At 63.1% G+C, this 57,671-nt stretch carries 42 protein-coding genes and 1 pseudogene (1 of these 43 only partly in view); 13 read left to right on the top strand and 30 right to left on the bottom strand.

The genetic code is table 11. The features are described from left to right. The 4 genes from QD208_RS02505 to gap all read right to left on the bottom strand — a co-directional run. On the bottom strand, positions 1–712 hold the 5' portion of the coding sequence (locus QD208_RS02505; RefSeq protein WP_225347127.1) for a dienelactone hydrolase family protein. It extends 155 nt beyond the left edge of the window; the window shows 712 of its 867 coding nt (coding positions 1–712); its start codon is at positions 710–712; its stop codon lies off the left edge, out of view. A 95-nt stretch (positions 713–807) separates the two neighbouring features. Continuing rightward, complete coding sequence (locus QD208_RS02500; RefSeq protein WP_279835512.1) at positions 808–3,213, bottom strand: PAS domain-containing protein; 2,406 nt, start codon at positions 3,211–3,213, stop codon at positions 808–810. A gap of 331 nt (positions 3,214–3,544) precedes the next feature. Next, positions 3,545–3,937 carry a hypothetical protein gene (locus QD208_RS02495; protein WP_225347129.1) on the bottom strand — a complete coding sequence of 131 codons (393 nt, stop codon included), beginning with the start codon at positions 3,935–3,937 and terminating at the stop codon, positions 3,545–3,547. A gap of 695 nt (positions 3,938–4,632) precedes the next feature. Then, on the bottom strand, positions 4,633–5,637 hold the full coding sequence (gene gap / locus QD208_RS02490; protein ID WP_043331416.1) for a type I glyceraldehyde-3-phosphate dehydrogenase: 1,005 nt from the start codon (positions 5,635–5,637) through the stop codon (positions 4,633–4,635). Between the two features lie 365 nt (positions 5,638–6,002). Between gap and edd the strand changes: the two genes are divergently transcribed. The 5 genes from edd to QD208_RS02465 all read left to right on the top strand — a co-directional run bounded on the left by edd (position 6,003) and on the right by QD208_RS02465 (position 12,711). Next, positions 6,003–7,853: a phosphogluconate dehydratase gene (gene edd, locus QD208_RS02485; RefSeq protein ID WP_054555569.1), complete on the top strand. Its 1,851-nt coding sequence runs from the start codon at positions 6,003–6,005 to the stop codon at positions 7,851–7,853. A 55-nt stretch (positions 7,854–7,908) separates the two neighbouring features. Beyond that, positions 7,909–8,925 (top strand): glucokinase, encoded by a 1,017-nt coding sequence (glk, locus tag QD208_RS02480; protein ID WP_153636384.1) that lies wholly within the window; start codon positions 7,909–7,911, stop codon positions 8,923–8,925. A gap of 37 nt (positions 8,926–8,962) precedes the next feature. Then, positions 8,963–9,841 (top strand): D-hexose-6-phosphate mutarotase, encoded by an 879-nt coding sequence (locus QD208_RS02475; protein ID WP_153636385.1) that lies wholly within the window; start codon positions 8,963–8,965, stop codon positions 9,839–9,841. Between the two features lie 204 nt (positions 9,842–10,045). Continuing rightward, positions 10,046–11,728: a glucose-6-phosphate isomerase gene (gene pgi / locus QD208_RS02470; RefSeq protein ID WP_054555572.1), complete on the top strand. Its 1,683-nt coding sequence runs from the start codon at positions 10,046–10,048 to the stop codon at positions 11,726–11,728. Continuing rightward, complete coding sequence (locus tag QD208_RS02465; protein ID WP_054555573.1) at positions 11,728–12,711, top strand: carbohydrate kinase; 984 nt, start codon at positions 11,728–11,730, stop codon at positions 12,709–12,711. Before pgi ends, QD208_RS02465 begins: the two co-directional genes overlap by 1 nt. 243 nt (positions 12,712–12,954) lie before the next feature. On the opposite strand, the gene QD208_RS02460 is transcribed toward QD208_RS02465, so the two are convergent. The 10 genes from QD208_RS02460 to QD208_RS02415 all read right to left on the bottom strand — a co-directional run bounded on the left by QD208_RS02460 (position 12,955) and on the right by QD208_RS02415 (position 25,326). Continuing rightward, positions 12,955–13,983 (bottom strand): porin, encoded by a 1,029-nt coding sequence (locus QD208_RS02460; RefSeq protein ID WP_153636386.1) that lies wholly within the window; start codon positions 13,981–13,983, stop codon positions 12,955–12,957. Positions 13,984–14,588: 605 nt separating this feature from the next. Continuing rightward, positions 14,589–15,974, bottom strand: a complete 1,386-nt coding sequence (locus tag QD208_RS02455) for a TRAP transporter large permease subunit (protein ID WP_043331424.1) — start codon at positions 15,972–15,974, stop codon at positions 14,589–14,591. Next, on the bottom strand, positions 15,971–16,555 hold the full coding sequence (locus QD208_RS02450) for a TRAP transporter small permease (protein WP_153636387.1): 585 nt from the start codon (positions 16,553–16,555) through the stop codon (positions 15,971–15,973). Before QD208_RS02450 ends, QD208_RS02455 begins: the two co-directional genes overlap by 4 nt. A 97-nt stretch (positions 16,556–16,652) precedes the next feature. Then, entirely contained in the window at positions 16,653–17,642 is a 990-nt protein-coding gene (locus tag QD208_RS02445) for a TRAP transporter substrate-binding protein (RefSeq protein WP_225347130.1), read from the bottom strand. 419 nt (positions 17,643–18,061) lie between these two features. After that, entirely contained in the window at positions 18,062–19,066 is a 1,005-nt protein-coding gene (locus QD208_RS02440; protein ID WP_225348166.1) for a ProQ/FINO family protein, read from the bottom strand. 103 nt (positions 19,067–19,169) lie between these two features. Further along, entirely contained in the window at positions 19,170–19,721 is a 552-nt protein-coding gene (locus QD208_RS02435) for a dihydrofolate reductase (protein WP_054555577.1), read from the bottom strand. Further along, a complete protein-coding gene (locus QD208_RS02430; protein WP_131432578.1) occupies positions 19,718–20,512 on the bottom strand; it encodes a thymidylate synthase in 795 nt (264 codons plus the stop codon). The genes QD208_RS02435 and QD208_RS02430 overlap by 4 nt, the downstream gene beginning before the upstream one ends. A gap of 213 nt (positions 20,513–20,725) precedes the next feature. After that, a complete protein-coding gene (gene lgt / locus QD208_RS02425; protein ID WP_054555578.1) occupies positions 20,726–21,529 on the bottom strand; it encodes a prolipoprotein diacylglyceryl transferase in 804 nt (267 codons plus the stop codon). 127 nt (positions 21,530–21,656) lie between these two features. Further along, positions 21,657–22,439: a sulfite exporter TauE/SafE family protein gene (locus QD208_RS02420; protein ID WP_107336182.1), complete on the bottom strand. Its 783-nt coding sequence runs from the start codon at positions 22,437–22,439 to the stop codon at positions 21,657–21,659. Between the two features lie 73 nt (positions 22,440–22,512). Next, on the bottom strand, positions 22,513–25,326 hold the full coding sequence (locus QD208_RS02415; RefSeq protein ID WP_225347131.1) for a response regulator: 2,814 nt from the start codon (positions 25,324–25,326) through the stop codon (positions 22,513–22,515). 162 nt (positions 25,327–25,488) lie between these two features. Here QD208_RS02415 and QD208_RS02410 point away from each other — a divergent pair, with 162 nt between their 5' ends. Continuing rightward, positions 25,489–26,451, top strand: coding sequence for an NRDE family protein (locus QD208_RS02410; protein WP_153636391.1), 963 nt, complete (start codon positions 25,489–25,491; stop codon positions 26,449–26,451). Here QD208_RS02410 and ptsP read toward each other — a convergent pair. Both ptsP and QD208_RS02400 read right to left on the bottom strand, forming a co-directional pair. Next, positions 26,444–28,744 carry a phosphoenolpyruvate--protein phosphotransferase gene (gene ptsP, locus QD208_RS02405; RefSeq protein WP_225347132.1) on the bottom strand — a complete coding sequence of 767 codons (2,301 nt, stop codon included), beginning with the start codon at positions 28,742–28,744 and terminating at the stop codon, positions 26,444–26,446. The genes QD208_RS02410 and ptsP overlap by 8 nt on opposite strands. 308 nt (positions 28,745–29,052) lie before the next feature. Continuing rightward, positions 29,053–29,526, bottom strand: a pseudogene (locus QD208_RS02400) (RNA pyrophosphohydrolase); the annotation flags it as partial. Positions 29,527–29,786: 260 nt separating this feature from the next. Between QD208_RS02400 and QD208_RS02395 the strand changes: the two are divergent. Together QD208_RS02395 and QD208_RS02390 are read left to right on the top strand one after the other, a co-directional pair. Then, entirely contained in the window at positions 29,787–30,443 is a 657-nt protein-coding gene (locus QD208_RS02395) for an HAD family hydrolase (protein ID WP_054555583.1), read from the top strand. A gap of 258 nt (positions 30,444–30,701) precedes the next feature. Then, on the top strand, positions 30,702–32,093 hold the full coding sequence (locus tag QD208_RS02390; RefSeq protein WP_043331433.1) for an FAD-dependent oxidoreductase: 1,392 nt from the start codon (positions 30,702–30,704) through the stop codon (positions 32,091–32,093). Between the two features lie 108 nt (positions 32,094–32,201). Here the strand turns inward: QD208_RS02390 and rsd are convergent, their stop codons facing one another. The 6 genes from rsd to QD208_RS02360 all read right to left on the bottom strand — a co-directional run bounded on the left by rsd (position 32,202) and on the right by QD208_RS02360 (position 39,413). Next, the gene (gene rsd / locus QD208_RS02385) at positions 32,202–32,705 is read right to left on the bottom strand and encodes a sigma D regulator (RefSeq protein ID WP_213114509.1); all 504 of its coding nucleotides are present in this window, start codon (positions 32,703–32,705) and stop codon (positions 32,202–32,204) included. A 126-nt stretch (positions 32,706–32,831) separates the two neighbouring features. Next, positions 32,832–33,392: a disulfide bond formation protein B gene (locus QD208_RS02380; protein ID WP_225347133.1), complete on the bottom strand. Its 561-nt coding sequence runs from the start codon at positions 33,390–33,392 to the stop codon at positions 32,832–32,834. Between the two features lie 272 nt (positions 33,393–33,664). Beyond that, a complete protein-coding gene (gene gshA / locus QD208_RS02375; RefSeq protein ID WP_225347134.1) occupies positions 33,665–35,263 on the bottom strand; it encodes a glutamate--cysteine ligase in 1,599 nt (532 codons plus the stop codon). Positions 35,264–35,427: 164 nt separating this feature from the next. Beyond that, positions 35,428–37,851, bottom strand: a complete 2,424-nt coding sequence (locus QD208_RS02370) for a Tex family protein (RefSeq protein WP_225347135.1) — start codon at positions 37,849–37,851, stop codon at positions 35,428–35,430. Positions 37,852–38,011: 160 nt separating this feature from the next. After that, positions 38,012–38,509, bottom strand: coding sequence for a peptide-methionine (R)-S-oxide reductase MsrB (gene msrB, locus QD208_RS02365; protein WP_225347136.1), 498 nt, complete (start codon positions 38,507–38,509; stop codon positions 38,012–38,014). A gap of 142 nt (positions 38,510–38,651) precedes the next feature. Beyond that, positions 38,652–39,413 (bottom strand): SDR family oxidoreductase, encoded by a 762-nt coding sequence (locus tag QD208_RS02360; protein ID WP_153636394.1) that lies wholly within the window; start codon positions 39,411–39,413, stop codon positions 38,652–38,654. A 561-nt stretch (positions 39,414–39,974) separates the two neighbouring features. Between QD208_RS02360 and QD208_RS02355 the strand changes: the two genes are divergently transcribed. The 5 genes from QD208_RS02355 to QD208_RS02335 all read left to right on the top strand — a co-directional run bounded on the left by QD208_RS02355 (position 39,975) and on the right by QD208_RS02335 (position 44,995). Further along, positions 39,975–40,538 carry an FxsA family protein gene (locus tag QD208_RS02355; RefSeq protein ID WP_216061314.1) on the top strand — a complete coding sequence of 188 codons (564 nt, stop codon included), beginning with the start codon at positions 39,975–39,977 and terminating at the stop codon, positions 40,536–40,538. A 643-nt stretch (positions 40,539–41,181) separates the two neighbouring features. Continuing rightward, complete coding sequence (locus tag QD208_RS02350) at positions 41,182–41,475, top strand: co-chaperone GroES (protein ID WP_043331438.1); 294 nt, start codon at positions 41,182–41,184, stop codon at positions 41,473–41,475. 57 nt (positions 41,476–41,532) lie between these two features. Then, a complete protein-coding gene (gene groL, locus QD208_RS02345) occupies positions 41,533–43,173 on the top strand; it encodes a chaperonin GroEL (protein WP_279835492.1) in 1,641 nt (546 codons plus the stop codon). Positions 43,174–43,497: 324 nt separating this feature from the next. Continuing rightward, a complete protein-coding gene (locus tag QD208_RS02340) occupies positions 43,498–44,316 on the top strand; it encodes an RNA methyltransferase (protein WP_225347137.1) in 819 nt (272 codons plus the stop codon). 475 nt (positions 44,317–44,791) lie between these two features. Further along, complete coding sequence (locus tag QD208_RS02335; RefSeq protein ID WP_107336170.1) at positions 44,792–44,995, top strand: hypothetical protein; 204 nt, start codon at positions 44,792–44,794, stop codon at positions 44,993–44,995. Positions 44,996–45,240: 245 nt separating this feature from the next. Here QD208_RS02335 and rpsA read toward each other — a convergent pair whose 3' ends face one another. The 8 genes from rpsA to QD208_RS02295 all read right to left on the bottom strand — a co-directional run bounded on the left by rpsA (position 45,241) and on the right by QD208_RS02295 (position 57,355). Then, the gene (rpsA, locus tag QD208_RS02330) at positions 45,241–46,920 is read right to left on the bottom strand and encodes a 30S ribosomal protein S1 (RefSeq protein WP_043331442.1); all 1,680 of its coding nucleotides are present in this window, start codon (positions 46,918–46,920) and stop codon (positions 45,241–45,243) included. A gap of 306 nt (positions 46,921–47,226) precedes the next feature. Next, positions 47,227–47,946 (bottom strand): (d)CMP kinase, encoded by a 720-nt coding sequence (cmk, locus tag QD208_RS02325; protein WP_225347138.1) that lies wholly within the window; start codon positions 47,944–47,946, stop codon positions 47,227–47,229. Then, positions 47,943–50,174 (bottom strand): bifunctional prephenate dehydrogenase/3-phosphoshikimate 1-carboxyvinyltransferase, encoded by a 2,232-nt coding sequence (locus tag QD208_RS02320; RefSeq protein ID WP_225348167.1) that lies wholly within the window; start codon positions 50,172–50,174, stop codon positions 47,943–47,945. The genes cmk and QD208_RS02320 overlap by 4 nt, the downstream gene beginning before the upstream one ends. A gap of 68 nt (positions 50,175–50,242) precedes the next feature. Further along, entirely contained in the window at positions 50,243–51,382 is a 1,140-nt protein-coding gene (gene pheA, locus QD208_RS02315; protein ID WP_052384256.1) for a prephenate dehydratase, read from the bottom strand. Positions 51,383–51,395: 13 nt separating this feature from the next. Continuing rightward, positions 51,396–52,490, bottom strand: a complete 1,095-nt coding sequence (gene serC, locus QD208_RS02310; protein ID WP_054555590.1) for a 3-phosphoserine/phosphohydroxythreonine transaminase — start codon at positions 52,488–52,490, stop codon at positions 51,396–51,398. 58 nt (positions 52,491–52,548) lie between these two features. Beyond that, a complete protein-coding gene (gene gyrA / locus QD208_RS02305; RefSeq protein ID WP_225347139.1) occupies positions 52,549–55,326 on the bottom strand; it encodes a DNA gyrase subunit A in 2,778 nt (925 codons plus the stop codon). Positions 55,327–55,574: 248 nt separating this feature from the next. Further along, positions 55,575–56,123, bottom strand: coding sequence for a thioesterase family protein (locus QD208_RS02300; protein WP_225347140.1), 549 nt, complete (start codon positions 56,121–56,123; stop codon positions 55,575–55,577). A gap of 131 nt (positions 56,124–56,254) precedes the next feature. Next, positions 56,255–57,355, bottom strand: coding sequence for a YHYH protein (locus QD208_RS02295; RefSeq protein WP_225347141.1), 1,101 nt, complete (start codon positions 57,353–57,355; stop codon positions 56,255–56,257). Between the last annotated feature and the right edge of the window lie 316 nt (positions 57,356–57,671).

Here is a 57,671-nt window from a genome sequence, read left to right as displayed (position 1 = left end):
TGGCACCCGGATACTGGATCAGCGTGGTGCGCGTCTCGAGTGACTGGAAGGTCGCGACCAGCTTGTCGAGATCCTCCTGCGCCACCAGCGTATCTGCCGCGCCATTCTGGATCACGACCCGGCCGGCAAACGGCTCGGGCTCCGTCACGGCAATCGACGGGCTGCCATGGAAGCTGACGACCGCCTTGAGCGGCGCTCCGGTCAGCGCCATGTTGAGCACCACGGCACCGCCGAAGCAGTAGCCGATCGCCGCCATGCGCTCGCCATCGACTTCCGGGCGTGAGCGCAGCACCGCCAGCGCCGAATTGAAGCTGGATTCCGCCTTCGGCCAGTCGCTCATCACCGCAGAGGAGAAGGCGCCGGCCTCCTTGGGATGCTCGGCCGTGCGCCCACCGCCATACATGTCGACGGCCATGACCACGTAGCCAAGCCCTGCCAATTGTTCGGCGCGCTTGCGGGCGTAGCTGTTCAAGCCCCACCACTCATGCACCAGCAGGATACCGGGTCGACGCCCCTGCGCCTTGGCATCGCGTGCGATCAGGCCTACGTGCTCCTCACCATTGGCCCTATAGGTCACCGTCTCCGTGACCACCTGCGGCCCCTCGAGACGATTGACCAGCGGTGCATCCTCGGCGGCCATGGCCTGTCCGGCGGAAAATACCGACTGTGCAAACAACAGGGTGCCAGCGCACCAGCCACGTAACATTCGCATCGCCTACTCCTTGTATGACGTGATCCACTTGCATGACGCGATCCACAACCCGAGACACCGGCTGCAGGTGTGCCCGATTGATCACCGGTATTGGCTCAATTGTCCTCGCTCAAGGACTGCGATGCCAGCACCACCCGATCGCGACCGCTGCGCTTGGCACTGTAGAGCGCCATATCGGCACGGTGCAGGTAGCCATCCCGGGTCTCCCCCGGCAGCGGTGTCGCCACTCCCATGCTGATGGTGCAGCGCAGTATCAGCGACTTGAAGCGCACCTCCAGCGCCGCGATCTGCTGTCGCAGGCGCTCGGCCATTCCGACACCGGTGGCGGTACCGGCATCGGTGAGCAGGACGGCAAACTCCTCGCCGCCCAGACGCGCAAAGCAGTCATCGCGCCGCAGCTGGGCACGACACGCCTCACCAAGACTGATCAGCACCTGATCGCCCGCCGCATGGCCGTGAGTGTCATTGACGCGCTTGAAGTGGTCGATATCAAACAGGATCAACGCCATCTGCTCCCGCGATGACGAGCTCAGCAGGGTGTCGAGCGTGTCGAGGAAGCTGGCCCGGGTCATGGCGCCGGTCATGGCGTCCGTCATCGCTTCATGCTCGCGACGCTGCTCGACCAGCTTGCGCTCATGAATGTTGCGCGACACCGACAGCACGCGCTGATAACGCCCGGTGGCGGGGTCCATCGAGGGCGTCGAGATCGACTCGAACCACAGCGTATGCCCAGCCTTGTGTTGAATCCTGAAGTCGACTCGAAACACTTCGCCGAGACAGGCGGCACGATGGACCTCCTGCGCGATGCGCAGCATGTCATCGGGATGGATCAGCTGCTTGATCTCCTGGCCGATGATCTCCTGCGGGCGATAACCGCAGAGCTTTTCCACCGAGGGGCTGATGTACTGACAGATGCCGTGGGAGTCCTCGATGCTGACCAGATCGCTGACGGAGTTGAGGATGAAGCGATAGCGCTCCTCGCTCTGGCGCAGCTCATCCTCGATACGGTATCGAGCGGTGGCATCGTCACAATAGCCATGCCAGATCACGCCGCCCTCGGGGGAGTCGATCACCTGCGGCAGCCCGACACACGCCAGCCTGCGCTCCTGACCATCCGGATGCTGATAGCGTATCTCCGCCTCCCAGGGCGATTGCTGCCGGGCACTGGTCTGCAGTGACATGAGCAGCTGCTCACGCTCGCGACCCGCGATGCGCGCCAGCAGCAGCATGGGGTCGTCGATGACGGCCTGCGGGTCGAGCCCCAGCACTTGCGAGGCAACTGGCGAAAGGTAGGTATAACGCAGCTCACCCTCCCGACTCAGGCGACACTGGAAGACGACGCCGCGCATCTGCTGGACAAGGTTGTCCAATTGGCGCCGATGCGCTTCGCGCTGGGTGACATCACTGAGCTTGCCGAGCACGGCGGTGACCTCTCCCACAGGCGAGTAACTCAGCTGCATGTCATCCTGGAGATAGCGCTTGCGCCCATCCACATGCACGAAGGCGTAACACAGACTCAGACGACTATGGCGCTCCCGCACGGCCTCATCAAAGCGCTGCTGACAGATGGTCAGCTCATCCGGCGCCAATCGGGCCTGCCAGAGACCCGGGCTGGCCATCAGCAGGTCATGTGAAAGCCCGGTGAGCGCCTCGCTGCCTGCCGACAGATACTCCAATTCCTCTGGCGGCCATTCACCAGCGGTCGCGTAGTGCGCGCCGGGTGTCTCATCCACCCGCCGCGCCAGACGTTGCTGTTGATCGATCACATGCTCGAGACGTTGATGTACCTGGGTGATGTCGCGCGCCATCACGGCCACCTGACGCCCCTCGTCGGCGAGTGAGCGTCCCAGACTGACCATCTGCACGGATAACCTGGATTCCCCCCGCGGCAGCGACAGGCTGATATCGCATTGCCAGGGTTCGGCTCTCTCCAGGCTACGCAGGACATGAGGGAGGTAGAGGTGCTCAAGCGAGAGGCGGGAATGCGCACAGGCCGCATCGTGATAGAGATGCCAGGCCGGGTTGGCATGACTGATCACCAGGCTCTCATCCTTGAGCAGCAGGATCGCCATCGGGTCACGGCTGCGCACCATCATCAGACGATAGGCACGCGCCAGCTGCTGCTCCTGCTCATTGGCCTTGTCACGCTGCGTGATATCCGTCACTCGTCCACACAGCGGATGCCCCACACCGGAACTCCACAGACATTCCTCGAGCAACAACATCTGCCCGCTGCGGTCGCGCATGCGATACGTCGTGCGCTCGACCCGCCCCATCGAGGCGCGAAAGTCACTCAACCGCTGCCGGTCGGCGGTGATCACCAGCGAAAGCCAGAGCTCCGGCTGCTTGAGAAAATCCCGCACCGTATATCCCAGCAGGTGTTCCGCCGCTGCATTCATGGCAATCAGGCGCTGACCATCAGCACTGAGCGTGAACAACACATCTGCCACGACAGCATAATGATGCTGCAGCAAACGACTATCCGCGAATGATTCAGGCAACGTGAAACCCCTTCTCTGTCATGCGGTTTGCTCAAGAATGCCCTATCCATGGCGCTGGCAGCCAGCAGTACCCCCAACGCTTGGTTGCGCGAAGATCCGGGCAGATGACGGCATATGAACGATGGCGACCTTTGCCTTTGCGTCTGACTATCTCCCTTATCGGCAGCGCTGGCGCAATTGTTGTGGGCGAATATCACGCAAGCGGCACCGAAGGGAAAACCTCATGGATGCAAAAAGCCCGAAGCATAAGCTTCGGGCTTTTTTGAGAGCTCACCTTGAACAGAGCTGGCCTTGAACAGAGCTGACTTGATCAGAGCTGGCCTGGAAAGATCTAGCCTTGCGCGGAACGCGGCATGGCATCGTCGATGAGCGCGGAGGACGGGGCATCAGGTGCGCCGCTGCGGCCGTCGTTGCCCTCGCCAGCCGGCTGGGCGGTAGCGCGCGGGGCCTTGCGCTTGTGACGCCGCGACTGCCTGCTGTCCTTGTCCTGCTGGGCGGAAGGCGCCTTGACCGGCAGGCGCGCCCGCAGGTGCTCGAGCAACGCGCGAAAATCATCCGGCTCCATGCCGATGCGCTCCGCTGCGACACTTTCCTGCCATAGCACATAGATCGCCGGCTGCTCACGCCCCAGGTCCATACCCACGACCTTGCCCTCGCGCTGAGTACGCGGGTCGCGCAAGGTAGCACCGATCAATTCATGAGCTTCGCGGATGGCATCGTGCATCTGAGACAGCCTGCTGTGGAAGTCGAGATAACTGCCGGAGAGTGTGCGGCAGTGTGGCAATACCTTCCCTGAATTGCGCACAACAATGGATCACTCGCAGGCCATAGGGCCGCCTGCATGATTTGACGTTGTCATGACCTGGCTCACTGATAGACGCAAGGCCAACAGGTGCGAAGTGTAACACACCGCCACAGTTTCGCTAATTTCACTCGACCGTGAATTACGATGACGACATGTTGACCACCTTTCTCGACGTATCAGTGCACGTTTCACACCACCTGACCCGACTCTGTCGCGATCGTGCTCAGAAAAGTTGCCATAAGGTCACGCCATTGACGCAAGACAACGACACTTTGCGCCTTGGAGCACCTCCCGCACTTTCGTGGTGCGCAAAAAAAACCTCTCCCATTGGGAGAGGTTCAAAAATGGATGACGCGATGTCATTCCGAGCAGCATCGAAGCCGGTCTTGGCGCCAACCCTGACCGACCACCGATTCAAAGGGGACGAATGGCATTGCCTTGTCCGTGGAGCCTGAGCGCGACGCGAGAATCCTCGGGCCACTCGTCCTCACCTGTTGGGAGCCTGCCCTCCTGTCTTGCCAACAGACTGACAGGCCCCCGAATTCTTGCTGTCCCGCGCGGCCTTTTGGGTTGATCGATGAGGGATCAAAGGCCGCGCGGGACTCACCAAGTGCTTACTTGGCGGCTTGCATTGCCAACGCAGTGTCGAGCATACGGTTGGAGAAGCCCCACTCGTTGTCGTACCACGCCATGACCTTGACCAGGCGATCTTCGCTGACGCGAGTGTGATTGCTGTCGAAGGTGGAAGAGTGTGCATCGTGGTTGAAGTCGATGGACACCAGCGGCAGCTCGTTGACGGCCAGCACGCTGGAGCCTTCGGCGGCCTTGGCCACGATGGCGTTGATCTCTTCGATGGAGGTATCACGCGACGCGGTGAAGGTCAGATCGACCAGCGACACGTTGATGACCGGCACGCGGATCGCCAGACCATCCAGCTTGCCGTTCAGTTCCGGCAGCACCAGACCCACTGCCGCGGCGGCACCGGTCTTGGTCGGGATCATGGAATGGGTCGCGCTGCGGGCACGGTACGGGTCGGAGTGGTAGACATCCGACAGGTTCTGATCGTTGGTGTAGGCGTGAATGGTGGTCATCAGGCCGTTCTCGATGCCGACTTCATCATTCAGCGCCTTGGCGACCGGCGCCAGGCAGTTGGTGGTGCATGACGCGTTGGAAACGACCTGATGCTCGGCCTTCAGCACATCTTCGTTGACGCCGAACACGACAGTTGCATCGGCATCGCCGCTCGGCGCGGAGATCAGCACACGCTTGGCGCCGGCTTCGATGTGCTTGGCAGCGGCAGCACGCTTGGTGAACAGACCGGTGCATTCCATCACCAGGTCGATGTCCAGGCTGGACCACGGCAGCTGGGCCGGGTCACGCTCGGCCAGGATGCGGATCTTGTCGTCACCGACGAACAGATTCTCTTCGTCGTGCGAGACAGTCTCGGCGAAACGGCCGTGGACGGTATCGCGGCTCAGCAGGTGAGCATTGAGCTTCGGATCACCCAGATCATTGATAGCGACGACCTGGATACGATCGTTGTACTGACCTTCATACAGCGCACGCAGCACGTTGCGACCGATGCGACCAAAACCATTGATGGCGACGCGTAATGTCATGATTCAACTCCTGTGGCGTATGGCGGGTGCAGGACCAGACCTGATCCAGGAACGAAAGCCTGCAATGCGTTCCGTGAAATTATCCTACACGCTTTTCCCATAATTTGGCCGAAAGTCGTCCAGTCTTCAAGCAGTTTTTTTGTTAAATTTACCGAATATTCCGAACAAAACCGTTTCTCGAGCGCCATGACGCGCTACTGTAGGCTACCCCGGCAACCGAACGACGCGACACGAGTGAGGCCAGAGGCTTTACACCGCCATCACCACTGGATAGCGTCGCCGGATAGCAGCACGCCCACACAGCGGGAAACGCTTTCTTTCGCCAGCCTCGGCGCCCTGCGCCGCCTGATACATGAGGTAAGAGCATGTCAGTCAACCAGACCGTAGAGCACGTGACCCAGCGCATCATCGACCGCTCCCGCGAACGCCGCGCCGCCTATGAGCAGTTGATGGAAAGCCAGCAGCGCCGCGGTGTACACCGCTCCGAGCTCTCCTGTGGCAACCTGGCGCACGGCTTTGCCGCCTGTGGCGAGACCGACAAGAATCGTCTCAAGCTGATGAACTCGGCCAACCTGGGCATTATTTCGTCATATAACGACATGTTGTCCGCCCACCAACCGTTCGAGGACTACCCGCGCATCATCAAGGAAGCTGTCCAGGCGATGGGCTCCACCGCCCAGTTCGCCGGCGGCGTGCCCGCGATGTGCGATGGCGTGACCCAGGGTCAACCGGGCATGGAGCTGTCGCTGTTCTCCCGCGACCTGATCGCCATGGCCGCCGCTGTCGGCCTGTCGCACAACATGTTCGATGGCGCCCTGTTCCTCGGCGTGTGCGACAAGATCGTCCCGGGCCTGTTCATCGCCGCCGCACGCTTCGGCCACCTGCCGACGCTGTTCGTGCCGGCCGGCCCGATGCCCTCCGGCCTGCCCAACAACGAGAAGGCGCGTGTCCGTCAGTTGTTCGCCGAAGGCAAGGTCGGCCGCGATGCGCTGCTGGAAGCCGAGTCCGCGTCCTACCACAGCCCGGGCACCTGCACCTTCTATGGCACCGCCAACTCCAACCAGCTGATGGTCGAGCTGATGGGCCTGCACCTGCCGGGCGCGTCCTTCGTCAATCCGGGCACCCCGCTGCGCGAAGCCCTGACGCGTCACGCCGCCGAGCAGACCATCCGCAACAGTGAAGTCGGCGGCGACTACCGTCCCTTCTATCGCCAGATCGATGCCCGCGCCATCGTCAATGCCATGGTCGGCCTGCTGGCTTCCGGCGGCTCCACCAACCACACCCTGCACCTGGTCGCGATGGCCGGCGCAGCGGGCGTGACCATCACCTGGGATGACTTCACCGAGCTTTCCGCGGTGGTGCCGAGCCTGACGCGCATCTACCCGAACGGCCAGGCCGACATCAATCACTTCCAGGCGGCCGGCGGCATGAGCTTCCTGATCCGTGAACTGCTCAAGGCGGGTCTGCTCCACGACATCCCCACCCAGGACGGCGGCACCCTGGCCGGCTATGTCCGCGAGCCCTTCCTCGAGAACGGCAAGCTGGTCTGGAAGGACGGCCCCACCGACAGCCTCGACGAGGATGTGCTGCGTCCGGTGGCCAACCCGTTCGCCCCGACAGGCGGCCTGACCGTGCTGGACGGCAACCTCGGCCGCGGCGTGATCAAGGTCTCTGCCGTCAAGGAAGAGCATCGTCTCGTCGAAGCGCCGGTGAAGCTGTTCAGCGACCAGGATGAGATGAAGGCCGCCTTCGAAGCCGGTGAGCTGGAGCAGGACATGGTCGCCGTGGTGCGCTACCAGGGCCCGCGTGCCAACGGCATGCCGGAACTGCACAAGCTGACGCCCTACCTCGGCATCCTGCAGGACCGCGGCTTCAAGGTCGCACTGGTGACGGATGGCCGCATGTCTGGCGCCTCGGGCAAGGTCCCGGCCGCCATTCACATGACGCCGGAAGCGCTCGACGGCGGCCCGCTGGCACGCCTGCGCGAAGGTGACGTGGTCCGCCTGGATGCCAATGCCGGCACCCTCACAGCGCTGGTCGATGAAGCCGAATGGGCCGAGCGCGAGGCCGAGACCATCACTCGCGACAGCTATCATCACGGCCTGGGCCGCGAGCTGTTCTCCGGCATGCGTTCACTGGTCGGCGGTGCCGAGGAAGGCGCCTCCAGCTTTGCTGGCTACGGCGACCTGCCGGGCAGCGGCCACGACCTGATGTGATGGGCGCACCCTGTCACTCTCCTGAGGCACTGACGCAAAGGAAGGATGCCGGACGATGACCCGCGACACCTCCCATCGCCTTGCTCTGGTAGGCGATATCGGTGGCACCAATGCCCGGCTGGCACTCGTCCAGCCGGGCAGCCACACCCTGCAGCACATCCAGACGCTCGCCTGCGCCGAGCATGCCGGGCTTGAGGAGGCCATCCAGGCCTACTATCGGATGCTGGGCCTGTCAGAGGCCGAGCAACCCGTCGAGGCCTGCCTGGCCTTCGCCTGCCCCGTGCATGATGAACGCGTCAGCATGACCAACAATCACTGGACGTTTCTCAAGCGCGAGGTGCGCGAATCATTGAGGCTTGAGCGCTTCAAGTGCCTGAATGATTTCACCGCCATGGCGCTGGGCGTGCCCCACATCGAGGCCAGCGAACGTCTGGCCATCGGTGAGGAGCTCACCGAAGGTAGTGGCGATGCGGCCTCGCCACGCCTGGTGATCGGCCCCGGCACCGGCCTGGGTGTCGCGGGTCTGGTGCGCGGCACGCACAACTGGATTCCTCTCGCGACCGAAGGGGGGCATGCAAGCTTCGCCCCCACCGACGAGATCGAGGATGGCCTGCTCGGCATCTTCCGCCGTCGCCATGGTCGCGTCTCGGTGGAGCGCCTGCTGTGTGGCCAGGGCATGCTCGAGATCTATCAGGCCCTGGGCGAGCTTCGCGGCCTGCCGACTCCCCTCGACAGTGCGGCCAGCGTCAGCCAGGCAGCGCATGAGCACCTGCATCACGATGAACCGCAGAATGCCCTCGCCTTTGATGCCGTGATGCGCTTCATGAAGATTCTTGGCGCGGTCGCCGGCGATGCAGCACTCACGCTGGGGGCGCGCGGCGGGGTCTATCTGTGTGGTGGCGTGCTGCCGCGCAACCTGGATCTGCTGATACGCAGCGATTTCCGCCACGCCTTCACCGACAAGAATCGTCTGAGCCGTTACAATGCCGCGATACCCACCTGGGTGGTGACCGCGCCGTGGACCGGCCTGCTGGGCGCCGCCGAGGCTCTGCACAATGAAGAGGTGGCATGATGCATCGCAACCTCCTGAACCATCGAGGTAGCTCGAGATGATCCCCGAAAGTCTGCGCGCACTGATCGCCGACACCGCTGGCCAACGCACTGTCGAATGGCAGGGCCGCTCGCTGTTGATCCTCAACCAGGAGTGGGGCGAGCTGGTGGTCTGCCACCAGGGGGCTCAGGTGCTGCACTATCAGCCGACGGGCGACTCTCCCTGGCTGTGGGTGACGGAAACGCCCGCCGCCCTGCCGGGCAGCATTCGCGGCGGCATTCCGCTGTGCTGGCCCTGGTTCGCGGATGAGTTCCCCGAGGGCGAAAGCGAACTGCACGGCCCCGCTCGCAAGGCCGACTGGCGCATCGATGCGGTGGACGAGGAAGAGGAAGGCGTCGAGATCCATGCCTCACCGGTCTCAGCGCTGCATGCCGCCCTCTCTCCGCGCGTGGTGATCTTTGCCAGCCGCCGCTTCCTCAAGGTCGAGCTGATCACGGAAAACCGTGGCGAGGCTCCGATCAAGATGACCGGCGCGCTGCATACCTACTTCGCAGTGGCGAATGCCTTCGAGTGTCGCGTCACTGGTCTGGCCGGCGCCAGCTACCTGGACAAGAGCCAGGACTTCTCGCGCTTCGACCAGCAGGGCGAACTGGGCGTGCGCGGCCCGCTGGACCGCATCTACCAGACCAGCCAGGTTCAGGTGCTCGAGGACGGCAAGCGTCAGCTGCGCATCGCCAAGCAGGGCTCTGACTCCACGGTGGTCTGGCATCCCGGTGACGCGCCGCCGGCCGACACCAGCGTCGAGAATGCGCGCAGCTTCCTGTGTGTCGAGACCGCCTGCACGCGACTCGATCCGGTCTGGCTGCCGCCGGGCGCTCAGCATCTGCTGGCTCAGCACATCTCACCGCTGAGCGGTGATGAGGCAAGCGGCGAGTGAATGACAGCCGGCCACGCGACTCACGGCGTGGCCGGCACCTTGCGCACCTTGTCGGCCAACCGAGAGCTCTCGGCGCCTGAATCGTGTCATCCACACGACTCCCGACTGACAGTGACTTTCGCCTCGCCTGCAAGCGTGCGTCGGGCCGCCACAGAATGCGACCCGCCCCGATGAACTTCAACAACCCATACGATGGACACTTCCATGCTGCAATTGACCCGTAGTGTTTCCTGGCAGGCGCTGACCCGGCTGGGCGAGGTGACCCGCAACGACCGCATCCGCGATTACTTCGCGGCGGATCCCAAGCGCTTCGAGAAGATGAGCCTGCGCGTCGGCGGCCTGTTTCTCGACTACTCCAAGCACCACATCTCCGATGAGGTGATGGAGGCGCTGGTCGAACTGGCTGAGCACTCTGCACTCGTTCAACGTCGCGCGCAGATGTTCTCCGGCGACATCATCAACGTCACCGAGAATCGCCCGGTGCTGCACACCGCACTGCGCAGCCAGACCAACACGCCGGTCATCGTCGATGGCAAGGACGTGATGCCGGAAATCCACAAGACGCGCGAGCAGATCCGCGCCTTCTCGGAAGCCGTGCGCAGCGGTGAGTGGAAAGGCTTCGACGGCCAGCGGATTCGCGACGTGGTCAACATCGGCATCGGCGGCTCCGATCTGGGCCCCAACATGGCCTGCCGTGCGTTGCTCAAGCATCGCCACCCGGAAATCAATTTCCACTTCGTCTCCAACGTCGATGGCAACCACATCCAGAAGGTGCTCAAGCGCCTGGATCCTGCCACCACGCTGTTCATCGTCTCCACCAAGACCTTCTCCACCCAGGAAACCCTGCTCAACGCCAAGACGGCGCGCCGCTGGTTCCTGGAGCACGCCGGTCAGGATGCCGACGTCGGTGCCCACTTCGTCGCGGCTTCCACCAACCGCAAGGCGGCCAAGGAATTCGGCATTCGCGAAGAGAACGTCTTCGAATTCTGGGCCTGGGTTGGCGGTCGCTACTCCATGTGGTCTTCCATCGGCCTGCCCATCGCCCTGTCCATCGGCTATGAAGGCTTCATGGAGCTGCTGGAAGGCGCCCATGAGATGGACCAGCACTTCATCAATGCGCCGATGGCCGAGAACATGCCGGTCCTGATGGCGCTGATCGGCATCTGGTACATCAACTTCATGGGCGCCGAGACCCAAGCCATCGTGCCTTACGACCAGGCCCTGCATCAGCTGCCCGCCTTCCTGCAGCAGCTGGACATGGAATCCAACGGCAAGTCAGTCGACATCTTCGGCCGTCCGGTGGACTACAAGACCGGCCCGATCGTGTGGGGCGAGACCGGCTCCAACGGCCAGCATGCCTTCTTCCAGCTGCTGCACCAGGGCACGCGCTACGTGCCCATCGACTTCATCGCCTCGCTGAAGCCGGAGCCGGGTACCGAAGAGCACCACTTCGCGCTGATCACCAACATGCTGGCGCAGGCCAACGCCTTCATGGAAGGCAGCCAGGATGGCAGCAACCTCGATCCGCACTACAATTGCCCGGGCAACCGCCCGTCGAGCACCCTGCTGCTGGATGAGATGACCCCGCGCAACCTCGGCGCACTGATCGCCCTCTACGAGCACAAGGTCTTCGTGCAGGGCGTGATCTGGAACATCAACTCCTTCGACCAGTGGGGCGTGCAGCTCGGCAAGCGCATCGCCGGGGAAATCAGCGCGCGTATCGATACCGACGTGAAGGCCTTCGATCCGTCCACCCAGGGCCTGCTGGCGCTGGTCCGCGAGCACTTCCCTGCCGGTGGCGCCACCCAGGCGGATGACAGCAACGACAAGCCGGGCAAGAAAGCCAAAGGCTCCACGACGACCACTCGCAAGGAAACCTCCTCCTGATGACTCCGGTAATCGCGTTCGGCGAAGCGCTCGTCGACATGCTCTCCAACAAGCTCGGCGGCCAGGCCGTCGAGCAGGAAACCTTCACGCCCTACGCGGGCGGCGCACCGGCCAACGTCGCGGTGGCCTGTGCCCGTCTCGGCCTGCCGAGTCACTTCGTCGGCATGCTGGGTCAGGACAGCTTCGGTGACTTCCTGCACGACGAACTGAGCGCTCATGGCGTGCAGATGGATCACGTCAAGCGCACCAGCCATGCGCGCACCGCACTCGCCTTCGTGTCTCGCGATGAAGAGGGTGAACGCCGCTTCGACTTCTATCGTCCGCCGGCCGCTGACCTGCTGTTCCGTCCGGAGCACGCCGGGCCTGAGCTGTTCGCGACCCCCGCCATCTTCCACCTGTGCAGCAACAGCCTGACCGACGCCGGCATCGCGGACACCAGCTTCGTGCTGGCGTCACGCGCACGTGCTGCAGGCTCTCTGGTCAGCGTGGATGCCAATCTGCGTCACAACCTGTGGCCAAACCAGCAGGTCGATGTGACCCTGGTCACGCGCCTGCTGGACAACGCCGATATCCTCAAGCTGTCCCAGGAAGAGGTCGAGGCACTGACCGGCAGTCAGCCGCAGACCGACTGGCTCGAAGCGCGCCTGAAAGCCGGTGTGCGCCTGATCGTGCTCACCGATGGCCCGGGCGTGATCCGTGCCCTGGTGCGCAAGCAGAGCGGCGACATCGAGACCGTCAGCATCACGCCGCCCACCGTCAAGGCGGTCGATACCACGGCCGGTGGCGACGCCTTCATCGGCGGCTTCCTGTCAGCCCTCAGCGAAGCCGGCATCAATGCCGACAACCTGAGCGACTGGTGCGAAGACGAGAGTCATCTCAACGCCGCACTGGAGCGTGCTGCAGCCTGCGGTGCCTTCGCCGTGACTCGCCCGGGCGCCTATGCCGCACTGCCCAAGCGTGAAGATCTCGACGCCATGAAATGATGGCCGGATAATTGCGCTGACAGGTTATCCGCCAGCGCCATCATTTCCCTGAGAGGCGCATGATAAAAGCCCCTTTGATCATCAGATCAAAGGGGCTTTTTTCGTGACCATGACGCTAATGCTTGCGCATTGGCTACCCTCCCTTCATCGGACAGGGAGTCAGTCATCACAGAAGAGACAGACGTAAAAAAGCCGGCCCTGAGGGACCGGCTTTCGTTAGCTTGCTAGACGATTGAAGACGTCTTAGAAGCCGTAGTAGATGCCGACTGCAGCGCCGTCACTAGCATCGCCAGAACGATCGTACTGGGCGTATTCAATGTAGGTGTACATCGCGGAAGAGATGTTGTAAGTCACACCCAGGTTGAATTCGTTGAAGCTGTCGTCGCCACCGTTTTCAGTAGCCACGGTGGAAGCGTCTTCAGCGTCGACATACTGGTAGCCGCCGTAGACGTCGCCCATGCCGTAGCCGTAACGCGCGCCGATACCGTAGTAGTCGACGTCGGTGTCATCTTCTTCACCCGCGAAACGCTCAGCCTTGACGGCGATACGCAGGGCATCGACGGTGTACTGACCGGTGATACCGTACTGGTCACCGATGTCGCTGCCGTTGGTGGCTTCGAACTGGTCCAGGTTGTCATACACAGCGGCGAGGGAGAAACCGCCGACGGTGTACTTGGCACCAGCGAAGAAGGACGCCTGATTGGAATCGGTGATGTTCTCGTCTTCGCCATCGCCTTCGAAGTTGGAACCGACGGCGAACTGCATGCCGCCCATGACCGGAGACATGTACTGCAGCTTGTTGCCTTCACGAGTCTGGCTGTCGCCAGTGATCTGGGAGCTGGAGTCAGTCAGGTCGAAGTATTCGTTGTTGGAGATCGGATCCTGGATCCAGTCATCCATCAGCTGATCCCAGGAACCGATACGCGCGTCACCGAAGGAGCCCTTGGCACCGACGTAGGACTGGTCGCCATCGTTCAGGCCGTTGCCGCCGCCCTTGGATTCGTCAGCGTCGTATTCCCACTCAGCCTTGAAGTAACCAACGATATCGTCGTTGATCTTGTGCTCGCCCTTGGCACCGAAGGTAGAACCGTTGTCACCCAGTTCGCTTTCCGGATCACCGCCGAGCTGGTCGACATAAGTGTATGCCAGCTGCACGTTACCGTAGATGTCCAGCTTGGTACCGTCCTGGTTGTAGACAGTAGCAGCGGAAGCAGAAGTAGCAGCCAGGGCAGCAGCGCCGGCGATGGCAGTAGCCAGAAGTGTCTTTTTCATCGCGATAGTTCCTTAACTAGCGTTAACTGTTCGATCGTGTCTGCCGATGGCAGTGACCAAGGTTCCGGGCGCTTGATGACGCCTCTAAAACTCTGTGGCCTAGTTATTATCCAATGCTCGCAGGGAAACCATATACCGGGCTTTCAGGATGTGCAACAGAAAAAAACACTGTTTTCGATCACCACTCCTGAACCTATCCATCGGTCGGTTGTCTGGCGTGAGCATACTCTAGGGCTCAAGAATGAAGGATTCATGACAACCATGCGTCTTGACGCGGATTCCTGCATCACCGAGCGCATCGCTGAGCGTTAATCCCGGATTCATTGTGGAAAAACCTCGCTTGCGACAAAAGTCGCAGAACAAATACCCGTCAACTGCTGTGCTTGTCTGATGCCAAGTTGTGGTTTCCTCTCAGCTTTATCTTCATGAAAGGCACCGTCCCTGTGCCAATGATTCATTCATGAGTCTGCTATCAATATCGGTCATCAAACTCAATCATCAAATCCAGTCAACAAGCCCAGTCGCCCTCCCTGTCATCAAGCTCTGTCATCAAGCTCTGTCATCAATCAATCTTTCCATCGCACCTTGTCAGCAGGCAGTGATCCTCAACTGCTCAACCAGTTGGGCAGGAACAGCGAGATAGCCGGCACATAGGTGATCAACACCAGGAACAGCAGCAACAGCGACAACCACGGCAATGCTGCCCGAATGACCCAGGTCATCGGCTTGCCGGTGATCCCCGCCGTCACGAAGAGGTTCAGCCCTACGGGGGGTGTCAGCATGCCGATCTCCATGTTGACCACCATGATGATGCCGAGATGGATCGGGTCGATCCCCAGCTGCGTCGCGATGGGGAACAGGATTGGCGCCATGATCAGCAGAATGGCCGAGGGCTCCATGAAGTTGCCCGCCGCCAGCAGCAGCAGATTCATCACGATCAAGAAGCCCCACGCCGGCAGCCCCCAGCCGATGATGGTTTCGGCGATGGTGTGCGGAATGCGCTCCGTGGTCAGTACATGCGCGAACAGCATCGCGTTGGCGATGATGAACAACAGCATCATCGAGACGCGCGCGCCATCCAGTACCACCTTCTTGACCTCCTGATCGGTGAAGGACCCCAGAAGCCCGGCAGGCACCTGCCACAGCGCGCGCAACCCCGCACTCCCCCAGGCTTCGTTGCCCTTGCGCCACGGCACGTTCTTCAACGGCCCCATGTCGCGATAGCCCACCACGGCGATGAACCAGGCATACACCGTGGCCACGGCCGCGGCTTCGGTGGGACTGGCCACGCCGCCATAGATCGAGCCCAGCACGATGAAGATCAACATCAGACCGCCCATGGCGATCAGGCCAGAGCGCGCAAGCACCCGTACGCCGGGGAAAGGCTGAGCCGGCAACTTCTTGATCCGCGCCGCGATATAGATGGCGACCATCAAAATACCGCCCATCAGGAGGCCCGGAATCAGACCTGCCATGAACATCTTGGCCGCCGAGACTTCCGTGGCGGCGGAATACACCAGCATCACGATGGACGGCGGAATCAGGATGCCCAGTGTCCCGGCATTGGTGATCACGCCCGCCGCGAAGGACTCGGTATAGCCCTGGCGCACCATGCCCGCGATCACGATGGAGCCGATCGCCGCCACCGTGGCCGGAGAAGAGCCGGACACGGCGGCAAACAGCATGCATGCCAATACGGAGGCCATCGCCAGTCCACCGCGCACGTGGCCGATGGCATCGGTGGCGAAGGTGATCAGGCGACGTGCCACGCCACCGGTCGAGAGAAAGGTGCTGGAGAGAATGAAGAACGGGATCGCCAGCAGGGTGTAGTGATGCGACAGGGCTTCGAACAGCTTGATCGCCACCGACCCCAGTGAGTCACTGGAAAACAGCAGGATCGTGGTGACACTCGAGAAGCCCAGCGCAAAGGCGATCGGCATGCCGAGAAAGATGCCGCCGAACAGCAGCGCAAACAGAGTGGCTATGGTCATCGTGGTGTTCCCTGATCACTGTCACGGCCAGCATCGCCGTTGTCTTGGCCATCCGGCGCGTCCGACTGCACCAGATGCATGCTGTCCTCGCCTTCGTCATGAAAGCCGAAGCCACTGGCATCGCCACGAATCACCTTCCAGCCCAGTACAGCAAAGCGCAGCATCAGCAGCAACATGGCAATGGGCAGAATGGTGAGGGCGTACCACTTGGGAATCGCGATGTCCTCAAGCTCGATGCCGATCATCTTCATCAGCGAGAGATATTCATAACTGCCGACCAGCAGCATCACGCAGTACGCCATGCAGATCGCCAGCGCCAGCAAGGTCGCCACGCGCTGCCAGAGCATCGGCAGCATCTTGACCACGACATCCACGCCGATGTGCGCGCCCTGCTTGACGCCCCAGGACACGCCGATCAGCACGAACCAGCCCGCCAGATACAGCGTGGCCTCCTGTGACCAGCTGATGCCGGTATTGAAGACGAAGCGCAACACCACCTCGACGAAGACCAGCAGCACCATCGCTACCAGCAGCAGCGAGAACAGCGTCTCTTCCGCCTTGTGAAGCCATCGTAGTGCCATGGCAAAAATCCTCATGTCGCTCAAGGACACTTGCCCCACGCGAGATCGCCGATGTCCTGGCGCTCAAGATGGGGCAAGTGATGGATGGCCTGATGGCTTACTGGTTAGCAGCTTCCGCGGCGTCGACGATGTCCTGACCGATGTCGTCGGCAAACTCGCCCCATACCGGCTTCATGGCGTCGACCCACTGCTGACGCTGGGCATCGTCGAGCGTGATGATCTCGCTCTGGCCTGAATCGATGATGGCCTGCTTGGCCTCCATGTTCTTGGCTTCGGAGAGCTGGTTGCCGTAGACGATGGCCTCATCGAGCGCCGACTTGACCTCACCACGCACGTCATCCGGCAGGCCATTCCAGAAGCGCGCCGAAGACACCACCATATAATCCAGCACGCCGTGGTTGGATTCGGTGATGTACGGCTGCACCTCGAAGAACTTCTGGGAGTAGATGTTGGAGTAGGTATTCTCCTGACCGTCGATGGCCTTGGTCTGCAGCAGGATGAAGACCTCGGAGAACGGCTTCTTCAGCGAGACGGCATCCACCGCGTCAAACTGGGCCTCGAGCACATCGGAGGTCATGATGCGGAATTTCTTGCCGTCGGCATCCCCCGGTGTCTTGAGCGGCGATGACGCGGACAGCTGCTTCATGCCGTTATGCAGATAACCGAGCCCCACCAACCCCTTGGATTCCAGCGACGTCAGCAATGACTGGCCCGTCTCGCTGCTCTGGAAGCGTTCGACAGCGCCCATGTCCTTGAACAGGAAGGGCAGATCGAAGACCTGCAGCTGATCGGTATATTTCTGGAACTTGGACAATGACGGTGCCGCCAGCTGCACATCGCCCAGCAGCATGGCTTCCAGCACCTTGTCGTCCCCGTACAGCTGCGAACTGGGGTAGAGCTCGACTTCCACCTTGTCGCCCAGTCGCTCCTCCACCAGTTGCTGGAATTTCTTGCCCATCTGGCCCTTGGGGGTATTTTCCGCCACCACATGGGAAAACTTGATGGTGATCGGGTCGGCCATGGCCGTCGCTGAGGCAAACAGGATGGCAGCACTCAGGGCGGTCAGGGCTGGCTTGATAAGGCGCATGGCGAATCCTCTTGAATTGCGGATATTGTTGGTCTTGTAGGGCATTCGATATCCCGTCTGCGCGGCTCCGACACGAAGCCGCGCAGAGGTGCGGCGCGAGCAGGGATAGCCGAGACCCTGCGAGCATTGCGCCACAGCCGCCAGATAGACGAGACAATCCAGACAATTCAATAAGTTGAAGACGCACAGTTCGCATACAACTCGCGCACAAGTGAGCCGAATTCCGCGGGCCGCCGGCGATCTGTGAGGAGTTGTGCGGATTTCCGCCCACCAACGACAAGGCCCCTGTGCGGGAATCCGCACAGGGGCCTTGTCTGTTAGCACCGATCATTGTCGATCGAGCGTCTTCACCAGCTGTCACATCACCTGCCAACACATTCTCAGGAACGGTTCTCAGGGACGGTTCTCGAGGACTGTGTTCAGGGGCGGTGCTTGGTCATCAGCTCGCTGAGCTTGTGGCTGATACGCTGATCGGTCGCCTGCTCTTCCCGCGCCTTCTGTTGACGCGTCAGCTCATCGAGCTGCTGACGGGCATGGCGTGCCTCATCTTCCGTCACGGCACCCACCGACTGACCCGAGAGGTCCACGCGCTGCGTGCCCGCCCGTACCGCCTTCAGATACCGCGGCAGATGGACATAACCCGCCAGCGCGCGTCGCACCAGCTTGTCATCCCAGGGCTCGTTTTCCAGCAGCTCGATATGGATGCCGATCTTCAGCGGCCGGGTGTGGCCCTTGAAGAAGGTATCCGGATAGCGCTTGTACCACTGCTTGAGCAGCGCATGGGGAGAAGGCGCCGACTCAGGCTGAGAAGCCTGCTGTGCTTGCGGGGCCTCGCCCTGCTCAGCCTCGTTCTGCTGCTGCGCCTCCTGCTCCTGCGGTACCTGAGCTTGCGGCGTCTGGGCTTGCGACGCCTGAGCCTCGGACGAATCAGCAGCCGTCGTTGTCTGCGCGGCAGCTGCCGGCTGACTCACGTTCAGGCGCTCTGAGGCCAGGCGTTCTGCCTGCGCCTCCTGCTGCGCTGTCAGACCCGCCTCCGCATTCGTGGAGAATTGCGGCGCAGAAGCCTGCTCGACCAGTTCACGCAATTGCGCATCTCGCGCCAGCAACGCCTCATTCACCGCGCTTAACTGCGCCTGCTGCTCCTGCAGTGTCTGGCGCGCCGCCGCGAGTTGCTCAGCGAGCTGCTCACGCTCATGACGCTCCGCGGCCAGTGCACGCTCGGCTTCTGCCAAGGCACGCTGATGCGCATCGGCATCTGCCGTGGCTGCAGACGTTCCCTGCTGCTCCAGCTGGGCCAGCGCATCGCGCAGGCGGGCATTTTCCGACTCCAGGGCCGCACGGGCCTGGCGCTCTGTGTCACGCTGCTGTCGCTGTGTGTCGGCTTCATGTTCAAGCGCAGAATACAGCGCTTCGAGGCGATCCATCGTCAAGGCCTGAGCCTCCCTTGCACGCTATGGGCAGTTCCGTTTGGCACCAGTCTGTGTCAGTACCTGCTGACTGTAAAGGTCACGCCGGCCAGCCAGTGGCTCAGACGTCGCGGCGCTCGAAGCGCACGAAGTCATAGGCCGGCAGACCCTCACCACTCTCCCCCGGGACGCGCTGCGCTTCCTGCCAGCTCGCATCCAGCGCCGGGAAATGGGCATCGCCCTCGATCTCGACCGCAACCTCGGTGAGATAGAGGCGCGTCGCCACCGGCAGCGCCTGGGCGTAGATCTGACCGCCACCGATCACCATGATCTCGTCCACGCCTTCGATCATCGCGTGGTGGTCCGCCATGCTTAGCGCGGCGGCCAGGTCACTGCAGACCCGCACGCCATCGTGACTGAACTCGCTGTCACGCGTGACCACGATGTTGAGGCGGTTGGGCAGCGGCCTGCCGATGGAGGCGAAGGTCTTGCGTCCCATGATCACCGGCTTGCCCTGGGTGACATGCTTGAAGAACTTCAGGTCTTCCGGCAGATACCACGGCAACTGGTTGTCGACGCCGATCACGCGGTTGACCGACATGGCGGCAATCATCGCGACGGGCACGACGGTGTCAGCCGCCGCCGTCAGCGGAGAGAATTCATTATCGCTCATACAGCCACCTGCGCCTTGATATGCGGATGGGATTCATAGCCTTCGATGGCAATGTCATCGAAGGTGAAGTCGAACAGATCCGTGACTTCCGGATTCAACACCAGCTTCGGCAGCGCCAGCGGCTCACGCGTCAACTGCTCACGCGCCTGCTCGAGATGATTGCTGTAAAGGTGGGCATCGCCGAGGGTATGGATGAACTCGCCCGGCTTGAGGCCACACACCTGCGCGACCATCTGGGTCAGCAGCGCATAGCTTGCGATGTTGAACGGCACGCCGAGGAAGATGTCCGCGCTGCGCTGATAGAGCTGGCAGGACAGGCGACCATCGGCGACGTAGAACTGGAACAGTGCATGACAAGGCGGCAGCGCCATCTCATCCACCAGCGCCGGGTTCCAGGCCGAGACCATCAGGCGGCGCGAATCCGGGTTGGTCTTGATCTGCTCGATCAGCTGGCTGATCTGGTCGACGGAACCGCCTTGCGGGTTCGGCCAGCTGCGCCACTGGTAACCGTATACCGGCCCGAGGTCGCCATTCTCATCGGCCCACTCGTCCCAGATACGCACGCCGTTTTCCTTCAGGTAGGCGATGTTGGTATCGCCCTTCAGGAACCACAGCAGCTCGTGGATGATCGAGCGCAGGTGCAGCTTCTTGGTCGTGACCAGCGGAAAGCCTTCGGCCAGATCAAAGCGCATCTGGTGGCCGAAGACACTCAGGGTGCCGGTGCCGGTGCGATCGCCCTTTTGTGTGCCGTTTTCCAGCACATGGCGCATCAGATCTAGATAGGGTTGCATGGTGGCGAGTCCGTACGGCGTGTCAGAGGCTGGCGCGGCGAGCGGAGCCGTGGATCGCCCTGCACCAGCCTCTTCATGAATTCGAATCGTTCACTTGACGATATTTGACGCTGCCAGATACGCAAGAACGCGGCCCGATGGCCGCGTTCTTGCGTATCTGGCAGGGGGCCAGTTTACACCGAATGCCCCCTGTATTCACGCCTGCATTGCCCCTCAGGAGGCGCGAGGCACCGGCGGCTGCGCCACTTCCTGACCGCGCGACCAGGCCATCAACAGCAGCCCGAACAGCACCATCGGCAGCGACAGCAGCTGGCCCATGGTCAGCCAGTCGAAGGCGATGAAGCCGAGCTGGGAGTCCGGCTGACGGAAGAATTCGGTGATGAACCGGAAGCAGCCGTAGCAGAGCAGGAACAGACCGGAGATCAAGCCCTTCTGACGCGGTTCACGCGAGACGAACCACAGGATGGCGAACAGCGCGACGCCTTCCAGTGCAAACTGATAGAGCTGCGAGGGATGACGCGGTTCCGGCCCGTAGAGCGGATAGACCATGCCCCAGGAGACATCGGTGATGCGCCCCGGCAGCTCCTGATTGATGAAGTTGCCCAGCCGCCCTGCGCCGAGACCGATCGGCACCATCGGCGCGATGAAATCGGTCAGCTGGAAGAAGGTCAGCTGATGGCGACGCGCGAACATCAGCATCGCGATCAACACGCCCAGCAAGCCGCCATGGAAGCTCATGCCGCCATCCCAGACCTTGAAGATCCACACCGGGTCCGCCAGCAGCTTGTCGAAGCCATAGAAGAGCGCATACCCCAGGCGGCCACCCAGCACCACACCCAGGGCGCCGAAGAAGATCAGGTCGCCTACCGCGTCCTGACTCAGGCCGACGCGTGCGCGACGTGCTCGTGCCAGCCCCCAGGCCGCCGCGAAACCGATCACGTACATCAACCCGTACCAATGAATCTTGAAGGGCCCCAGCGCCAGCGCCACGGGGTCGATCTCAGGATATTGCAACATGTGAAAACCTTGAATGAGGAAGTCGGGCTCTACCAACGCACTGGGCGATGCAGTCATCGCCTCTCAGGCGGGCAGAGCATAACAGTCAAAGCATGAACACGACCTGCCTGAGGCAGCGTATTCCCGCTCACGCCAGCAGAAACCGCAGTCCGACGACGACCAGGATCAGCGCGAACAGGCGCTTGAGCAGCAGGGCCGGCAAGGCATGCGCCAGCCGCGCCCCGAGGCGCGCAAACGGCACGGACGCCAGCACGATGCCCAGCCACGCCACCCAATGGACATAGCCGATGGCGTGCTCCGGCAGATTGGGGGCATGCCAGCCGACCACGATGTTGGTCAGTGCGGCGGTCAGCGCGATGGGGAAGCCTGCCGCGGCGGCGGTCCCCACCGCTTCGGTCATGCGCGCCTGCCAGCTGGAGAGCATCGGCACCATCACCGTGCCGCCACCGATGCCGAACAGCGAGGAAATCACGCCGACGGTACTGCCGCCCACGAACTGGCCGACCCGCCCGGGCGCCTGGGCCATCTGGCCCACCTTGAGATCCAGCCCGAGCTTGGCCGCCACCAGCAGCACGAAGACGCCGAACGCCAGCTTGAGCGTCTCGCCGCTCAGTTCACTGGCCAGCACCACGCCGAGCCCGGTGCCGACCACCAGCCCCGGCAACAGCCGCTTGAGCCAATCGAGGCGCACCGCACCGCGCTCATGATGTGCCCGTGCCGACGACAGCGAGGTCACCACGATGGTGGCCAGCGAGGTGCCGATCGCCAGGTGCATCAACACCTCCGGCGCGACGCCTTGCAGCACGAAGGCCGCGGCCAGCACCGGCACGATGACAAGCCCTCCGCCAATCCCGAACAACCCCGCAATCATGCCGGCGACTGCGCCCAACAAGGGATACCACCACCACATACCCGACTCCTTTCATGCTGCATTGCGGTGACTGTCTGCCGAGAGTGGCCCGGGCCTCTCAGCGCCATGACCGTCAGCCGTCTGTTGATACTTGACCTTCGCCGCTGCCGGACGCGCGTGGCGTCAGCGTCACGTCAGGCAGCCACATGCTGACCTTGTCGATCAGCGCCTGAGGCCGGTAGGGCTTGCCCAGATAATCATCCAGCCCGGCGGCGAAGAAGCGCTCGCGATCGGCCTCACTGGCATTGGCGGTCAGCGCGATGATGACACTGCGCCGCTCACTGCCGGCGGCGGCTTCCTGCTCGCGCCAGCGCTGGCTGACACTGACGCCATCCATGCCGGGCATGAAGATATCCATGAACACCAGCGCGTAGAAATGCTGTCCACGAGCGGCCAGCGCCTCTTCGCCGCTGCTGGCGGTATCGACCAACAACCCCTGACGACCGAGCACCGTGCGCGCCAGCATCGCATTCACCGGCCCGTCATCGACCACCAGGATGCGGGTTTCGGTCGGCTTGCCCGGCCATGTCATCGGCAGCAGGATTTCCAGCGCCTGCTCGTCGTCCAGGTTGATCTGTCGATAGCTGCCGCCCAGCTCGTCGATCAAGCGCCGCGCCATGACAAGGCTCGAGGGCGATTGATGACCGATATCGAGGCCGACATGTCCACGCAGCTCGAGCCGCAGACAGCAACAGCCAGCGCCCTCGTCGTCGGAACCCTCTGCAGAGAACGCTGCATCGCGACAGGCCGGCAGCTCACAGGCTTGCTGCAGCTCAAGCAGCAGAGATTGATGACTGGCGCTTTCGTGACGCACGCAGCCTTCCGCCAGATGCTCGAACAGCTGCGCGAGGCGGCGCACATCACCGCGCAAGGCCTCCGGCATCGGCCCCAGCTGCCACTCGAAGGGGCAGCCGACATCATGATGGCGCTGCTGCATGTCCTCGAGCAGCGCCCCCAGCGTCTCGGTCGGCGAGAAGTCATTCTCTTCCAGCGGCGTCCGTACCACTTCCTCGCGCTCGGTCAGGGCATCCAGCAGTTGCGCCACGCTGTCGAGGCGGCCCTGCAGCAGGCTGAGCTCGGCATCCTCGATATGACGCTCACGCCTGAGCTGACCAAGCTTGCGCACCAGCCCTTGCAGCGGCGGCGTCAGCTCAGCGTGCAGCATGTCCAGATAATCACTCTTCAGACGCGCTTCTTCGCGGGCACGGTCACGCGCGACCAGTAACTGCTGGCTGGCCTGATCGTGCTCTGACTCATCGATCATCACGCCGAGCACCTGCGCCGGGTCATTGTTGAAGCGACACAGCTCGAGGCGCATGCGCCGCATGCGCCCCTCGGCGTCATGTACCCGGAGTTCACGACTGCTGGGCACGCTGGGGTTGGGCTCCAGCATCAGCAAGCTGCCCACCGACCGGCCCAGCGCCTCATGCAATACCAGTCCGAACAGCTTCTCGAAGGCCGGGTTGGCCATCGCCAACAGTCCATGGCGCATCACGAAGGCCGGCAGCGGCAAGGCATCCAGCTCATGGCCGCGACCACGACGCAGCAAGGCCACGGCCCCACGATGGCGACGCAGGATGTCATCCGCCGGATAGGCCTGCCGCCCCACCGGCGGGTACTCCTCCATCACCTCACCGTTCTCGATACGCTCGCTCTGGCGCGCCAACCACTCCAAGGGCTGCCCCAGGCGCTGGTCCATGCGCCTGAGCCGCCATTGCAAGATGAGCATGACGACGGCAAACACCAGCAGCAGCGCGCCACCACTGCCCAGCAACAGGGTCAGCAGCGGCACCTGACCGGGCACCTCGAGTCGCGTGCTGGACACCAGACGCCAACCAGTGACCGGCAAGCTGTCCCACACCACCACCTGATTCCCGTGCGGGTCGTCCAGCGTGGCACCGCGTAGGCTGGTATCCATCGCGCGGGCGATATCCGCGGGCAGCTCCCGGGAATGGCCGTCGCCGACATTGCTGCTGGCCGCCCAGACGTTCAGGTGGTCATCGACCAGCCAGAAGGCATCCGAGGGGGCATGCCCCGGCAGCAGCAGGCGCGCCTCCATCTGCGGCAGCGCGAGATCCAGCCCGACACGCGCCTTCTGGCCATTGCTGAGAGAGACCTCTGCCAGCGCCGTGATCTGCGGCAGACCGGCAGGCCCCGGATGCGGCGGTAGCCAGACCACGCGCGCCGCACCATTGTCGGTGTTCTCGGCAAGCTGACGCACGGTGCCCGGCAGCACGCCGGTATAGGGCATGAAATCGCTGCCCGGCGCGAAGGCATCCAGCACGTTGAACCAGGGATAGAGCATGACCATGCTGTTATCGAGACTCACGAACAGGCGTGAGATCAGGGGGTCCGACGAGTAGAGGTCCGACAGCAGCCACTGCATATGCATCAGTCGCCGCCCGGCGTCACGATCCTCATCGCTCAACGGCCCTGCGAATTCGCCGTAGAGTGCGGCCCCCCCACGCGATACCGGTCTGAACAGCTGGCCCTGCTCGGTGAGCGAGAACTGGTCCAGGCCATCGTCATAGGCGCTGCTCCCGTTGGCGCCGAAGTCGAGATGGCGCCGTGCATAGCGCGCCAGAATCTGCAGGCGACGCTGTTGGGTTTCCAGACGCTCGCTGACCAGCGCCGTGGCCAGCGCATGCTCCTGCCGGAGCTCCCCCAGCGCGCTATCGACGGCAGCATGCTGCGTGCTGTCCCTGACCACGGCGGCCCCGACCAGAAAGCTCAACGCCACCGCCAGCTCCGCCAGCAGCAGCGGGCCAGCCGTCAGCCGAATCATGCGCGCCCAGACCTTCTCCAGGCCACTGGCGGGATTCTGGGCATTCGAAGCCACCGCCGCAGCAGGCGGTGGCTCGACAGAGGAAGCACGGCGCGAGAACATGATCTGAAAGCATCCTGTAGGTGAGGCGTCGGCAAGCCCGACCGCTGACCAGCGCAAGCTGTCGAGACAAAGCAGCAGCATACGCAAGCCGCCGTCAGGCGTCATGCAGTGCCAGCGTGACAGAGGCGCTATTTTCTCCCGACCCCCTGATGGAGTGGCGACATGTGCCTGATGGCATTTGACTGGCAACCGGACTCGCCGCAGGGCGAATGCCTGTTACTGATCGGCAACCGGGATGAGTTTCACGCACGCGCCACCGCCGGGCTCTGCGTGTGGCCGGATGGTGTCCTGTGCGGCGGACGCGACCTGGTGGCCGGCGGCGGCTGGCTGGTCATGCACCCCGCCGGCAGCCTCGCCACGCTGACCAACGTGCGCCAGCTGGACCACCCTGCCCCGACGGCCAGCATCAGCCGTGGCCAGCTGGTCGCGGCCGCGGCGCGTCAGGCGCTGGGGCGATGCTCGCGCTGGCGCCTTGAAGACTGGTTGCGCGCACTGGTCGCGGGAGAGAGCGTGCCCGCGGCACTGGAGGGAGCGGACGCACAGAAGCTGTCTGCGCTGACGCTTGAGGCCGTGGACTGGTGCAACCTGCTGGTCTGCGATGGCAAGGCGTTGTGGCGCCTGCATCATGGCCCACAAGGGGCCGAGGTGAGCCGCCTCAGCGCGGGCATCCACAGCCTGAGCAATGGCCATCCCGAGACCGACTGGCCCAAGCAACGACGCCTGAGTGGCCGCCTGACAGCCCTCCTCGACCCGTCAGCCCGTGCCGGTCAGACAACCGCACGGCCATTGAGCGACGACGCGCTGCTCGACCTGCTCAAGGATGACTGGCGGCCCGCGCCGACTCAGCTACCGGCCACCGGACTCTCGCCCGAACGCGAAGCCCTGCTGTCCAGCCCGTTCATCGTCAGCGCCGAATATGGCACGCGGGCCTCGACCCTGGTGCGCTGGCAACGCCACCCGGCAAGGGATACGACTGATCCGTCCGGTGTGGTGCAGACCCTGACCCTGCTGGAGCGCCGCTTCAGCCCTGAGGGCCACATCATCGCCAGTCGCAGGGCCATGACCCGCTCACTCGCATCGGAGAGCGGCAAAAAAGGAGATATCGGCAGCTGGCGACTCAGCTAGCCGTCTCGCCGGCTTTCTGTGCCACAGGCGCGTTGTCGCGCGGCGGCAGCAGGTGGGCCAGATCCCAGGCCTGCAGGCGGTGGAGCAACAGGTCATGAACCTCATCGGCGGTGGGCTGACACAGCACCTCGCCCACCAGCCCCTGCGCCGCACTCAGTGACACCCGCCGAATGGCCGCACGCACGCGCGGCAGGCTCGGGGCATTCATCGACAGACTGTCAAAGCCCATGCCCAGCAGCAGCAAGGCCCCGGCGGGGTCGCCCGCCAGCTCACCGCAGACGCTCACCGGCATCTTGAGCGCACGCGACTCTTCCGCCAGACGCGCAAGGGCGCGCAACACCGCCGGATGGCAGGCATCGTAGAGACTCGCCACGCGCGGGTTGTTGCGGTCCACCGCCAGCAGATACTGGGTGAGATCGTTGGAGCCCACCGAGAAGAAGTCGACCCGGGTGGCGAGCGCTTCCAGCTGATAGAGCGCCGCCGGCACCTCGATCATCACGCCGACACTCGGTCGCGAGACGTTGATGCCCTCTTCGGCCAGCTCGACCAGCGCCCGATTGACCAGCGCCAGCGCCGCATCGACTTCCTCGATTCCCGAGATCATCGGCAGCATGATGCGCAGATTGTCCAGCCCTTCCGCGGCACGCAGCATGGCCCGCAGCTGCACCATCAGCACCTCGGGGTGATCGAGCGTCACCCGGATGCCCCGCCAGCCCAGGAAGGGATTGGCCTCGTTGATCGGGAAATAGGGCAGGTCCTTGTCGCCGCCGATATCCAGCGTGCGCATGGTGACCGGCAGCGGCGCGAAGCCCAGCAGCTGCTCACGATAAAGACGCGCCTGCTCCTGCTCGCTGGGGAAGCGGTCACTCATCATGAACGGTACTTCGGTGCGGTAGAGCCCGACCCCGCCGACCCGCGACTTGAGCGACGCGACGGAATCCAGCGCCAGGCCGGTATTCACCATCAGCGGCAGAACATGACCATCCGGGGTCACACTTGGCAGATCCTGCTCCTGTTCCAGCAGCGCACTCAACGCCTGCTCCTCCTCGATCAACCGTGAATAGTAGGCGCCGAGCTCAAGCTCGGGACGCACTACCAGTCGACCACGGTGACCATCGAGAATGACCGGTGCACCGCCCAGTCGCGACAACGGAAGATCCACCATGCCCAGCACGGTGGGAATCCCCATCGCACGCGCCAGGATGGCGACATGCGAGGTACTCGAGCCACTGACCGCGACCAGCCCCTTGAGGCGTTCACGCGGGACTTCCCCCAGCGTGGCGGGGCTGATCTCGTGACCGATGAGGATGGTGTTTTCCGGGTATTCGATCGGACCGCTATCACCCTCTTCCTGCAGGTGTGACAACACGCGGCGCCCAAGATCCCGTATGTCGGCGGCTCTTTCGCGCAGATAGTCGTCATCGACACGCTCGAGATACTGCACATGGCGGCGCACGATATCGGCCAGCGCCGCCGGCGCCCACTGTCCTTCACGGATGCGCTTCTCGACTTCCTGGCCCAGCGCCGCGTCACCCAGCATCTGCTGATAGACCTCGAACAGCGCATGTTCCTGGGTGGAGATACGACTGGCGAGGCGCTCCGCCGCGACGCGAATCTCTTCGCGCACGGCGTTGATCGCCTCCTTGAGGCGTGCGATCTCGAATTCGATATCGGTGGGGATCAGGTCGGGGACGGCGTCCAGGTCGGCAGGCGGAGACAGCACGAAGGCCTTGCCGATGGCGATACCAGGCGAGCCGGCCACGCCGGAGAAGGTCGCCTGGCCGCTGGTACCGGCCAGCTTGCCCAGCGCCCCGGTGGCCAGGGCGTGGGCCAGCACTCCCGCCAGCTGCGCGCCGAGGGTGACAAGGAAGGCTTCCTCACCTTCATCGAAACGGCGCTTCTCGTGCTGCTGGATGACCAGCACCCCGAGCACGCGACGCTGATGGATGATGGGGACACCGAGGAAGCTGGAGAAACGCTCCTCTCCGGTCTCCTCGAAATAACGGAATTGGGGATGTGCGGGCGCATCCTCGAGGTTGAGCGGCTCTTCTCTGAGCGCCACCATCCCGACCAGGCCCTCGCCACGTGCCAGACTGACCTGCCCCACCGACGACGAGCGCAGACCGATGGTGTCCTTGAGCACGAAGCGATCGCTTTCCGGTGCCAGCAGATAGACGGAGCAGACGTCCGTCTTCATGGCCTTGCGTATGCGCAACACCATGGTCGCCAGTGCCGCGTCCAGAGAACGTGCGCCATTGACCTCCTGAACGATACGACGTAGCACCTCAAGCATGGAGTACCTCAAGCATGGTGTATCTCGCGCATCGAAGACGTCGAGAAGGTGATTGCTCAGCCAAGGCGGCGTGACCCACGCTCAGCCACCCGCGCCCATCAACGCCATCAGCCGGACGAATGACGCCCGTGACCCTCGGAGCTGGCGTCACCGGCTCCGGAGTCAGCGGCACCTGTGCCATCGAGCCCCTTGGCCGCCGCGTTGGCAGTAGCGACCGGTGAGCCACTGGCGCCAGACGGCCCGCAGGCGCCCCGCGCCTCATGCAGCGATGGCCCCTCGGCGAGCGCCTTGAGCCGCTCGGTGTCCACCAGACGCTGCAGACGCGGCGCCAACTCACGCAGGGCGCGCCGATAGACCTCACGCTTGAAGGCCACGACCTGCCCCAGCGGATACCAGTAGCTTACCCAACGCCAGCCATCGAATTCAGGGTTGGGCGTGGTATCCACACTTACGCGGTTGTCCTGACAGCGAATCTGCAACAGGAACCACTTCTGCTTCTGACCGATGCAGATCGGTCGGGAGTGCGTTCTTACCATGCGTCTGGGTAACCGGTAGCGCAGCCATCCACGGGTGCAGGCCAGTATCTCGACGTCCTCAGCTTTCAGGCCGATCTCTTCTTCGAGTTCACGAAACAGCGCCTGTTGCGGTGTCTCGTTTGGCTTGATGCCCCCTTGCGGAAACTGCCACGCATTCTGTCCTACCCGGCGCGCCCAGAGCAGCTGGCCCTCACAGTTGGCAATGATGATGCCAACGTTGGGGCGAAAGCCGTCAGCGTCGATCACGGATGTCACCTTTGATTCGTTAATTGAAACCATTCTTCCACAAAGGCTGAAAGCGCTTCAATACGCGGTTTGGCGGTGTGAAAGCCCGAGCACCTCTGCAATAATCGCTGCCTTCACGCTATTGCAGTGCAACACGGCCGTGCGAGACTGCTCGTCGGCCACCGTACACCCGCGCAAACACTGGGCCGGCACCTTATCGTGCTCTGTTGTCCGTGTCTGTCGCCCAGCCGAGTGTGGCTGGGCAGAGCAAGGAGTTTTCCGTGAGTCTGGCCATCTTTGATCTCGACAATACCCTGATCGCCGGGGACAGTGATCACGCCTGGGGCGAATTTCTGGTCGAACAGGGCGCTGTCGACGCCAACGTCTACCGTGAAGCCAACGAGCGCTACTACCAGCTCTACCAGAGTGGCGAGCTGGACATTCACGAATACCTGGCCTTCTCACTCAAGCCGTTGTCCGAGAACAGTCCGGAGCAGCTGGCGGCCTGGCACCAGCAGTTCATGGCCGCCAAGATCGAGCCCATCATCCTGCCGCGGGCGGAAGAGCTGCTGGCACGCCACCGGGCACGCGGCGACACCCTGCTGATCATCACCGCCACCAATCGCTTCATCACCGCTCCCATCGCGGACCGCCTGGGTGTCGATGAGCTGATCGCCATCGAGCCCGAGATCGTCAACGGCCGCTACACCGGACGCGTCAGCGGCGTCCCCAGCTTCCAGGCCGGCAAGGTGACCCGCCTCGAGGCCTGGCTGGCCGAACGTGACCACACTCTGGATGGCAGCACCTTCTACAGCGACTCCATCAATGACCTGCCGCTGCTGGAGCGTGTCGATACTGCCATCGCAGTGGACCCGGATGAGCAACTGCGCGCCGCCGCTGACGCGCGCGATTGGCGCATCATTTCGCTGCGCGACTGATAAACGACTGATTTGCTTGGCTTTTATCGATCCATAAGGTCGATCAGCCTCAGCTATAAGGTTTTCATGTGGCTACAAGCATTCACCATAAAGTCGACCTTATTTGCTGAATCATTTCGCACAAGATGTGTCTATAATGTGTGTCCATCGAACCGTCGAGCCTGGTGCGGCAACTTTTGCCCCGTCACGGCAGGACGGCCTCCGGAATCCCGGTCGGGTCCGGGGGATGTCCCTCACCAACCTTGAGCGTGAGCAGCCATGTCCTCAACGACATACGATGTCCTGATTGTGGGTGGCGGCGTGTCCGGCACCGCCCTTCTCTATGAACTCGCCCGCTACACCGACCTCAAGTCGGTCGGCCTGGTGGAAAAGTACGACCACGTCGCGATCGTCAACTCGCACGGTCGCAACAACTCCCAGACCATTCACTGCGGCGACATCGAGACCAACTACACGGTCGAGAAGGCGCGTGTGACCAAGCGCACCGCGGGCATGGTGGTCAACTTCGCCACCAAGCTCAGCGAGAGTGAGCGCGATCACATCGTCTACAAGTATCCGAAGATGGTGCTGGCGGTCGGTGCCAAGGAATGCCAGTTCCTGCGCAAGCGTTTCGACACCTTCAAGCAGCTGTTCCCCAACCTGAAGCTGCTCGAGCGTGATGATATCGCCGAGCTGGAGCCGAAGGTGGTGGAAGGTCGTCGTCCTGACGAGGAAATCGTCGCGCTGGGTTCCACCGACGAATATACCGCCGTCAACTACACCACCCTGTCGGAAGCCTTCGTCAGCGAAGGCGAGAAGGCAGCGGCCGAGAAAGGCATGAACTTCGACGTTCGCCTCTCGACCGCCGTGGAAGACATCCGCAAGGAAGGTGACGTCTACAAGGTCAAGACCGACAAGGGCGAGCTCAGCGCACGCTATGTCGTGGTCAGCGCCGGCGGTCACTCCCTGCTGTTCGCCCACAAGATGGGTTACGGCCTGGACAAGTCCTGCCTGCCGATGGCCGGCTCCTTCTACTTCACCCCGAAGGTGCTCAACGGCAAGGTCTATACCATCCAGAACGAGAACCTGCCGTTCGCCGCCGTCCACGGCGACCCGGACGTGCTGGTGGAAGGCAAGACCCGCTTCGGCCCGACCGCCCTGATGCTGCCGCTGCTGGAGCGCTACAACGGCAAGACCTTCTGGGAGTTCCTCAAGGTGCTGCGCATGGACCGCAACGTCGTCAAGGCCCTGTGGGACCTGATGAAGGTGCGCGACATCCGCAACTACATCTTCAAGAACTTCATGTTCGAGGTGCCGGTGCTGCGTGAGCGTCTGTTCCACGGCGACATCAAGAAGATCGTGCCGAGCCTGGACGTCAAGGACGTCAGCTTCGCCAAGGGCTTCGGTGGCGTTCGTCCGCAGTTGATCGACAAGAGCAAGCAGAAGCTCGTGATGGGCGAAGCCAAGATCAATCCGGGTACCGGCATCGTCTTCAACATGACGCCGTCACCGGGTGGCACCAGCTGTCTGGGCAACGCCGAGAAGGACATGTATCTCGCCCAGGAATTCCTTGGCTTCAACATCGACAAGGAAACCTTCGAGCGTGATCTGCTGACCGGCGAGATCGAACTGACCGAGATCGAGCGTCCGGAGGCCTCCTCACTGATGTAAGCCTCTTTCGAGACACGCATCGGGATGAGCATCAAAAAGCCCCGCCAGCGAATGCTGGCGGGGCTTTTTGATGGGTGCCTGTCGATGGGTGCCTGGCGGGAGGCGGCCTCAGGACACCGACTGACCCGACGGGGCCGACTGGGCAATTGGCTCGTGTACCGCATGCAGACGCTGGATCAGCTGATCCTCCAGCGCGAAACGCTCGGTCAGCCCCTGCTGCAGGCGGGCCAGCCATTCCGGCAGTCGGGCGCGATAGTGCTGGCAGCGGGTAGGACTGGAGAAATCCTCATCGAAGGACAGCACCAGCTCGGTGGAGGGTTCCAGGCGCTGCATCAGCTGCTCGCAGACCGCCAGCGCCGCGGTGTCCTCGAAGACACGGCCTTCTTCCTTGAGCTGAGGATAGACCTCGAAATGCCCCGCCGAGATGTAGTCCATCAAAAGCTCGATGAAGCGATTGACGCGTGTCATCTCGAGCTGCTCGAGGTCATTCACGCAGGCCTCGTGCAGATCCATGAAGCAGACCAGCATCTCGCGTCGCTGGTCCAGCCAGCGATCAACCAACTGATGAACGCCACGAAAGCGTTCCGCCGCAGTGGTGCATTCCTCCAGCATGGGCGCCTCCTCTGGCATGACCCGAACGATAGGGGCTGACATCCGGTGCTCGCCCCGCTGCCAACCCACTATCCTCCATGCCGTGCACGCTGCCAACCCCCCACCATGGTGGCAGGGCATATTGCCTCAACGGCGGAAGCTGCTCCACAGCATCGCCAGCGGTACCAGCGCCAGCCCACAGAAGCCGATCAACGACCACTGCGGGATCGAGAGCCCCAGCCATTGCGCGCTGATCTGGGCGCACTCACCGGAGGCGTTGAGCACCTGGGTGATCACGTCCCATACCGGCAGCACTTCCAGCATGTAGTTGAGGCCCGGGCCACAGGCCGGCACCTGATCCGGCGGCAGTGACTGCAGCCAGATATGGCGACCCGCCAGTACGACCGCGCCGAGGCTGCCGGCCAGTGCGCCCAGCGCGTAGATGCGCGTGCCGATGCGTCCGGGGCCATGCAAGGCTCCCAGCAGGAAGAAGGCGCCGGCCACGGCCACCGCCACGCGCTGGAAGATGCACAGCGAACACGGCGCCAGATCGAAGGCGAACTGCAGCACGAAGGCCACGCCCAGCAAAAAGGCGCACCCCAGCGCTCCCAAAAGACACCATTGACGCCCGCTCCAGCTCGCCAGCCGGGCAAGCCCGCCCTTGCGCGCTACCGGCTGCTGCCCCGATTGTTTGTCCGCTTGTGTCATTTGCCGTCCTTGCCGGTGGAACTCCAGTGGAGTCATGGGTGAGAAATGACGCAGCCGCAAGACCATCAAGGCCCTGCGACTGCATTGAGGCTTGCACCGCGTCGTGCCCTGCAGCCGCGCTCAGTCTGGCTGCACAGGCCACATACATCATCGGCGCCTCAAACCTGAGGCGCCGATGATGAAGCGATAGCCGAATCCGTCACTATCAGCGACTGATGCCTATCATGCCGTGTCGCGATGACCTGAACATGAATTGGCGTTGCGTCACGAGATCACGCCGGTTGCGTGCCATGGGCGGACGCGAAGTACTCGGCCATGAAGGTGTCGAAATCCTGATGATCGCCCTTCTCGATGTCGCCCTGCTGCTGCAGCGAGGTCTCGACCAGCTGATCGAGCAGATAGCCGCGCGCACGCTCCGTCGGCTCTGACTTGAACTGCTCGGCCTGCCCCTTGGCCAGCGCCAGCACTTCGTCGACGAAGTTGCTGCCGTTGTCGAGCATGCTGGTCAGCAGACGGCCCGACGGGGTGGTCTGGGCATCGTCGAAGCGCGGCGCGAGCGCCGCCAGCGCATCACGGTGCGCGCTGCCCGTCTTGTCGCCACTGTCGAGCAGGCCCGCGACTTCCCCCAGCTCATCCATGATGTTGGCCGCCAGATCGCGCAGGCGACGCTCTTCACCATTGACGCTCAGGGTCAGTTCCGGGTCACGCCCGGCCTCGACCACGCGACGCTTGCTGTTGTCGAGCGTGGCGCATTCCTCGTCGTCGATCCACGGGCTCTCGGTCAGCAGACACCAGATCAGGAAGGTATCGAGGAAGCGGATCTGCGTCTCGTCGATCCCGACCGGCAGGAAGGGGTTGAGATCCAGACAACGCACTTCGATGTACTCGACGCCACGCCCTTCCAGTGCCTGGCTGGGCGTCTCGTTCTGCCGGGTGACACGCTTGGGACGGATGTCGGAGTAGTACTCGTTCTCGATCTGCAGGATGTTGCTGGAGAGCTGCGACCAACTGCCATCGTCCTGCTTGACGCCCAGCTTCTCGTAGTCCTTCCACGGCGTGACGATGGCGTGACGCAGCGTGCCGACGAAGTTGTCCAGCGAGTTGAAGCAGATCTTGAGCTGCGCCTGCACCTTGTTCTGATAGCCCAGGTCCGACATGCGCAGGCTGGTGGCGTAGGCCGAGACCAGGCTGCGGTCCGCCTGACGCTTGAGGCGATCATCATTGCCGCCATCGAGGAAGCTCTCATCGATGCCCGGCGAGGCGCCGAACAGATAGAGCAGGATCCAGCTGTGACGACGGAAGTTGCGGATCAGCTCGAAATAGCGACGCGAGCGGAAGTCGCGCGCATCTTCCGCCTCTGCCCCTTCCAGCCCCTGCAGCAGGCTCCAGAAGTCATCCGGCAGCGAGAAGTTGTAATGGATACCGGCAATCGACTGCATGATGCGCCCGTAACGGACGTCCAGCCCCTTGCGGTAGATATGCTTCATGGTGCCGCTGTTGGAGGTGCCGTAATCGGCGATCGGCACGCTGTCGTTGCCGTGCAGACGCGGCGGCATGCTGGCCGGCCAGATCAGCTCATCGCCCAGGTTGCGATAGCTGAAACGATGCAGGTCAGCCAGAAACTCCAGCGACTCCTTGGGACGAGTGAACACCGGGGTGATGTACTCGAGCAGAGACTCGGAATAGTCCGTGGTGATGTACGGGTGGGTCAGCTTCGACCCCAGAGAACGCGGATGCGGCGTCTGGCTGATGTCACCGCCAGCGGTAACCCGCAGGCCTTCCTTCTCGATACCACGGCGCAGGCGCCCGAAGAGACCCTGACGGGCCTGGGGCGTGAGTCGCGCAATGGCGGACGCGAGTTGCTCGGACAAGGTATGAACCCTTTCGCATGGGGAGAAGCCCAGCCTCTCCGGTCGAATTGGATGACCATGGCCCGCGTGCTGCACCGGATGCCATGCAAGACGCGAACGGCAGCTACCGTTCGCGTCAGGTCAGTATGCCCACATTATGGGCGCGTAAAAAATGCTTTCAAGGCTTATGATTTCGACTTGCGCGCATTGAGCAGTGCTGCTGCCATCGCATTGTTGGCCGGTGCCGCGCCGCCGCTCGCGCCAGAATTGCTGCCGCGACCACCGCGCTCCTGACGGCCACCGCCGCCTTGCGAGCGCCCACCGCGACCGCCCTCTGCGCCGCGTCGCGCCTCGCCTGCCGCGCCTTTCTCGGCGGGAGTATCGCTCATGCGCATGCTCAGCGCGATGCGCGCGCGCGGGATGTCGACTTCCATCACCTTGACGCTGACGATGTCGCCCGCCTTGACCACCTCGCGCGGGTCGGCAACATACTTTTGCGACAGGGCAGAGATGTGTACCAGGCCGTCCTGATGCACGCCGATGTCCACGAAGGCCCCGAAGTGAGTCACGTTGGTGACGACGCCCTCAAGCTTCATGCCCGGCTCGAGGTCCTTGAGGGTCTCGACGCCTTCCTTGAACTCGGCGAAGCGGAATTCGGGGCGCGGGTCACGTCCCGGCTTGTCCAGCTCGCGCAGGATGTCGGTCACCGTCGGCAGACCGAAGTGCTCATCGGTGAATTCCGTCGGCTTCACGGTGCGCAGGAAGGCGCTGTCACCCAGCAGACTCGGCAGATCACGCCCGTGCGCCTTGGCGATGCGCTCGACCAGCGGATAGGCCTCCGGGTGGACGGCACTGGCATCCAGCGGATTCTTGCCGGAGGCGATGCGCAAAAAGCCGGCACACTGCTCGAAGGTGCGCGGACCCAGCCGGCTGACCTTGAGTAATTCCTGGCGCGAGGCGAAACGGCCGTTGGCATCCCGGTGCGCGACGATATTCTCGGCAAGCGTGGTGTTGAGACCCGCGACGCGCGACAGCAGCGCGCTTGAGGCCATGTTGAGGTCGACGCCGACACCGTTGACGCAATCCTCGACGACGGCTTCCAGACTGCGCCCCAGCTGCACCTGACTGACATCGTGCTGGTACTGGCCGACGCCGATGGACTTGGGCTCGATCTTGACCAGCTCACCCAGCGGGTCCTGCAGGCGGCGGGCGATGGACACCGCGCCGCGGATGGTCACGTCCAGGTCCGGGAATTCGCGCGCCGCATATTCCGAGGCCGAGTAGATGGACGCGCCGGCCTCGTTGACCATCACCTTCTGCAGGCGACGGCCGGACAGGCGCGTCAGCACGTCGGCGGCCAGCTTGTCGGTCTCGCGCGAGGCGGTGCCGTTGCCGATGGCGATCAGCTCGACGTCATGCCGCTCGACCAGCTTGACCAGCTCGGCCACCGAGGCGTCCCAGCGATTGTGTGGCGCATGCGGATAGATGGTGGCCTGATCGACATACTTGCCGGTGGCATCCACCACCGCGACCTTGACGCCGGTACGCAGGCCCGGGTCCAGGCCCAGCGTGGCCTTGGGGCCCGCCGGCGCCGCCAGCAGCAAGTCCTTCAGGTTGTCGGCGAAGACCTGGATGGCCTCCTGCTCGGCGCGCTCGCGCAGGCGGCCGATCAGCTCGCTTTCCAGATGGGTATAGAGCTTGACGCGCCAGGTCCAGCGCACCACTTCCTTCAACCAGCGATCCGCGGCGCGCCCCTGATCCTCGATGGAGAAATGCGCCGCGATGGCGCCTTCCATCGGGTGACGCGGCAAGTCGTCTTCGCCTTCCAGCTTGAGCGCGAGGCTCAGCACGCCTTCATTGCGACCACGCAGCATGGCCAGCGCACGGTGCGAGGGCGCCTTGTGCAGCGGCTCGTCATGCTCGAAGTAATCGGAGAACTTGGCGCCCTCCTGCTCCTTGCCCTTCATGACGCGCGCACTGAGGATACCGTCGTCCCACAGACGTTGACGCAGGCGACCGACCAGCGCGGCGTCCTCCGCGAAGCGCTCCATCAGAATCTGCTTGGCGCCATCCAGCGCCGCCTTGGTATCGGCCACGTCCTTGTCGGCAGCGACGAAACCGGCCGCCTGAGCCTCCGGCTCCAGCGTCGGGTCCGCGAGCAGCGCATCGGCCAGAGGCTCCAGCCCCGCTTCACGCGCGATCTGGGCCTTGGTACGGCGCTTCTTGCGATACGGCAGATAAAGATCTTCCAGGCGCTGCTTGCTGTCGGCGGCCAGCACATCCCGCTCAAGCGCGGCGCTCAGCTTGTTCTGCTCGGCGATCGATTCGAGCACGACCTGACGCCGCTCCTCCAGCTCACGCAGATAGCGCAGGCGCTCTTCGAGCTGACGCATCTGGGTGTCATCGAGCCCGCCGGTGGCTTCCTTGCGGTAGCGCGAGATGAACGGCACGGTCGCGCCGCCATCCAGCAGCTCGACGGTGGCGGTGATCTGTTCTTCGCGCACCCCAAGCTCACCGGCCAGCGCCTGTTGAATGCGGCGAGTGGTGGCAGCGGGCGACAGCGTCGGTGCAGGACGGGAGGTGGTAGCGTCAGTTGCAGTAGCGTCCATGAAACGTCAGTCCCTTACAGCAGAATTCATGCGGCAATATACAGACGGCCCGGTCGTGGAATCGACCGGGCCGTCTGTATCACGATGTCGTCACGTTACCACAAAGCGGCAAGATTGCTTTAGCCGCTCACTGCGCCAGCCGGGATGCCTCCCAAGCGCCTCACGCGGGCACGAAGCGCAGCGCGACACCGTTGTTGCACCAGCGCAGGCCGGTGGGTTCGGGGCCATCCTCGAAGACATGCCCCTGATGCCCGCCGCAGCGCGCGCAGTGATATTCGGTGCGCGGCCAGATGAGTCCGTAGTCGGTCTTGGTCAGAAGGCGCCCTTCGATATGATCGAAGAAGCTGGGCCAGCCGGTGCCGGACTCGAACTTGGTGGCGGAAGAGAACAACGCCAGATCACAACCGGCACAGCGATACTCACCCTCGCGATGCTCCTTGTTGAGCTCGCTGGAGCCCGCCCGCTCGGTGCCTTCCTCGCGCAGCACGCGATACTGCTCCGGGCTCAGGCGGGCACGCCATTCGTCTTCTTCGAGGGTCAGCGGCGTGATATCCGCGCCACGCTCGAGCTCGAGCTCCGGACGCGCGGCAGACAGCCTGGGCAGCGCCAGCATCGCTCCCGCCCCCAGCACCAGCCCTATGAATTGGCGACGTTGCATGACGTGTCTCCTTGTAGCAATGAACGGCAATACTGACTTCTACGCGCAGCGGCCTGCGCTGGATGCATCGCCTCATGAGAAAGCCCCCACGATGCTGCCATCGCGGGGGCTTGGGTCTCATCGGCTGACGCCAGCCATCGGGTCAGATGCGCAGACCACCATCACATTCGATCACTCGCCCGGTGAAGTAGTCATTGTCGAAGATGAAGGCCACGCTGCTGGCGATATCTTCCGGGCGGCCCAGGTCGCGCATCGGGATGCCACTCTTGATCTTGTCGAGCATCTCCGGCTTCATGCCGGCGGTCATCTCGGTGGCGATGAAGCCCGGCGCCACGGCACCGACACGAATCCTGTAGCGTGCCAGCTCCTTGGCCCAGGTCACGCTCAGTGCCGCGACACCGGACTTGGCGGCGGTGTAGTTGCTCTGCCCCATGTTGCCGGCGCGCGAGATGCTGGAGATATTGACGATCACGCCCGGCTGGCCAGCTTCGATCATCTGGCTGGCCGCTTCACGCGTGCACAGGAAGACACCGGTCAGATTGACATCGATGACCTGCTGCCAGCTGGACAGCGACATGGTCTTCTCCACCACGCCATCACGCGCCTTGATCAGCAGCCCATCGCGGGTGATGCCGGCATTGTTGACCAGACCGCTCACCGGTCCCAATGCGCTCTTGATGGCCGAGAAGGCCGCCGTGACGGAGTCCTCTTCCGCGACATTGGTCACGAAACCCTGCGCCTTGATGCCTGCAGCTTCCAGACTCGCGACGGCGTCATCCAGGCCGTCCTGTTCGATGTCCAGCAGCGCCAGTACCGCTCCCTTCTCGCCCAGATAGCGCGCCATGGCCAACCCCAGCCCACGAGCGCCGCCCGTAATCGCGATGACCTTGTCGTCAAGCTTCATGTCCCGTCTCCCAGGTTGTCTGCCGGCAGTGAGGAACGTCTGCCGGATGCGAGGCCCGAATGCCGTACGGGCGTCACGATCTATGTGTCGAGTGTCCCGCACCGCGCCCTTCAGTGTTGAGCGTCATCGTGACAGAGAATGCCTCGGGATGACGCCCGCTGCCAGCTCGCGGTGAATTCTCATGATGCAGTGCAACAGATCACGGCGTGTCCTGCCTCAACGCAGGCGAGATCCGCCAACGCAACGCACTGACGGCGTCAACGCACGCCATCGACAGCGGGCGCGAAAGCAGGGAATGCTGATGAGTGAGCCTCGGCCCGCCCCCTGCGGACGCCATGGGCTCTACCTGTCCAGCCCCTCTATTGTGCACTGCAACATGCAACATCGTTCAGCATGGCACCGCTACTCCTGCAGCGCCAGCCATCCACGCCGCCGACCATCAGCGGCTCATCAGCGGATCATGGCCCGTTCATGAGCCCGATTCGACTGTTCCCCATCCGGCGGCTGGTTTACCCTTGACGCATTGGCGCAACCTGCCATTTACCTGCTTCGGGAGAGACGATGCCCATACTGTTAGTGATTACCCTGTTCGGGTTATTGGATTTCGTGGTGCTGTTCAGTCTTGGCAGCCAGATCGGCCTGCTGCCGACCCTGGCGCTGGTGCTGATCACCGGCGCCGTCGGCCTGCATCTGATTCGCCGCGAAGGTCGCGCGACACTGATGCGCGCCCAGGAACGCCTGCAACGTGGCGAGATGCCTTCCGGCGAGCTGATGGAAGGCGCGGCGCTCATCTTCGGCGGTGCCCTGTTGATGGCGCCGGGCTTTCTGTCTGACGCCTTCGGCCTGCTGTGCCTGCTCCCCGCCTCACGGGGACTGTTAACGCGCGGCCTGAGCGGCAATGGCGCGATCGCGCGCTTCTTCAAGGGGCGCTTCTCGGCTGCGGGAACCTCGCGCAGCACCCGCACGGGTGACTGGGAAGCCGACGCCCGTGCTGACAGCGCATCACGCAGCGATGGCGATCAGCAGCACGCCAGCGGCAACCATGCAGGGCAGCAAGGCAGCAGCCAGCAGACCGGCGAGCCGCTGGAAGGCGATTACATCAGCCGTGACGAGCCGCGCCTCTAGCGCCTTCTCACGCACAAGCACCACGCGCAATCGTCTGCTTGAGAACCATGTTTGAAAGTCATGTTTGAAAGCGATGGGCCCGGCACTGGAACACCAGTGCCGGGCCTTTTTGATTCGTGATATCTTGCTTCACAGGCTCCATCACGCTGTCCTGCTCTCTCCTGTCCTGCTCTCTCCTGTCCTGCACTGGCCAGCCCCAGCGCCAATGCCTGTCACTGACCGGAGTCGCGCTCTGTGAGCTGCCCGACCGAACCCTTGCGCCTTGCAACAAGGCTCACCCTGGCCTCTGCCCACCCACTGGCGTCTTGTACCAATGGACACCGTCTGGAGGCTGCCAGCTATATGCCAACGGTGAACGGCTCGGATACACTCAAGCCGTTGATTCATCTAGCGGAACCTTGCGGAAGACAGGCTGCACCCAGGGTGCGTAGCTTTCATGCGACGCACAAGATGCACCGATTTGAAATTTTTTTATGATCGCCTACTTGAAAGCTGTCCCCCCGCCACCATAAAAGCGGTGCAATGGATAACGGCCACGCCCCCAGCGGCGGGGCCCAACACTCGGTAGGCAACCCCATTGAACGCCAGACTCACCGACAAAGAACGGGAGCTGGCGGGATTTACCATCAGGAGAACGTGAGCAATGAACATTCGTCCCTTGCACGATCGCGTCGTGGTTCGTCGCGTGGAAGAAGAACAGAAGACTGCAGGTGGCATCGTTCTGCCCGGCAGCGCCCAGGAAAAGCCGACCCGTGGCGAGATTCTCGCTGCCGGCAACGGTCGCATCCTCGAAAACGGTGAAGTTCGCCCGCTGGACGTGAAAGTCGGCGATACCGTGATCTTCAAGGATGGCTACGGCGTCGAGAAGCAGAAAATCGACGGCGAAGAGGTGCTGATCATGAGCGAGAGCGACATCCTCGCCGTGGTGGAAGGCTGAGTTTCAGCTTTTTCGGGTTCCAACGCTTCGACTTACTGATTAAAGGTAGAGATAAACATGGCTGCAAAAGACGTTCGTTTCTCCGATGATGCACGCAAGCGCATGGCGCGTGGTGTCAATGTCCTGGCCGACGCGGTCAAGACTACCCTCGGCCCGAAAGGCCGTAACGTGGTACTGGAAAAATCCTTCGGCGCTCCGACCGTCACCAAGGACGGCGTTTCCGTCGCCAAGGAAATCGAGCTGAAGGACCGCTTCGAGAACATGGGCGCCCAGATGGTCAAGGAAGTCGCTTCCAAGACTTCTGACGTGGCTGGCGACGGCACCACCACCGCCACCGTGCTGGCTCAGTCCATCGTCAACGAAGGCCTGAAAGGCGTGACCGCGGGCATGAACCCGATGGACCTGAAGCGCGGCATCGACAAGGCTGTCATCGAAGCCGTCAAGGCCGTGCGTGAGCTGTCCGTGCCGTGCACCGATACCAAGGCCATCGCCCAGGTCGGCACCATCTCCGCCAATGGCGACTCTCGCATCGGCGAGATCATCGCGGAAGCGATGGAGAAGGTCGGCAAGGAAGGCGTCATCACCGTCGATGAAGGTCGTGGCTTCGAAGACGAGCTGGAAGTGGTCGAAGGCATGCAGTTCGATCGCGGTTACCTGTCTCCTTACTTCGTCACCAACCAGGACACCATGGCGGTCGAACTCGAAGACCCGTACATCCTGCTGGTCGACAAGAAGATCTCCAACATCCGCGAACTGCTGCCGGTGCTGGAAGGCGTTGCCAAGTCCGGCAAGCCGCTGGCGATCATCGCCGAAGACATCGAAGGCGAAGCGCTGGCGACTCTGGTCGTCAACACCATGCGCGGTATCGTCAAGGTCGCTGCCGTCAAGGCACCGGGCTTCGGTGACCGTCGCAAGGCCATGCTGCAGGACATCGCTGTCCTGACCGGTGGCACCGTGATTTCCGAAGAAGTCGGCCTCAACCTCGAACAGGCCAACCTGGACCACCTGGGCACCGCCAAGCGCGTGACCATGTCCAAGGAAAACACCACCATCATCGATGGCGCCGGCAACGAAGGCGATATCGAAGCACGCGTTGCCCAGATCCGCGCTCAGATCGAGGAAACCTCCTCTGATTACGACCGCGAGAAGCTGCAGGAACGTGTCGCCAAGCTGGCCGGCGGCGTTGCCGTCATCCGCGTCGGTGCTGCCACCGAAGTCGAGATGAAAGAGAAGAAGGCTCGCGTCGAAGACGCCCTGCACTCCACTCGTGCGGCCGTCGAGGAAGGCGTCGTGCCTGGCGGCGGTACTGCCCTGGTTCGCGTGCTGGGTCAGCTGGTCGACCTGAAAGGCGACAACGAAGATCAGACTCACGGTATCGCCATCGCACTGCGTGCCATGGAAGCGCCGCTGCGTCAGATCGTCACCAACGCCGGTGAAGAAGCCTCTGTCGTGCTCAACAACGTCAAGGCTGGCGAAGGCAACTACGGTTACAACGCCTCTACCGGCGTCTACGGCGACATGTTCGAGATGGGCGTGCTGGATCCGGCCAAGGTGACCCGTTCTGCACTGCAGTCCGCGGCCTCCATCGGCGGCCTGATGATCACCACCGAATGCATGATCGCTGAAGATCCGGAAGACAAGGCTGCTGCCGGCGGCGGCGACATGGGTGGTATGGGTGGCATGGGCGGCATGATGTAAGCCAGCCTCACCCCCCCCCCCCCCCCCCCCCCACGACTCACCCGTCGTGACCCGAACCGCTCCTGCGCAAGCAGGGGCGGTTTTTTTAATGCCTGTCATTCAAGGCGCTGCAGCTCTCATACGGTAAGCGCCGCGGCTCTCGGCACCTGACGCCTCCCGCTCACCACGCTACACTAGGCGCCACTTTTTGCCGCGACCCGAGACATTGCGCCTGGTGATGACAGTGCATCGAGGCTGACGATGCATTGAGGCTGAAATGCCCACGATCACGACCGATGACGCCAACCGCTCAGGCCGCGCGACTCGCTTGCCCAGGACCTTCTCATGACTGATACCCCCGCCGCTTCCCAGACCACTAGCGCCCTCGACAATGTGCGTGTCGTGCTGGTGCAGACCTTCCATCCCGGCAACATCGGCGCCACCGCTCGCGCCATTCTGACCATGGGCATCAAGGACCTGGTGCTGGTCAATCCGCGCTGCTTCCCCGACGAGGAAGCGACGCGTATGGCCAGCGGCGCCGCGGAGCTGCTGGATAATGCACGCGTGGTCGAGCGCCTGGAAGACGCCGTCAATGACTGCCAGCTGGTCATCGGGGCCAGCGCTCGTCTGCGCAGCGTCCCGCTGCCCCACTTCGATGAGCCACGCGAGATGGCGGCGCACGCCATGGATATCGCGCGCGATGGCAAGGTGGCGCTGGTATTCGGCCGCGAGCGCTTCGGGCTGACCAACGAGGAAATCGCCTGCTGCACGCATCAGGTGTCGATCCCCACCAACCCGGACTACGGCATCCTCAACGTCTCACAGGCCGTCCAGGTGCTGGCGCACGAGTGCCGCAGTACATGGCGCCTGACGCTCGACAAGCCTCAGGAGGCGCCTGTGGCGCGCCGTGAGGATGATCAGCTGCCGACCCGCGAACAACTCGGCTACTTCCATGAGCATCTCGGCCGCGCCCTGCAGGGCTCCGGCTTCCTCAACCAGCCCCACTCCCAGACCGAAGAGCGGCTGCGCGCCCTGTTCGCACGTGCCGAGCCGACACGCCGCGAGCTCTCCATCCTGCGTGGCATGCTGTCCAATCTTGAGCGTCAGACGGCAGCGGCGAACGCTGGCACAGGCAGCGAGCAGAGCGATCACGAGGCGTCCTGAGTCGCGCACGACCGCCCCGTCATGTACTGAGGCTCGGACTGTTGCTACTTGGCTCTCGCCACTTCGCAACAGCCTGTCAGCGCAACGTCATCCTTCTGACATGGATCAAGGTGCACTGTAGACCTTCCGCTATGCTTGATAGGCAAGACGTCAGGCACCGCAGAACCCGTCACACAGCCTAGGTATAGAAATACGGGTATAGAAATACCGGCATAGAGATACGGCACAGACCCATGCAGTAGCTGCAGCCCAGCAAGGAAGTCACGCGCGAAGGCTGCAGTGTCAGGCAAAGGCTCCTTTGCGACCTTGAGACCTGCCATGCAGGTCGAGAACTGCCGCAAGAGCAGGCAGAGACGCCGCCACGCCAACACACGAAGGGCCATGACAGGCCAGCGTGGCGACGCACCTCGAGACACCCACAAGAAGAGCCGACCCTGATCCCATCCACGACCATGGACTCACGGAGCGCCTTTACATGACTCGGACAGCCGCACGACAGACTCAGACCCCGGACGCGGAACAGCTGGCCAGCGACATCCACCAGCTGGAAGCTCGCCTGCTCAAGACCGACCCGACGCAGGAACCGACGCTCTACCGCAGCCTGTACTGCACGATCTCGCTACGCCAGATGCAACTGCTGGCCAAGGTCAGTCAGCCCGCAGCCTCGCAGGCGCATTGAGCGACGCCAGGTGAGATGGTTGGCAGGTGGCGACTGGTAATGATCAACAATGACCAGCAGCCACCCGTAACGACCAGGCATGAAAAAACCGCCACCCCGAAGGGTGGCGGTTTTTTTCGTTCCCGCATATGACATGCGTCTCATGCAGGATACCGATTCGGAGACGCTGAGGTGACTACCAGAGGCATGTCACCTCAGCGTGGATCCGGACTCCCCACCTCACGAGGAGGCGGAGTGTCTCGGGATCACTCCTGACCCAGCTGCTGCTTGATCAGATCACCGATGGTAGTCGGGCCGTTGCTCTCGACTTCCTGGGTACGCGGCTTGGCAGCATCGCGACGCGGTGCTTCAACCTGGTCCTTGGACTTGACGGACAGGTTGATCAGGCGGCTCTTGCGATCCACACCGACGATCTTGGCTTCGACAGCATCGCCGACGCTCAGGACGTTGCGTGCGTCTTCGACACGGTCAGCGCTGATTTCAGAAGCCTTCAGGATAGCGATGACGTCAGTCGCCAGCTCTACCTGAACTTCCTTGGCATCGATGTCGACAACACGACCGGACACGATAGCGCCCTTGTCGTTGACGGCCAGGTACTCGGAGACCGGATCGCTCTCGAGCTGCTTGACACCCAGAGAGATGCGCTCACGTTCCGGATCGATGGACAGGATGACCGCTTCAGCTTCTTCGCCCTTCTTGTAACGACGCACGGCTTCTTCGCCAGCTTCGTTCCAGGAAATGTCGGAGAGGTGAACCAGGCCGTCGATGCCGCCTTCCAGACCGATGAAGATACCGAAGTCAGTGATTGACTTGATGGTACCGGAGACACGGTCGCCCTTGTTGTGCTTGCCGCTGAAGTCTTCCCACGGGTTGGTGGTGCACTGCTTGATACCCAGGGAGATACGACGACGCTCTTCGTCGATGTCCAGAATCATCACTTCCACGTCATCGCCGACATTGACGACCTTGGACGGGTGGATGTTCTTGTTGGTCCAATCCATTTCGGACACGTGGACCAGACCTTCGACGCCCTCTTCCAGCTCGGCGAAGCAGCCGTAGTCGGTGAGGTTGGTGACGCGTGCGTTGATCTTGGCGCCTTCCGGGTAGCGAGCCTTGATGTTGACCCACGGATCTTCGCCCAGCTGCTTGAGACCCAGAGACACACGGTTGCGCTCGCGGTCGAACTTCAGCACCTTGACATTGATCTCGTCGCCGACAGCAACGATCTCGGACGGATGCTTGATGCGCTTCCATGCCATGTCGGTGATGTGCAGCAGGCCGTCAACGCCGCCGAGGTCGACGAAGGCGCCGTAGTCGGTCAGGTTCTTGACGATACCCTGAATCTGCTGACCTTCCTGCAGAGTGGCCAGGAGGGCTTCACGCTCAGCGCTGTTCTCGGCTTCGAGGACGGCACGACGGGACACGACAACGTTGTTGCGCTTGGCGTCGAGCTTGATGACCTTGAAGTCCAGCTCCTTGTTCTCGAGGTGGGCGGTGTCGCGCACAGGGCGGACATCGACCAGAGAACCCGGCAGGAAGGCACGGATGGTGTTGATGTCGACGGTAAAGCCACCTTTGACCTTGCCGTTGATCACGCCCTTGACGATCTCGTCTTTCTCGAAGGCGGCTTCCAGCTCTTTCCACGCTTCGGCACGCTTGGCCTTCTCGCGGGACAGGCGGGTCTCACCGAAGCCATCTTCCACGGCTTCCAGTGCAACCATGACTTCGTCGCCGATGCTGATGGACAGCTGGCCACTTTCGTCACGGAACTGTTCAGACGGAATCTGACCTTCAGACTTCAGACCGGCATTGACAGTGATCCAGTCGCCATCGATATCCACGATGGTAGCGGACACGATTGCGCCCGGCTCCATGTTGATGTCCTGGAGTGACTGTTCAAATAAATCAGCAAAGCTCTCGCTCATGGTATTCCTACATGATCAACGTTTGGGGCGGCTTGCACCGCAGTCTCCGTACCACCAGCAAGCACGGGCCATATCTACATATCCCCGGGGGCGTTGACGCTGGTTCGAGATACACCGGCTTTCCGCTTGCCGCCGATGCACCCCATGACACCTTGCCGGGGGGTTGATGACACCTCGGTGTCATCTGGGTTCTGCATCATCACTCGCGAAGCGAGCGAAACCCGCTGCTGCCCGACCCGGAGGCCGTATTGCAACAGCAGGCGATCAATCCGTTGTTCTGACGACTTACAGGCTGAGACTCGAGTCTCAGCGCGCCGCTACCAGGCCGTATTCGACCAGCAGCTGCTGGATGCGTTCGATCACCTGGTCGATGTCGAGATCCGTCGTATCGAGGATCACGCCGTCGTCTGCAGGCTTGAGCGGGGCGACTGCCCGGCCCATGTCACGCGCATCGCGCGCCTGTATTTCTGTCAAAAGGCTCGAAATATTAGCATCGACACCCGCTTCCTGCAACTGGGCATGACGACGACGCGCACGTTCCTCGGCGCTCGCCGTCAGGAAGATCTTGAGCGGCGCACCGGTGAAGACCACCGTGCCCATGTCGCGACCATCGGCCACCAGGCCCGGCGCACGCGCAAAGGCACGCTGGCGCGCCAGCAGTGCAGTCCGCACGCGCGGCTGGGCCGCGATGATGGAGGCATTGTTGCCGACCGACTCGAGACGGATGTCACGGGTGACGTCCTCGCCTTCCAGAATCACGCTGGTGGCGTCGCCTTCGGCATCGAACTGCACATCGAGGTGCTCGGCGATGGTCGCCACGGCGTCCTCGTCTTCCAGCGCCACGCCATGACGCTCGGCGGCCAGTGCCGTCAGGCGATAAAGCGCACCGGAATCCAGCAGATGCCAGCCCAGGCTCGACGCGACCAGACGACTGATGGTGCCCTTGCCTGCCCCGCCGGGGCCATCAAGGGTCAACACCGGCGCGTCGCAGATCTGGCTGTGATGAGGTGTCGCTTCCCCGCTCATGAAGCCTCCTGGCCGGGTGCCACGGCACCGAGGTTCTCGACCTGCATGCCGACTTCAGCGGCCAGCGCCACGAAGTTCGGGAAGGAGGTCGCGACATTGGCGCAGTCGTCGATCAGGATCTCGCCCTGGGCGCGCAGCGCCGCGACACTGAAGGCCATCGCGATGCGGTGATCGCCGTGGCTGTCGACCAGGCCGCCACCGTAGGCGCCACCACGGATGTCGATACCGTCCGCGACCACTTCGTGCTCGACGCCGATCTGCGCCAGACCATCCGCCATCACCTGGATGCGATCGGACTCCTTGACGCGCAGTTCCTCGGCGCCACGCAGACGGGTCATGCCCTCGGCATTGGCAGCGGCGATGAACAGTGCCGGGAATTCGTCGATGGCCAGCGGCACCTGGTCTTCCGGAATGTCGATGCCCTTGAGCGGCGCATAGCGGATGTGCAGGTCTGCCACCGGCTCGCCGCCGACTTCGCGCTCATTGGAGACGCTCAGGTCGGCACCCATCGCCTTGAGGATGTTGATCACGCCGATGCGCGTCGGGTTGATGCCGACGTGCTCCAGCACCAGTTCGGAGCCCGGTGTGATGGCCGCGGCGACCAGGAAGAAGGTCGCGGAGGAGATGTCGGCCGGCACGTCGATCGGGCAGGCTTCGAGGCTGCCGCCACCGTTCAACCACGCCTCGGCGCCCTGACGCTCGACCTTGTAGCCGAAGCCATTGAGCATGCGCTCGGTGTGATCACGCGTCGGCGCCGGCTCGATGGCACGCGTCTCGCCTTCGGCGTAGAGACCGGCCAGCAGCAGGCAGGACTTGACCTGAGCGGACGCCATCGGCATCTCGTAACGGATGCCCTTGAGCGGCTGACCACCGTGGATACGCAGCGGCGGACGGCCGTTGTCTGCGGTATCGATCACCGCGCCCATCTCGCGCAGCGGATTGGCGACGCGGTCCATCGGACGCTTGGTCAGCGAGGCATCACCGGTCAGCTCGGTGTCGAAGGCCTGACCGGCCAGCAAGCCGGCGAACAGGCGCATCGCGGTGCCGGAGTTGCCGACATACAGCGGGCCCGGCGGCTGCTTCAGGCCGTTGAGACCCACACCGTGAATGGTGACACGCCCCTGATGCGGGCCTTCGATGACCACGCCCATGTCGCGGAAGGCCTGCAGCGTGGCCAGACTGTCTTCCCCTTCCAGGAAGCCTTCGACTTCGGTCACGCCGGTCGCCAATGCGCCCAGCATGATGGAGCGATGCGACATGGACTTGTCGCCCGGCACACGAATGCGCCCCTGAACCTGCCCACCCGGCAGTGCACGGTACCGCACGTTCTGCTGTTCCATGGTCTGATAACTCGTCTGTTTCAAGAGGGTATTGAAGTAGTGTCGGGCGTGGCTTGCGCGGGTGAATATCCCCAGCATCGCCTCACCATCGCCCGCGGTCACGGCAGCGCGCACCCGCGCTACCCCGGCCTCGAATTCGTCCAACGCCTCCAGCACCGCATCGCGGTTGGCCAGATAGACGTCGCGCCACATCACCGGGTCACTGCCCGCGATGCGCGTAAAATCACGGAAACCGCCCGCCGCGTAGCGGAAGATCTCCAATCGCTCATCCTGGCGCGCCAGGCTGTCGACCAGCGAGAACGCCAGCAGGTGCGGCAGGTGGCTGGTGCGCGCCAGCACTTCGTCGTGGCGCGCCACGCTCATGCTCAGAAGCTGGGCACCACATACCGACCACATGGCCGCCACGCGTGCCACGGCCTCGGCATCGCTGTCCGGCTCCGGCGTCAGGATCACCTTGTGATCGCGATAGAGCTCGGGATTGGACGCCGCGACACCGCTCTTCTCGGACCCGGCGATCGGGTGACCGAGCACCAGATTCGGCGGCATGCGACCGAAGACGCCGAGCGCCGCATCGCGGATCGCGCCCTTGGTGCTGCCGACATCGGTGATGACGGCGTCATCATCCAGCAACGGCGCCAGTTCGGCCATCACGCTCTGCATCGCCATCACCGGCACGCACAGCACGATCAGCGAGGCACCCGGTACCAGCGCCGCCAGTTGCGTGCTGCCACCGTCGATCAGCCCCATGCGCTGGCCGAGGCAGATCTCGTTGGAGTCACGATCACAGGCGAGAATCTCGCCGCGATGGCCCGCCGCGCGCAATGCCGCCGCCAGCGAGCCACCGATCAAGCCCAGCCCGACCAGCAGGATACGCCGCTCGCCGGCCAGACGCTCCGCTGACGGCAGCGAGGACAGCAGGTCTGACGACGCAGCATGGCGCGCGTGGTCAAGCTCGCTCACAGCACACCGACCGGGTAGGACCCGAGCACCTTGACGTCCGCCGCGCACTGGCGCAGCTCTTCCAGCGTCGCCGTGATGAGCGGGTCATCGCGGTGGCCACGGAAGTCGATGAAGAAGACGTAGTTCCAGGCACCGGAGCGTGACGGACGCGTCTCGACGCGGGTCAGGTCGATCTGGTGGCGGTGGAACGGCGCCAGCAGGTCGTGCAGTGCCCCCGGCTGGTTGCGCATCGCCACCACGATGGAGGTCTTGTCATCGCCGGACGCCGGCACCGAGCTGTCACCGATGATCAGGAAGCGCGTCGAGTTGTCGGGGCTGTCCTCGATCTTCTCCTCGACCTTCTCCAGCTCATAGAGCTTGGCCGCCATGTCACCGGCAATCGCCGCACTATGCCACTCGGTGCGCACCTGACGCGCGGCCTCGGCATTCGAGGACACCGCGATGCGCTCGGCGTGCGGGAAGTGGGCATCCAGCCACTTGCGGCACTGGGCCAGCGACTGGGCGTGGGAATAGATGCGCGAGATCTTCTCGCGACGCGTATTCGGGCCCACCAGCAGGTGGTGGTGAATGCGCAGCACCACTTCGCCTGAGATCTTGAGCTGCGAGCCCATGAACGAATCCAGCGTGTGGTTGATGACGCCCTCGGTGGAGTTCTCCACCGGCACCACACCGTACTGCACCGCGCCCGCTTCCACTTCGCGGAACACCTCGTCGATGGCGGCCATCGGCTTGGTCACGGCGCTGTCGCCGAAGTGCTTGAGCGCGGCCTGCTGGGTGAAGGTGCCTTCCGGGCCGAGATAGGCCAGGCGGATCGGCTGTTCCAGCGCCAGACAGGCGGACATGATCTCGCGGAACAGACGCGCCATCTCCTCGCCTTTCAGCGGGCCGGGGTTGTTGGCCATGATGCGACGCAACACCTGGGCTTCGCGCTCCGGGCGGTAGAACTGCACCTGGCCGTCCTCGCCCACGTCACCGGCCGCCAGCTTGACCTCGGCGACCTGCTGCGCGCAGCCCGCGCGCTCGCTGATCAGGTTCAGCAGCTCGTTGTCGATGGCGTCGATGCGCTGACGCAGGTCGTCCAGCGTCACCGCCTTGCCCGCCGCCTGCGGCGCAGGGCTCTCCTTGGAATCCGACATCTCACCTCCTCCCTTAGCCGTGACGGCGCGCGAAGTCGCCCATGAAGTCCACCAGCGCAGTGACGGCAGCTTCCGGCACGGCGTTGTAGAGGCTGGCACGCATGCCACCGACGCTGCGGTGACCGGCCAGATTCAAGAGACCCGCCGCTTCGGACTCGGCGAGGAAGGTCTTGTCGAGACGGTCATCGGCCAGCACGAACGGCACGTTCATGCGTGAGCGGTTCTCGGTGACGATCGGGTTGGAATAGAAGTCGCTGCCATCGATGGCCGCGTAGAGTGCCTGCGCCTTGCGATCATTGATCGCGTTCATGGCGGCGAGGCCACCGACCTCGTCCTTGAGCCACTCGAACACCAGCCCGGAGAGATACCAGGCGTAGGTCGGCGGCGTGTTGAACATGGAATTGGCCTCGGCGGCCGTCTTCCAGTTCAGCATGGTCGGGCAGTCCTTGCGGGCGCGATCGAGCAGATCTTCGCGCACGATGACCAGCGTCAGACCCGCCGGACCGATGTTCTTCTGGGCGCCGGCATAGATGACGCCGAAACGGCTGACATCCAGCGGGCCAGACAGGATGGAAGACGACATGTCGCACACCAGCGGCACGCCATCCGCTGCCACCTCGGGGATGTAGTCGAACTCGAGGCCGCCGATGGTCTCGTTGGCGGTGTAGTGCAGATAACCCACATCACCCGAGAGCTGGATCGCGTTCTGGCGCGGCACGGCGATCAGGCCATTGCTCTCGCTGGAGGCCGCCACGTGGCTGCCCACCGCCAGATGCTCGGCTTCCTTGATCGCCTTCTTGCCCCAGATACCGGTATACAGATAGTTGGCACTGCCACCCGCGCCCAGCAGGTTCAGCGGCACACCCGCAAACTGGGTCGAAGCGCCACCCTGCATGAACAACACGCGATAGTTGGACGGAATCTCGAGCAGTTCGCGCAGGTCCGCCTCGGCCTTCTCGGCGATGGCCACGAATTCGTCGGAGCGATGACTCATCTCCATGACGGACAGTCCGCGGCCCTGATAATCCAGCATCTCGGCGCGGGCGCGCTCCAGGACAGCGGTCGGCAGTGCAGCAGGACCGGCGCAGAAGTTGAACTTGCGTGTCATGTCGTCTTATTTCCCGAAAGTGAAGCGACCGCCCCGAAGGCGGTCGCAATCCAGCGTCTTATTCCGCGTCTGTCGGCGGGGTATCCGTCGACTCGGCGTCATCTCCCGCCTGCACCTGTTCGTCGGTGCTCAGCGCCTCTTCGTCCAGCTCATCCTGCACCACGACGACCTCTTCCGGCTCGTCGACACGCACCGTCGTCACCAGACGCTCCTCTTCCGCGGTGCGGATCAAGGTCACGCCCTGGGTGTTGCGCGAGGTGGTGGACACCTCGGCGACGCGGGTACGTACCAGGGTGCCGCGGTCGGTGATCAGCATCAGTTCGTCGTTGTCGCTGACCTGCACCGCGCTGACCAGATCACCGTTGCGCTCGCTGGTCTGCATCGCGATCACGCCCTGGCCACCACGGCCACGCAGCGGGAACTCTTCCAGACGCGTGCGCTTGCCGAAGCCATTGGCGGACGCGGTCAGGATGTAGCACTGCGGCACCTCACCGCTGGCGACGCCGTCTTCCGACACGCCCTCGGTGGTTGCCACATCAGCGCTCTCGACGCCTTCCGCCGTCGCGTCCGCGGCGTCATCGACCTCGATCTCGTTGTCATCGATCGCGGTGGTGCGCGGAATGATCAGGCTGATGACCTGTGCATCGTCGAGCAGACGCATGCCGCGCACACCACGGGCGGTACGGCCCATCACGCGCACGTTCTGCTCTTCGAAGCGGATCGCCTTGCCGTTGGAGGACACCAGCATGACGTGGTCGGAACCGGACGTGATGTCGGCGCCGATCAGACGGTCACCTTCCTCGATGTCCAGCGCGATCAGGCCGACACTGCGCGGACGCGAGAACTGGCTCAGCGCGGTGCGCTTGACCGTGCCGTTGGCGGTGGCGAAGAAGATGTAGCTGTCGGCGGCGTAATCGCGCACCGGCAGGATGGTGGTGACCCACTCGCCGTCGTCCAGCGGAATCAGGTTGACCAGCGGCTTGCCGCGCGAGCCACGTGACGCCTGCGGCATCTCGTAGACCTTGAGCCAGTACACCTTGCCCTTGTTGGAGAACAGCAGCACGGTGTCGTGGGTCGAGGCGACCAGCAGGTGCTCGATGACATCCTCATCCTTCATCGAGGTGGCGGACTTGCCGCGGCCACCACGCTTCTGGGCCTGGTAGTCAGACAGCGGCTGGGTCTTGGCATAGCCGCTGCGCGAGACCGTCACCACCATGTCTTCCTCGTTGATGAGGTCTTCGATGGTCAGGTCACGACGGCTGGTCATGATCTCGGTGCGGCGTTCATCGGCGTACTGGGCACGCACTTCGCGCAGCTCTTCGCGGATGACTTCCATCAGGCGGTCGGCAGAGGACAGGATCTCCATCAGCTCGGCGATGCGCTCGAGGATGGAGGAGTACTCGGCCAGCAGCTTCTCGGTCTCGAGACCGGTCAGGCGATGCAGACGCAGCTCGAGGATGGCCTGGGCCTGGGCCGGCGACAGACGGTAGTGCTTGGCGTCTTCAGACAGCCCCAGACCTTCCGGCAGATCTTCCGGACGGCAGGAAGTGGCACCGGCGCGCTCGAGCATCTCGACCACCTGACCCGGCTGCCATTCACGATCGACCAGCTTTTCCTTGGCTTCCGCCGCGCTCGGCGAGCCCTTGATCAGCTCGATCACCTCGTCGATGTTCGAGATCGCCACCGCCAGACCTTCAAGAATGTGGCCACGTTCACGCGCCTTCTTGAGTTCGAACAGGGTACGACGGGTAACGACTTCACGACGGTGACGCACGAAGGATTCCAGAATCTGCTTGAGATTCAGGATCTTCGGCTGACCTTCGTGCAGCGCGACCATGTTGATGCCGAACACGGTCTCAAGCTGGGTCTGGGAGAAGAGGTTGTTGACGACCACTTCACCGGACTCGCCACGCTTGGTCTCGATGACCACGCGCAGACCGTCCTTGTCGGACTCGTCACGCAGCTCGGCGATGCCCTCGATCTTCTTGTCCTTGACCAGTTCGGCGATCTTCTCGATCAGACGCGCCTTGTTCACCTGGTAGGGGAGCTCGGTGATGATGATGTGATCACGACCGTTCTTGTCGTTGTGCTCGATGGTATGCACGGCACGCACGTAGATACGACCACGACCGGTGCGGTAGGCATCGAGGATGCCGGCACGGCCGTTGATGATACCGGCGGTCGGGAAGTCCGGCCCCGGGATGAATTCCATCAGCTCATCGATGGTCAGATCGCCGTTGTCGATCAGCGCCAGACAGCCGTCGATGACCTCGCCCATGTTATGGGGCGGGATGTTGGTGGCCATGCCCACGGCGATACCGGAGGAGCCATTGACCAGCAGGTTCGGGGTCTTGGTCGGCAGCACGGCAGGAATGCGCTCGGTGCCGTCATAGTTGTCGACCCAATCGACGGTGTCCTTCTCGAGGTCGGCCAGCAGCTCGTGCGCCAGGCGCGCCATGCGCACCTCGGTGTAACGCATCGCCGCGGCGCTGTCGCCATCGATGGAACCGAAGTTGCCCTGACCATCCACCAGCACATAACGCATGGAGAAGTGCTGGGCCATGCGGACGATGGTGTCGTAGACCGCACTGTCACCGTGCGGGTGGTATTTACCGATCACATCGCCGACGACACGGGCAGATTTCTTGTAGGCCTTGTTCCAGTCATTGTTCAGCTCGTGCATCGCGAACAGTACGCGACGGTGAACCGGTTTGAGGCCATCGCGAACATCCGGCAAGGCACGCCCGATGATGACGCTCATCGCGTAATCGAGATACGACTGCTTGAGCTCGTCCTCGATGTTGACTGGCAGTATCTCTCTGGCGATCTCACCCATGATTCGTCAAATCCTTGAACTCAACTGTTGGCGCCACTGCAGCAACGACGCATGCTCCGTCGGTACTGCAGCGCGGCAGTGGCGTGAAGCAGACACGGGGTGCCAGCTCCGCGGCACCGAAGTGGCGGCATTATATCACTTGCGAGCGCGCCTAGCAGCTCACACGACGCCGCAAGGACACCTCAGTACGGTAGTACGGCCGTCAATATGCGCGGCCTGCTGGCTCATGCCTCGCCGCTGAGGGGCGATCAGGCCGTTTCTTCACTGACCAACGCGCCCAGCAGCGCGCCGATCTCGCCGTCCAGCGGCATGGCGCGACCGGTGTCGGTATTCATCAGCACGAAGGTGAAGTCCGCCCTGGAGACCAGCGCCCCGGAACGCGGATGCACCTCGCCCATGCGCCGCTCGCCCAGATGGATCTCCTGACGCATGATCATCTTGCGGCGCCCGAGCTCGGCCAGCCGCGTGGTGATGACCAGCTCATCATGCACGGTGGCGGGATAGTGCCAATCCAGGTTGAGGTTGACCGCCACCATCGCGATACCTTCGCGCTTGAGCGCGGCCAGATCGAGATGCGCGAGCATGAACTCCCAGCGCCCTTCCTCATAGAACTCCAGATAGCGGGCATTGTTGACGTGCCCATAGCCATCCAGATGATAACCACGCACCGTCAGGGTCGTGCGACTGACGACGCCTGCGTGATTGCCGACGTCTGTGTGAGTGCCGACGTCTGTGCGAGTGCCGACATCTGTGTAAGAGCCGACCGCTGCCTGCGGTGGATTGCTGTCGTGTTGCATCCCTGCCTCCCGTCCGTGAAACGATCGCGCCGTATGGCCATCGTCAGCTGATCTTATGCCGGTGACGGACAGAAAAACAAACGCTTGGCTGAATGATGACGCCTGCCCTGCTCGCCATCCCGGCAAGGCGGCTACTCGCCGGGCGGACCCTGCGGTGGCCTCTCGCCGCCCTCCTCGTCGAGGAAGTGCCCCTTCTCGCCCATGAAGCAGCCGAAGATCTGGTTAACCCCCGGCGCCAAGGCGTGATAGTGATAGCCACGCACCGGGTCCGTCTCGCCGCCACACTCATCCAGGTCAGCGGGAACATTGCCGTCGTTGTCCTCTCTGGCATAGATGGCATAGCCATCCAGCGCATAGCCGATCATCGGCGAATGGCCATCTTCCTGAATGCCGATCTCGGAGCAGCCAGTGGCGGTGTGATAGTGATAGCCCTCATGAGGGTTGGCATGCGCGCCACAATCATCGAGCACTCCCAGGGTGTGAGAACTCAGGATCAGCTCCAGCGGCGCCGGCGGGCCGAACAGCACGCCATTGAGCGCCACGCCGGTGTTGGAGCGGCCGGCAAGCGAGGTCGGCTCGGCGGCCGGCACCGGCACCTCGGGAATCACGGCAGTCTTCTCGATGCCACCGCCCAGCTCATCCAGCGGACACTCGAGACAGAAGTTGTCGAAGCCCTCGATGGGGTTCGGGTTCCCCGCCACCTCGCAGCCACGCGCGCCATCGATCACGGTGATCTCGCCCGTGTTGACGTCGTACATCTGCCACTCCTTGTCCTTGTAGAGAGTGGCCAGATTCTTGATGAACTCGCCGTCCACCTGATAGAGGGTGCCCTCGCCATCCATCCAGGTGCCGCCTTCCTGCTCACCGGAGTGGATATTGGGCGGGCAGAAAGGCCCCTCCGGCGAGGTTTGCGGGTCCGCGGGCGCACCGGCCACGCGGAACTGATAGCAGGTCGTCTGCGTGCCGCCGCTCAGGGTGCAGTCGACGGTCTCGACCTCACCGACGATCGCGCCCTCGGCAAACACCTCAGGTTCCAGCCCGAGCGCCGCAGGGGCAGATTCGCCGTCAGCGGCTGCCTCTTTCGTGACCGTTGCACTGGTCTCGGCCGCGCTGGCCGCCTTGTCGTGGGCGTCATGCTCCCCGCTGCAGCCGAACAGCAGCAGGGTCAGCGCCGCCAGCGTCAGTGGTCGTGTCCGTTTCAGCGCGCTCGCGCCTGAAGCTCTGCTCTTCACAAAAGCCTCCACAACCGTCTCCTCAGCAGTCCCCACAGCAGTCTCCACAACAACGTCGTCGATCACTCTGCTGCCCTCCGCGTCTCAAGTCTGATGGTCTATGCCTATAGGTCGATGCCTGCTATTCGATATCTACTGGTCGATGCCTGCTGATCGATATCTGTCGGGCGATACCGCAAACCGCCAGACCGCGCACCGCCAGGTCGACTCAAGACTAGCGCCACAGCGTGCATACAGTATGTCTTTGTGCTCGCGCGCGATGGTCGGCAACCGCAGTGTGACGCAGGGTCACGTCCACGGCGGATGACCCGTCGCA

This window comes from Cobetia sp. 29-18-1, assembly GCF_029846405.1.
Taxonomy (GTDB): Bacteria; Pseudomonadota; Gammaproteobacteria; order Pseudomonadales; family Halomonadaceae; genus Cobetia; species Cobetia amphilecti.
The sequence above is the reverse complement of the archived record's forward strand: the minus strand, read 5'-3'. Positions and strand labels throughout refer to the sequence as shown.

Coding starts and splice junctions, on each gene's coding strand:
- ptsP (WP_225347132.1), bottom strand. CDS start 28,744: ATGCTTGAGGTGCTACGTCGTATCGTTCAGGAGGTCAATGGCGCACGT.
- QD208_RS02340 (WP_225347137.1), top strand. CDS start 43,498: ATGACTGATACCCCCGCCGCTTCCCAGACCACTAGCGCCCTCGACAAT.
- rpsA (WP_043331442.1), bottom strand. CDS start 46,920: ATGAGCGAGAGCTTTGCTGATTTATTTGAACAGTCACTCCAGGACATC.
- QD208_RS02350 (WP_043331438.1), top strand. CDS start 41,182: ATGAACATTCGTCCCTTGCACGATCGCGTCGTGGTTCGTCGCGTGGAA.
- QD208_RS02415 (WP_225347131.1), bottom strand. CDS start 25,326: ATGTTCTCGCGCCGTGCTTCCTCTGTCGAGCCACCGCCTGCTGCGGCG.
- QD208_RS02495 (WP_225347129.1), bottom strand. CDS start 3,937: ATGCACGATGCCATCCGCGAAGCTCATGAATTGATCGGTGCTACCTTG.
- pgi (WP_054555572.1), top strand. CDS start 10,046: ATGCTGCAATTGACCCGTAGTGTTTCCTGGCAGGCGCTGACCCGGCTG.
- QD208_RS02370 (WP_225347135.1), bottom strand. CDS start 37,851: ATGGACGCTACTGCAACTGACGCTACCACCTCCCGTCCTGCACCGACG.
- QD208_RS02390 (WP_043331433.1), top strand. CDS start 30,702: ATGTCCTCAACGACATACGATGTCCTGATTGTGGGTGGCGGCGTGTCC.
- QD208_RS02300 (WP_225347140.1), bottom strand. CDS start 56,123: ATGCAACACGACAGCAATCCACCGCAGGCAGCGGTCGGCTCTTACACA.
- cmk (WP_225347138.1), bottom strand. CDS start 47,946: ATGAGCGGGGAAGCGACACCTCATCACAGCCAGATCTGCGACGCGCCG.
- QD208_RS02335 (WP_107336170.1), top strand. CDS start 44,792: ATGACTCGGACAGCCGCACGACAGACTCAGACCCCGGACGCGGAACAG.
- QD208_RS02430 (WP_131432578.1), bottom strand. CDS start 20,512: ATGCAACCCTATCTAGATCTGATGCGCCATGTGCTGGAAAACGGCACA.
- QD208_RS02445 (WP_225347130.1), bottom strand. CDS start 17,642: ATGCGCCTTATCAAGCCAGCCCTGACCGCCCTGAGTGCTGCCATCCTG.
- QD208_RS02380 (WP_225347133.1), bottom strand. CDS start 33,392: ATGACACAAGCGGACAAACAATCGGGGCAGCAGCCGGTAGCGCGCAAG.
- edd (WP_054555569.1), top strand. CDS start 6,003: ATGTCAGTCAACCAGACCGTAGAGCACGTGACCCAGCGCATCATCGAC.
- QD208_RS02410 (WP_153636391.1), top strand. CDS start 25,489: ATGTGCCTGATGGCATTTGACTGGCAACCGGACTCGCCGCAGGGCGAA.
- QD208_RS02355 (WP_216061314.1), top strand. CDS start 39,975: ATGCCCATACTGTTAGTGATTACCCTGTTCGGGTTATTGGATTTCGTG.
- QD208_RS02420 (WP_107336182.1), bottom strand. CDS start 22,439: ATGTGGTGGTGGTATCCCTTGTTGGGCGCAGTCGCCGGCATGATTGCG.
- serC (WP_054555590.1), bottom strand. CDS start 52,490: ATGACACGCAAGTTCAACTTCTGCGCCGGTCCTGCTGCACTGCCGACC.
- QD208_RS02475 (WP_153636385.1), top strand. CDS start 8,963: ATGATCCCCGAAAGTCTGCGCGCACTGATCGCCGACACCGCTGGCCAA.
- rsd (WP_213114509.1), bottom strand. CDS start 32,705: ATGCTGGAGGAATGCACCACTGCGGCGGAACGCTTTCGTGGCGTTCAT.
- QD208_RS02440 (WP_225348166.1), bottom strand. CDS start 19,066: ATGGATCGCCTCGAAGCGCTGTATTCTGCGCTTGAACATGAAGCCGAC.
- msrB (WP_225347136.1), bottom strand. CDS start 38,509: ATGCAACGTCGCCAATTCATAGGGCTGGTGCTGGGGGCGGGAGCGATG.
- QD208_RS02435 (WP_054555577.1), bottom strand. CDS start 19,721: ATGAGCGATAATGAATTCTCTCCGCTGACGGCGGCGGCTGACACCGTC.
- pheA (WP_052384256.1), bottom strand. CDS start 51,382: ATGTCGGATTCCAAGGAGAGCCCTGCGCCGCAGGCGGCGGGCAAGGCG.
- gap (WP_043331416.1), bottom strand. CDS start 5,637: ATGACATTACGCGTCGCCATCAATGGTTTTGGTCGCATCGGTCGCAAC.
- QD208_RS02455 (WP_043331424.1), bottom strand. CDS start 15,974: ATGACCATAGCCACTCTGTTTGCGCTGCTGTTCGGCGGCATCTTTCTC.
- QD208_RS02360 (WP_153636394.1), bottom strand. CDS start 39,413: ATGAAGCTTGACGACAAGGTCATCGCGATTACGGGCGGCGCTCGTGGG.
- lgt (WP_054555578.1), bottom strand. CDS start 21,529: ATGTTGCAATATCCTGAGATCGACCCCGTGGCGCTGGCGCTGGGGCCC.
- QD208_RS02460 (WP_153636386.1), bottom strand. CDS start 13,983: ATGAAAAAGACACTTCTGGCTACTGCCATCGCCGGCGCTGCTGCCCTG.
- groL (WP_279835492.1), top strand. CDS start 41,533: ATGGCTGCAAAAGACGTTCGTTTCTCCGATGATGCACGCAAGCGCATG.
- gyrA (WP_225347139.1), bottom strand. CDS start 55,326: ATGGGTGAGATCGCCAGAGAGATACTGCCAGTCAACATCGAGGACGAG.
- QD208_RS02450 (WP_153636387.1), bottom strand. CDS start 16,555: ATGGCACTACGATGGCTTCACAAGGCGGAAGAGACGCTGTTCTCGCTG.
- QD208_RS02465 (WP_054555573.1), top strand. CDS start 11,728: ATGACTCCGGTAATCGCGTTCGGCGAAGCGCTCGTCGACATGCTCTCC.
- glk (WP_153636384.1), top strand. CDS start 7,909: ATGACCCGCGACACCTCCCATCGCCTTGCTCTGGTAGGCGATATCGGT.